Here is a 54,003-nt window from a genome sequence, read left to right on the forward strand (position 1 = left end):
CCTTGGATACGAGCCGGATTTCTCCACGGGAAGAGCGCGAGGCGGCGCTGTTGCGGGCGCGGGACTGGCTCGCCCGCCACGGGGATCCGTATCGGTTCTCCGTACTCGATCTCGAGGGGCGCGTGGCGATCGACTATGGTGTCTACGGCGTGCCGGAGACTTTCCTCATCGACGCCGAGGGCATCATCCGCTACAAGCACATCGGGCCCATCGACGAGCGGGTCTGGCGAGAGGTTTTGCAACCAAAATGGGCGGCGCTAGAGGGGGCTACGCGATGAGGAGTCATCGGCGTGCCGAGCGGGTGAGTGCCTGGCGTGGCGTGGCGTTCGCCGCCATGATTTTCCTGCTCGCAGGGGGGGGCGGCTTCGTCCGGGCGGCGGAAGATGCGCCCAAGGCGCAGCCGGTGGGCGATCCGGCGCTCGAGGCGCGTGCCCTGAAGCTCGGGCACGAGCTGCGCTGTCTCGTGTGCCAGAACCAGTCGATCGCCGAATCCAATGCCGAGCTCGCTCACGACCTGATGAATCAGGTGCGTGAGCAGCTCGCCGCTGGCAAGAGCGAGGAAGAGGTCCGCGCTTACCTGGTGGCGCGCTATGGCGATTTCGTGCTCTATCAGCCGCCCTTGAAAGCGAGTACGGTGGCGCTGTGGGTGGGGCCGTTCGTGCTGGCGTTTACCGGGGTGTTCGCTCTGTGGCGGGCGTTGCGGCGCCGTGCGCGTGAAGAAGTGCCGACGCTCTCGGCCGAAGAGGCGGCGCGCGCCGAAGCCTTGTTGCGCGACACGGACGAAAGGGGGCAATCGTGACGGGATTTTTGATGGTGGCGGTGTGCATCGCTTTGGCGGCGACGGCTTGGGTCGTGTGGCCGCTCGCGCGGCGCCACGGAGGGGCTACCGACGAGGAAGCCCAGGCTCGGGTGGCGCTGACGGTATTGCGCGAGGAATTCGCCGCCTTGGAACGCGCGCGCGCAGCGGGCGAACTGGAGGATTCGGCCTATGAGCAAGCCCGGCGCGAGCTGGAAGCGCGGGCCTTGGCCGAGGCGCAGGCGCGCGACCGCCACCCTCGGCACCAGGAGGCTTCGCCCCTGGCGGTTGCGCTCGTCGGCCTAGGGCTGCCACTACTTGCCGCGGCGGCTTATCTGGTGGTGGGTTCTCCGCGCTGGGCGAGCGAGGAAGCCGTGCTCGCGGCCACGCGCGAAGCCGCAGCGGCTCAGGCGGCGGGAGCCGCCGGCGTTTCGCTCGATCAGATCAAGTCGATGGTGGCGCGGCTCGAAGAGCGTCTGGCCAGCGGCGAGGGCGACGCTCAAGCCTGGGTGATGCTCGCCCGTTCTTATCGCGTACTGGGAGATCCGGCGCTCGTGGCTGCCGGCTGGGATAGGCTGGAGGCGAAGATCCCTCAGGAACCCACGGTGCTGGTCGAGTGGGCGGAATTGCTGGTCGTCGCTCGCGACGGGTTCGATGCCGACTCGATAGCCTTGCTGGAGAGGGCGCTCGCGCTCGCTCCGAACGAACCCAAGGCGCTCGCCATGGGCGGAGCGGCAGCCGCCGCGGCCGGAGAGCACGCCAAGGCGGTGGAGCGCTGGGAGCGCTTGCTCGCGCTCGCCCCGAACGAGGGGGAATTCACCCAGACGCTGCGCGCAGCGATCGCAGCGGAGCGGCAGAAAGCAGGGCTGGCTCCGGGAAATTGAGCCCTCACGGGGCTCATGCTCAGCCCACGTTCGCTGCGGTGCGCTGCTGGGCGATCTCCGCATCGATCATGTCGTCGAGCTCATCTTCGGTGAGCCCGAAAAATTCGGCTACCGGACCGCGCGCCTTGTGCCATTCCTTGTCGCGTCCGATACCGACCGTCTCGGCCGCCACGACGTCGGCCATGGCGATGAGGCTCACCAGGTGCGGTACTTGCGGCGGCAGCGTCGTCTCCTCGAACACGGCGACATAGTCGTGGTGATGGTTGATCGCCAAGGCCACCGGCTCGGCCAATCCCCAGCGTCGGGCAAGGAAAAAACCGACCACGGCATGGTGCGTCTCGTAGCGTACGAACTCATGCTCTATAAATGGGCGCTCCGGATCGATCCGGGCGATCGACAGCGTTTCGTGATAGTCGGGATGTGTGCGCGCGAGCAGGAAGAAACCCGTATCGTGCAAGAGTGCTGCCGTGTGGGCCATGGGGGGCGGCACGGTGCGCATCAGGCGGGCGAAATCCGCGGCGGCTTCGGCCGAGACGCGCAGTTCGTCCCAGATGGAAGGCCGCAGATTTTTGGGCAGGCCAAAAGTGGAGTGCAGCAGGGCGTGCAGCACGATCTGGTGGGTGCGCTCGAGGCCGATCACCTGCAGCGCCTGGGCCACCGATTCGATTTTACGCATACGCATGACGCCGTTGGCCGCGCGCAGCACGGCGGCCGCGAGCGCCGGATCCTGCTGGATCATCTTGGCGAGTTTGGCCAGGTTCGGGTTTTCCGCCTCGGCCTCCCGGGCGATGGCGGTCAGGACATCGGGGGCGGGCGGGATGTCGAGTCGCGAAGGTTCGGCAAGGGATGTCGGGGCGGTGTTCATGGGGTGGTTCCTCGAAGCGGTGGCTGGATCACGCCAAGGATGTATCGATTTCATGATAGCGCAGTACAGGTCGAGTGAGGGCAACGGTGTGACAAGGAAGGAGACACCGTGTCGAATGTCGCTAAAGTTTGACGGAGAAGTGCCGATAAAATTATTACCTGCCGAGGGAGGAGCATCATGAGAGGACAGAGTCTGACGCGTCGCATCGCCGTAGGGGTGGCGATCGCCACGGTATTTTTCATCCTGTTGAGCACCGCTCTGATCGGTGGGCTGGAGTGGCAGAAACTGCAGCGCCGCATCGACGAGGCAATGAGCGCTCAGACGCGCAGTGTGCTTTCGGGTTTGCAGATGCTGCACGAGGCCGTCACCGTGTCGATGCACTCCCAACTCAAGATGCTCAAGAGCTTCTTCCCCTATGGTACCCGGGTCGAGATCGACGCGAAGGAGACCACGGAGATGGGGCCGACCAAGATGAAAGTCCCTATCTTTCGGCTCGGCGGAATCGAGATGAACGAGCGGTTCATCGAGGTCGATCTCCTCACGGAGCAGACGGGTTCGGTGGCGACGATCTTCGAGCGCATCGGCGACGATTTCCTGCGTATCTCGACCTCCCTGCGCAAAGAAGATGGTTCGCGTGCTTTCCTGACCAATCTCGATCGTAATCACCCGGCCTACAAACGCTTGCTTGCAGGGCAGGAGTACATCGGACCAGCGGTCCTTTTCGGCAAAGACTACATGACCATCTACGAGCCGATCAAATCGGAGGATGGTAAAGTGGTCGGAGCCTGGTTCATCGGCTATCCGATGGGGAACCTGTTGGCCAAGTTTCGCAGTTCGGTCATGGAAATGAAAATCGGGCAGACGGGGTACGTCTATGTGATGGACAAAAACGGCTACATGCGCATCCATCCCTCGCTCGAAGGCAAGAACGTGCGCGAGATGCGCGATGCCACCGGGTACGACTTCGTCGGCGAGATGCTGGAGAAGAAAAACGGGGTCGTCCGCTACCAATGGATCGATCCGGGCAAGGACAAGCCGCGGGAGAAAGTGGCTGCCTATGCCTATTTTCCCGAATGGGATTGGTTGGTCGTCTCCTCGACTTATGTCGATGAGCTGACGGAGGAATTGACGGGCGACATTTTTCGCAATTCCCTGGCAGCCATCGGAGAGGCGGCGCTGCTCGCTCTGGTGATGATCTGGCTGGTGCGCCGTGCCTTGCGTCCGCTCGATACCTTCGTTCAGGTGACCGAGCGCATGGCGTCGGGAGATTTGAGCCAGACCCTGCACTATGAGCGCAGCGACGAGTTGGGGCGCTTGGCCACCGCGATCAACCACATGCGTTCCGAGCTCGCGGGCCTCATCGGCGCTTTGCAGCGCGAAGCGAGCGATGTGGCGGTTCGGGCCCAAACGATCGAACGGCAGGCCGAGGAGGTGCAGCAGCGCATCGCCGTTCAGGCCGACGATACCCAGGCCGTGGCTGGCGCGATGGAGGAATTCAGCGTAGCTCTCAATCAGCTCGCGCAGCACATGCGCGAGACGGCCCGGCGCGCCCAGGCATCCATGGAAAAATCAGAGGAAGGAGCGGCGACGATCGCTGCCGCGATCGAAGGGATGAACCAGATCGCGCAGATCGTGGAAACGGCGGCCGAGCGCATTCGCACTTTGGAAGGTTTCTCCCAGCAGATCTCGACCATCGTGGCCACGATCCGTGAGATCGCAGATCAAACGAATCTTCTCGCCTTGAACGCCGCCATCGAAGCGGCGCGGGCCGGTGAGCAGGGACGCGGCTTTGCCGTGGTGGCCGATGAAGTGCGCAAGCTCGCCGAGCGCACGGGTAACGCCACGCAAGAGATCGGGGATATGATCGCCAAGATCCAGCATGCCACGTCCGAAGCGGTCGCCGGAATGGATGAAGGAGTGGACGAAGTGCGGCGGGGGGTGGAACACGCGCGGCAGGCGCGTAGCGCGATCGACGAAATTCGGCAGGAGTCGCTCGAGACGGCGCGTGCAGTACAGGAAGTGGATCAGGCGCTGGACCAGCAGACCGAGGCGGTACACACGATCGCTCAGCGAGTGGAGCGCATCGCCGGTAGCGCCGAGGCGTCGGCTGCGGCGGCCAAAGACAGCGAGGCACAGGCCAAGGCACTGCAGGAGGCGGCCTCGAGCCTGCGCCAGCGGGCCGATCACTTCAAGGTGTGATCATGACCCCGCGATGGATGCGTTGGACGCGCTTGACGTGGCACAGCAACTCGTAGGAGATGGTGCCGGCGGCGCGGGCCACCTCGTCGACCGACACGGTCTTGCCCCATAGCTCCACGATCGCGCCTTGGCCGACGTCTTCAGGGAGGGGGGAGAGATCGACGGTGAGCATGTCCATCGAGATGCGACCGATGAGTCGTGTGCGCCAGCCTTCTACCGCCACGGGCGTACCGGTGGGGGCATGCCGCGGATAACCGTCGGCGTAGCCGATGGCGACCAGGCCGACGCGGGTTGGCCGTTCGGCGACGAAGGTGGCGCCATAGCCCAAGGCTTCGCCAGGGGAGAGCCAACGGGTGGCGATCACACGGCTACTGAGGGTCATTACGGGTCGCAAGCTGCGGGCCGGGTCGGGGTCGGCATGGGGAAGCAGTGGATTGCCGCCATAGAGCAAGATTCCCGGTCGTGCCCAGTCGCCGCGCGCCTGCGGCCAGGCGAGCAGCGCCGCGGAGTTTGCCAGGCTCGTCTCGCCCGGCAAGGTGGCCACGCCTCTGTGGAAACGCTGAATTTGCTCCAAGGTCATGCTCGATCGGGGGTCGTCGGCGCAGGCGAAATGTGTCATCCATACCGGAGCTTCGAGTCCGGGAATGGCTTGCAGGCGCTGCCACACGGCCGAGGCCTCTCGTGGGGCGAACCCGGCGCGATTCATGCCGCTATTGATCTTGATCCAGATACGACGGGGGCGGTGTGACGCGAGCTCGAGCATGCGCAGTTGCGCTTCGTGGTGCACGACCGGCCATAAATCGAGTTCGGCGGCGGCTGTGAGCTCGCCGGGGTCGAACACCCCTTCGAGCAACACGATCGGCCGGCTGATGCCGGACGCACGCAGCGGTAGCGCTTCCTCGAGGAGGGCGACGGCAAAGCCATCGGCGATTGGCTCGAGGGCTTTGGCGCAGGCGATCGCCCCGTGACCGTAGGCGTCTGCCTTGACGACGGCTAGAGTCCGACCGCCGGCCAGGCGTTTGGCCAGGAGATAATTTGCGCGTAGCGCGTCGAGATCGATGGTGGCACAGGAGGGGCGCATCACGGGAAAAAAGAGTGAGTCCGGTGCGCCATGATAGCCCATCCGGACTCGGAGAAGTGTTTCCGCCCGTGTCACGGCGCCCGTTGCGGGCACCGCCGGGTGAGCGTCACTTGAAGGGGTCGGGGCGCGGCGTCTCGGGCCCGGAAGGCGGCAGCAACGGCAAGGGCATTTGCGGCCGCTCGCCGGTGAGCGTGTGGAGGAAAGCGACGACTTTTTTCAGTTCGTCGTCGGTGAACGTGCGGCCGAGTTGCAGGCGCCCCATCAGCGTGACGGCGTCTTCCAGGGTGGCGGCTTCGCCGTCGTGGAAGTAAGGATAGGTGAGCTCGACGTTGCGTAGCGTGGGCACCTTGAAGTACCAGCGGTCTTCGTCCTTCTTGGTCACCGCCGCGCGGCCTTCGGCAGGCGAAGTCGACTTGTACGGCTCGACCACGCCGATTTTCTGGAAGGAATTGCCGCCGAGGTTGGGGCCGTTGTGGCAGGCGATGCAGCCGCTCTCATAGAAGATCTTGAAGCCCTCGAGCTCGGTGGCGGTGAGCGCTTTGTCGTCGCCCTTGAGCCATTGGTCGAAGCGCGCGTTCGGCGTGACCAGGGTTTTCTCGAACTCGGCGATGGCGTCGGTGATGTGATCGAGGGTGACGACGTCGGTACCATAGATGGTTTTGACCGTTTCGACGTAGCCAGGGATGGACTGGATCACGGCCACGGCGAGCGTGTGGGGCATGGCCATCTCGACCTGTGCCTGGATCGGACCGGCGGCTTGTTCCTGCAGGTCGGCGGCGCGCCCATCCCAGAACTGGGCGATGTTGAGCGAGGAGTTGAAGACGGTGGGGGCATTGACCGGGCCCGGCTGCCATTTATGACCGATGGAGGTCTTCAGGTTGTCGACCCCGCCCAGCGAGAGGTTGTGGCAGGTGTTGCAGGAGATGATGCCGGACATCGACAGGCGCGGCTCGAAGAAGAGCTGACGGCCCAGATCGACTTTGGCCGGATGTTCGATCTTCGCGGGTTCGATCGGTTGGATGATGGCCTTGGCCTTTTCGCGTAGCTCTGCCGAGAGGTTGGGTTGGGCGGCTTGAACGACGGAAACGGCGGAAACGGCCAAGCCGGCGATGAGCGCGGTGAAGAGAGGTTTGCGGGTCATGAACGCCTCCAGCGGAAGAAAAAATTTGTAAGGCGAATTTAGTCCATTTAGCCCTCTGCTGCCGGGAAAAAGCACCGAAGTTTGCGTTGGGTCAAAGTCGGCCCTTTAGAGACGTTGTCGATCGGCAACAGGAACGCTTCTTCAGTGCAGATGAGGTAGGAAAGGGACCTCGAGCTCGATCGCATCCAGCGTGTTTTTCACGAGGAGCCCCAATTCGGTATCGCCGGAAAGTACCAGGCGCCGCTGGAAGAAGAGGGTGTCGGCGTCTTCTTCCCGACGCAGCAGGGCGAGGTAGTCGCGAGCGGTGGCACGCAGCGTCAGGCGCGGTGCGACGTACAGCGGCAAGGGGCGGAAGCCTTGCCGGGTGAGCGTGAGGGCGAGCCGCAATCCGAGGTCGCTCACCTCGATGCGCAGCGGTTGTTCGAGAAGTGTTTCGAGGTCGGCGAGCGGCAGGCGGGGAAAGAGCAGTCGGTCGAGGGCGAAGGCGAGCACGGCCGCCGGCGGGGTCTGAGGCAAGCGGGAGACGATCCGGGCGAGCGCGGGCGGAAAGGCGAGGCGGGATTCTTTCATTGGGCGCGGGGGGCAGTGGGGGAAGAAGAGGGTTCACGATACACGAAGCCGCTCTCGCCGTACCAGAAGCCGTTGCACGATTCCGGCTCGGAAGCGGGCATTTCACCGAAACGGCGGGCACGGTCGAGGGCGGCGATCCGCTCGGGCGTGCCTTCGGGGGCGGGCACGAGGCGCAGGGCCTGTGCGAGCGAAGCGGCTTCTTCGAGGCGGTCCATCAAGGACCACGGACGGGCGGAGAGGACTTGCACGCCGTTGAGCACGAGAAAGTCGGTTCCGTCGCGTGTGGCGAGCGGCAGCCCTGCCGGATGCTGCAGACAGCGGAATTCACAGGCGTCTTTTTGCAGCTGATAATGGCGGGCAGTGAAACAGCGCGCCGAATGCGCCAGGGGAAGGGGTCCCCATACCGGTAGTTCGGTCTCGATCGTTCCTCTTCCCAAGGCGGAAAAGCCTTCGAGCAGCCGCGCGAGCGCTGCGCGTGAAAGCTCCGGCGGCGGCAGCCAGCGGCGCGCCCCGGCCTCGGAGAGCTGGGCGAGGGCGTGCGGATTGTAGACGTTGAGTGATGCGCCGGCGACCCAGTCGCGCCGCCCGGCGGCTGCGAGCAGGCGCACCGTGCCCATCTCGTTGGCCTCGACGGCGAATTCGTCCTGTTCCACCAGGCGGCGTACCCACTTGAGATGCGATTCGGATTCGATGAGGGCGTAGCCGGCGAGAACGACCCGTTTGCCCGCGGCCCTGAGGTCGCGTCCGAGGGCGATCCAGTCGGGCAGGCGCAATTCGGCGCGACGGGCGCAGACGGTCTCACCCAAGACGACGGTGTCGACGGGCGTCTCGGCGATTGCCTCGTAGAAGGCGAGGACGCGTTCGCGCGGCCAGAAGTAAGGGATGGGGGCGAGCACCAGTTCGAACGAAAGCGGGTTCATGGGGGTCATTTCCACGGCCGGGAATAGGCACCGAGGGTGTGGCTCGCGCCTTCGCTGACGCGGTCGAGCGCGGCGAGCCACTGAGGCTTCGGGGAAAAATCCTGAGGAGCGGCGAGCGCGGCGTCGATCGCTTCGCGCCACACGCGCGTGACCTGCGCCACGTAGGCGGCGCTGCGCTGGCGTCCCTCGATCTTGATGGCGGCGACCCCGATCTCGATGAGGCGCGGCAGCAGCTCCAGCGTGTTGAGGCTAGTGGGCTCCTCGATGGCGTAATAGGTGTGTCCGCCGACGGCAAAACGGCCCTTGCACAGGGTGGGGTAGCCGGCCGGTTCATCCGGGGCATAGCGGTCGATGAGAAAGCCGTTGAGCCGCGCCTCCAGCCCTTGCGGCGTTTCGTCCCAGCGCACGAACTTGGCCGGAGAGCAGGCGCCGTGGCAGTTGGGCGACTGGCCGGTGGCGTAAGCCGAAAGGGCGCAGCGCCCCTCGACCATCACGCACAGGCCGCCGAATCCGAAGACTTCGATCGCGACGGGGCTGTGTCGAACCACCTGCGCCACTTGTTCGAGCGAGAGCACGCGCGGCAGCACGGCGCGCTCGATGCCGTAGCGTTCGTGGTAGAAGGTGAGCGCCTCGTAGTTCGTGGCCGAGCCTTGCACAGACAAGTGCAGGCGTAGCTCGGGATGGCGCTCGCGCGCATGGGCGAGGAGACCGAGATCGGCGAGGATGAGGGCATCGACGCCGAGCGAGGCGGCCCGATCGACCGCCGACGTCCAGTGGGTCCAACCCTCGGCTTGGGGGTAGGTGTTGAGAGCGAGGAATACGCGGCAGCCTCGCGCATGCGCAGTGTCGATCGCCCGGGCGATACCGTCTTCGTCGAAATTGAGCCCATTGAAGTTGCGCGCGTTCGTCGCGTTTTTGAATCCCAGATAGACGGCGTCCGCTCCCTGTTCGATGGCCGCTTCGAGCATGGCCCGATTCCCGACCGGACAGACGAGTTCGGGGCGGCGCCCGGTCACGGGCGAAGTGGAAGATGGCATCCTGCACCTCTTCGGACGGAGAGGTGCAGGATAGCCGAAATGCTGCGCGCGCACCTTGACCAGGGTCAAGGTGCGTGAGGAAAGGATTCAGCGGCGCGAGGCGACGTGATGGGTGGCCGAGGCGGCGTTATGCTGGCGGGTGCGTTTCGGCAGATGAGGATCTTTGGGGCCGAGGAGGGTGCCAGTGACCATTCCTACGATCGAGGCCAGGAAACCATAGATCTGCGGCTCGATCTCGGATTCGGGCAACACCAGCTCGCCGAATAGCCAGGTACCGATACCCAGGATCACTGAGAAAGTAGCTCCGAGCGAATTCGCCCTCTTCCAGAAGATCCCCGCGACGAGCGGTACGAAGGCGCCGGCGAGGGTTACCCGATAGGCTTTTTCGACCATGCCGTGAATGGAGTCGTTCGACCAGAGTGCGTAGACGAGCACGATGAGCGTGAACGCCACCACCGTCAGCCGCGTCGCTAACAGCAGCTGCCGGTCGGTCAGCGTCGGCCAGGTGCTCTTGAGGATGTTCTCCGTGAAGGTTACCGAAGGGGCGAGCAGGGTGCCGCTGGCGGTACTCATGATGACCGAGAGCAAGGCGCCGAAGAACACGATCTGCAGCCAGAGCGGCATGTGGGTCGTGACGAAGAGCGGCAGGATCAGTTGGGAATCCTGATCGAGGAAAGTTTGCACCAGCTGCGGATCGATCACCGTGGCGCTATACGCGATGAATAGCGGCACGGCGGCGAAGAGGAAATAGCAGATGCCGCCCAGGGTCGTGGCCCAGACGGCGACGAATTCGTTTTTCGAAGAGTTGACGCGCTGGAATACATCCTGCTGCGGGATCGAACCGAGGGCCATCGTGATCAGGGCCGAAATCCAGGTGAAGATCGAGAGCCAGTTGCGCTCCGGCAGCCATTCCAGCTTTCCCTCGGCAGCGGCTTTGTCGACCACGGGAGCAAGGCCGCCCGCCAGGTCCCCGGCGTAGAGGGCGACCAAGAAGAGGCCGATGACGATCACGATCATCTGGACGAAGGTGGTCCAGGCTACGGACCACATGCCACCGAAAATCGTATAGACGAGAACGACGAGGGCGCCGATGAGGGTTCCTTGGGTGTTCGAGATCGCCCCGTTCGTGAGCGCATTGAAGACCACGCCCAGCGCCGTCATCTGCGCGCCCACCCAGCCGAGATAGGAAATGACGATGCATATCGACAAGACCATTTCTATCGTGGGGTTGTAGCGGCGGCGGAAGAAGTCGCCCAGGGTGAGCAGGTTCATGCGATAGAGCGGCCGGGCGAAGATGAGCCCGAACAGCACCAGACACAGCGAAGCGCCTAGCGGATCGGAGATCAGTCCGTGGAAGCCTTCCTCGAGGAAGGTGGCGGAGATTCCGAGCACGGTCTCTGCACCGAACCAGGTAGCGAACACCATGGCCAGGACGACGGCGAAAGGCAGGTTGCGGCCGGCGACGATGTAATCACGGGCGTTGTGCACGCGGGTGGCTGCGTACAAGCCGATGGCGATGGAGAGGGCGAGATACGCGATCACGAACCACAGCAGCATGGCGGCAGCCTCCGGTGACCGGTTAGAGGGTGAAGAAGGGCGAAGTTTACCCTCGTTTTTTTATGATGGGAGTATTTTTTCGTTCTGGCGTGATCACAGCCAGAGGAATTTCACGAGGAAGACGGTCGCGATCACGGCCACGGCGAGCGGCAACTCACGCACGCGCCCCGTGAGGAGCTTGAGGGCGGCGTAGGTGATGAAGCCGAAGGCCAAGCCGTTGGCCACCGAGAAGGTGAAGGGGATGGTGATGGCGGTGACCGCGGCCGGTGCTGCTTCGGTGAGGTCGTCCCACTGTACTTCCGCCAGCCCGCGCGCCATGAGGATGGCCACGTAGAGCAGTGCCGGCGCCGTGGCGTAGGCCGGCACCATGGCCGCGAGCGGCGAGAACACGAGCATGGCCAGGAAAAGGATCGCCACCACTACGGCGGTGAGTCCCGTTCGGCCACCCACGGCGACACCCGAGGCGGATTCGAGGTAGGCGGTGGTCGAGGACGTTCCCAGCGAGGCGCCGAGCACGATGGCGGTGGAGTCGGCCATGAGCGCTCGACCCAGGCGCGGTAGACGCCCTTGGGCATCGAGCAGCTTCGCGCGCTGGGCTACCGCGATCAGGGTGCCGGAGGCATCGAACAGTTCCACCAGAAAGAAAGTGAGCACGATGGAGAGAATGCCCATGTCGATCGCCCCTTTCAGATCCATCTGCAGGAAAGTGGGGGCGAGCGATGGCGGAGGGGCGAACAAGCCCTGGAAGGGTACGAGACCCAGGGCTACGGCAGCGAGCGTTACGCCGAGGATGGCGAGCAGCACCGCACCGGTGACGCGGCGCGCTTCCAGCACCAGGATGGCGAGGAATCCGAGCACGGCAAGGAGCACCGGGAGGTGGTGCAGGTCGCCGAGGGTGACGAAGGTGACGGGGTGCGCCGTTACCAACCCCGCGTTCTTCAGACCGATGAGGGCGAGGAAAAAGCCCACGCCGGCCGTGATGGCGGATTTGAGGCTCGCGGGAATGGCGTCGATGATCCACTCGCGTATGCGCAGTATCGAGACGACGAGAAAGAGGCAGCCAGAGATGAAAACGGCTCCCAGCGCCGTCTGCCAGGGATGGCCGAGGGTGCCGACCACGACGAAAGCGAAGTAGGCATTGAGCCCCATTCCCGGCGCGAGTGCGACGGGATAGTTGGCGTACAGCCCCATGATGGCCGAGCCGATGGCGGCTGCGAGACAGGTGGCCGTGAAGACGGCCTCGCGCGGCATGCCGGCCGAGCCGAGGATCTCGGGATTGACGAAGGCGATATAGGCCATCGTCAGGAACGTGGTGAGCCCCGCGAGCACTTCGGTGCGCACGTCGGTGCCGTGGGCCTTGAGCTGGAAGAGGCGTTCGAGCATGGGTGGGGGTGTCCGCAGCAGAGGCTGAATTGTAGAAAAGCCGGGCGGGGAAGGCAATCTGGGGTGCCTATAATCATGAGTTTTTTGGCAACGAAGGAGGTGGACGTGAAGCGACGCAGGTCGGCGGCGGGCCGCAGGATACGCTCCTTGATTTCGGCGCTGGTGCTCGTGGCGTTGGTGGTGTTCTTCTGGGCTTGGTCGTCCGGCAGCGCACTGCCGCAGGATTCGCCCGGGGGCTGGCCGCGCATGCGCGGATTCGTCGATCGGCTGTCGGTGACGGAGCTCGTCAATCCGGGGTTCGTGGTGGGCTATTCGGAATGGCACGGGGTGCCGCGCTGGGTGGCTTATCGAGCCGATCCGCCGCCAAATCACCGATTGCAGCGGCGCCCTGCGCGTTTCGAGCCCGATATGCGTACCTGGCGTTGCCGCCTGGGTTGGTGGTGTGTACGCCACGAGTCCTATCGCAATTCGGGGTTCGATAGGGGCCACATGGCACCGAATTTCCTCATCGGGACACGCTATGGTCCCGAGGCGCAGCGTGCCACTTTTTTGCTATCGAACGTCGCGCCACAGCGCCCGTCGCTCAATCAGGGAAGCTGGCAGCGGCTCGAAGCGGTGGAGGCCGACCGTTTCGCGCCGAACGCGCGTGTGCTGTGGGTGGTGACGGGGCCGGTGTTCGACGAGCATCCGCCGCGGTTCTCGCCGGAATGGATCGCGGTGCCCAAGGCGTTCTTTCGCATCTTCTGGGCGGAGGACGAAGAAGGGCGCCTGCGGGTGCTCGCTTTTCTCATGCCGCAGGAGACGCCACCGCAGGCCGATCTGCGGGCCTATCTCACCACGGTGCGTGCGATCGAAGAGGCCACGGGCATCGACTTTTTTCCCGATTTGCCTCAGCGTGAGCAGGATCGCCTGGAGACGGCCGCTCCGGATCCTGACGCGTGGGGACTGACCGAAGAATGGGCACGGGCGCCGGGTCGCTACCGGGCCGAATGAGCGATGCCAAGGAAACGCTGAAGAAATGAGCGAGCGGGATGAAGCGCAAGGCGCACGGAGCGCAGCGACCGAGACATATCGAGTGGATAGGCGAGGGAGCGAGCACCGCGCAACGCAGCGATTCGCCCGCGCAGCCAATTATTCAGCGTTTCCCTAGACGAGGAAGGGATTGTGCGCGCGCTCTTCGCCGAACGTCGACATGGGGCCGTGCCCGGGGACGAAGCGCACGTCGTCGCCCAAGGGCAGCAGCTTGGTGAGGATGCCGGTGATGAGTTGGCGGTGGTTGCCGCGGGGAAAATCGGTGCGCCCGATCGAGCCGGCAAAGAGCACGTCGCCGACGAAGGCGAGGCGCTCGTCGGGCGCGAAGTAGACCACATGCCCCGGCGTGTGGCCGGGTACGTGGAGGACTTCCAGTGTGTGCTCTCCCACTCGTACCGTGTCGCCCTCCTCGAGCCATCGATCGGGCAGGAACGCCTCGGCCTTACCGAAACCGAAGGTGCGGGCCTGCTCCGGCAGCGCCTCGAGCCAGAAGCGCTCTTCTTCCTGGGGGCCGACGATGGGGATTCCGCCCAGGCGTCGCGAGAGTTCCGGAGCGCCGGCGGCGTGATCGATGTGGCCGTGCGTGAGCAGGATCTGGCGTACGTTCAGGTTGCGGGTGCGGATCGCCTCCTCGATGCGCTCGAGGTCTCCGCCCGGATCGATGACGGCGGCCTCACCGGTGCGGTCGCACCACAGCAGCGAGCAATTCTGCTCGAATGGCGTCACGGGAATGACGAGGACGTGGAGCATGGCGAGCATCCGCGGCAAGGGATGCCGATATTGTAGCAGCGAGGCGAGCTCACGCAGCGCCCGGGTAGAGCCAGGAACAGATGAAAACGGCGGCGATGACGCCGGCCAGATCCGCCGCTAGCCCCGCTGCGATGGCGTGGCGCATCTTCTTGATGCCGACGGCGCCGAAATAGACCGCGAGCACGTAGAAAGTGGTCTCGGTCGAGCCCTGAATGGTGGAAGCGAGCCAACCGGCATAGCTGTCAGGGCCGACGTTCGGGTCTTTGAGCAGATCGGCGAGAAGCGCAAAGGCGCCGGAGCCCGATAGCGGCCGGAGGATGGCCATGGGCAGCACTTCGGCGGGCAGCCCCAGCGGCCCGGTGATGGGCGCGAGCAGCGAGACGAAGAAGGGAAGGGCGCCGCTTGCGCGCAAAAGCGCCGTGGCCGCGAGGATGGCGACCAGATAGGGGATGATGCGCAGCGCCACCTGAAAACCTTCTTTGGCGCCATCGACGAAACTCTCATAGACCGCCACCCCGCGTGCGAGGCCATAGACGATGAATCCAACGACGAGGGTGGGTACGATCCAGGCCGAGACGATCTGCCCATGGCGCACGCTCGCGGCGATGAGCGCCACGAAAGCGAGCGCTACCGTCCATCCTACCCAGCGGGGCAGCGGTGCGAGCGGCGGCGTCTCTTCGCACACGTGCGCGTCGCTGGAATACGTGACCACCGGCGGGGTTGGGCGAGGTGCGGGGTAGAAACGCGCCAGCAGCGGCGTCAGGAAGATTGCCACCAGGGTGGCACAGGTGGTGGCAAAGAGGGTGGTGGGCAGGATGGCGGCCGGCTCGATGCTACCGGCGGCCGCGCGCAGCGCGATCACGCCCGTGGGCAGCAGCGCCAGACCCGAGGTGTTGATCGCGAGGAGGCGCACCATGGCGTCGGTGGCGACGCCCGGGTGGGGGTTGAGCCGGTCGAGCTCCTGCATGGCGCGAATGCCGAAAGGTGTGGCCGCGTTGCCCAGACCCAGTAGATTCGCCGAGAAGTTCATGATCATGGCGCCCATGGCCGGGTGCTGCGGCGGCACTTCGGGAAAGAGCCGCCGCATGAGCGGGGCGATGAGACGGGCCGTGGCGGTGAGCAACCCTCCCTGCTCGGCGATCTTCATCAACCCGAGGAAGAACGCCATCACGCCCACGAGGCCCAGGGCGAGCTCTACGGCGGCGCGCGAAGCGTCGATGACCGCCTGACTCATGGCTGTCATCACGCCCGTCGTGCCACTGAGCTCGCGGCCGGCGCCAGTGGCGAAGGCGATCAAGATGAAGGCGGCGAAGATACGGTTCATGGTGAAAAAGAGGAATCAGGAGGCAGCGGCATCCAGCGTGACGGCAACTCGGCGCCGTTCGGTACCGCGCAGCACTTCCAGCGTCACGCTATCGCCAGGCTGGTAGCGTTCGAGCACGTCGAGTAAGGTGTCGAGATCGGGTGTGGGGATGCCGTCGATGGCCACGATCAGGTCGCCGACGACGACGCTGCCTTCCGTGACCGGCACGAAGGGTTTGAGGCCGGCGCGCGCCGCCGGCCCGTCGGGGTCAACGCGCAGGATGGCCACTCCGGGAGGCAAGCCCAGCGCCTTGTTGAAGGCGGGGGAGGCGGCGGCGATGCCGAGCACGGGGCGGCGGATGCGTCCCTCGCGGATGAGGCGCGGCACGATGCGGTTGACCTCGTCGACGGGGATGGCAAAGCCGATGCCGGCAGAAGCGCCGCTGGGGCTGTAGATGGCGGTATTGACGCCGATGAGCCGGCCGGCGCTATCGAGAAGCGGCCCGCCGGAGTTGCCAGGATTGATGGCCGCATCGGTCTGGATCACGCCGCGGATGGTGCGGCCGGTGACGGATTCGATCTCCCGATTGAGGGCGCTCACCACGCCGGTGGTAAGGCTCTGGTCCAGCCCGAAGGGGTTGCCGATCGCCAGCACTTTCTGCCCCACTTTGAGCCCCTTGCTCTCGCCGATGGGGATGGGGCGCAGGCGTTCGGGCGGGGCGTCGATGCGCAGCACCGCGAGGTCGCGGTCGGGATAGACACCGACGAGCTTGGCGCGCCAGGTGCTCTGGTCGGCCAGGGTGACGCGGGCCGCGTCCGCTCCCTGGATGACGTGGAAATTGGTGACGACATGCCCGGCTTCGTCCCAGACGAAGCCGCTGCCGGTCCCCTGGGGGATTTCGAGCACGTTGAGGGTGAAGAGGTTGAGCGCTTGGCGGGCGGTGGTGATATGGACCACCGAGGGCGAGGTGAGGGCGAAGATCTCGACGGTATTGCGCTCGTCGGCGGTGAGCTCGCCGCGCGGGGCGATGGCGCGCGGCTGGGCCGGGGTCGTTCCGGCGGTCTTCGCGAGCAGCGTGCCCAGCGAGGCGGCGAGCACGATGAAAAGGATGAAAAGGAGCGAGAGCAGCGTGAAGCGATGGGCGGAGCGCATGCGGCGGATTCCTGACGGTGCGAAGCGCTCATTGTACGGGAAAGGGCGAAGGCAGGGGGGATGGGGCGGGCAAAAACGGCGGCCACGCAGGCCGCCGTCGGACAGGGATGAAGAGAAGGTCAACCTTGAACGGCGATGCGCCGGGTTTTTGCGGTCTCGGCCTTGGGCAGCATGATTTTGAGCACGCCGTCGCGATATTCCGCCTTGGCGTCTTCCGCCTTGACCGGCACGGGGAGCGCGATGGCGCGCTGGAAGCGGCCGTAGGCGCATTGCATGAGACGGTATTGCCCCTGTTTTTCCTCGCGCTCGAGGCGTTTCTCACCGCGAATCACGAGCTGGCCGTCGAGCACCTCGACTTCGAGATCCTCTCGGTCGAGCCCGGGGATCTCGACGCGGACTTCGAGCGCCTCGTCGGTCTCGTAGATGTCGGCGCCGAGCACCGCCCAGCGCACGCCTCCAGCCGGCGCCGGCAGATTGGGCGAAGCGCTTTTTTCGTCGTTGCGTTCGCGGGGCTGGAAGCGGGTGAGCGCGCCGGCGGCCCGTTCCCACAGCTGTCGCCAGCCCTCCATCAGATGCTCCCAGCTCTGGCCGAGGCCGGATTTCCATTGCTCCAGTACCGAACTCATACTTCGTCCTCCTCTGCGTCAGACGAAGGCCGCCCGGCGATGGGCGGCCAAAAAGGTCATTTCCGTACCGGAAATGAAGGAATTAGCCAGCCTGCACCGTGATGCGCTTGGGTTGAGCCTGCTGATGTTTCGGAATGCGCAGCTCGAGCACGCCCTGGTTGAGCTTGGCCTGGATGCCGGCGGTGTCGAGGTCGCGCGACAGGGTGAAGCTGCGGGCATAGCGCGGGGCGCGGATCTCGGCGTAGATCGGCTCCATGCCTTCGCTCACGGGAAGCGACACGTTGCCTTCGATGGTAAGGGTGTCGCCCTCCACCTTGATCTCCAGCGAATCGCGGCTCACACCGGGCAGGTCGGCCCACAGGGTGATGCTGGTCTGATCCTCGATGATGTCGACGCGCGGCACCGCGGTCGGGACGCGCTGGGCTTCCTGGGCGGTGACGTTGGTGCCGGGGCGGGTGGTGACGTTGGTTTCAGCCATGGTCGTTCCTCCTTTCGCGATCATTTGATTTCGATGCGGCGCGGTTGCAGATGGGCTTTGCGCGCGATGCGCAGCCGCAGCACGCCGTCGCGGTAGGTCGCCTCGACCTTGTCGGGGTCGAGATCCTCGGACAGGCTGATGGTGCGGCGGAACTTGCCGGCGAAGCGCTCGTTGGCATAGACCGTGACCTGGCCGTTTTCCGGAATCGGCGAGGAGCGCTCGCCGGCGATGGTGAGCACGCCTTGCTCGAGTGTGACTTCGAGCTTGGCCGGATCCACGCCGGGCACGAAGGCATACACTTCCACCGCTTCGCTCGTGCGGCCGATGTTGATGGCCGGATAGACGGTGTCGAGCGCTACTTCACGAATGGCCGCAGGCCAGCCGCTCCACAGGCGGTCGAGTTCGCGCTGCAGCCGGTCGAACTCCTCGAACAGGTTGGTGGGAAAGAGGGTCGTAACCATCGTGCTGCCTCCTTGAATGTTGGCCGGGCGGAGTCGCCCGGCACCGGGACCAACGATGAACGCGTGCGTTGCGTTTATTGGTATAGGTTGTCTCGCCGAGAATTTCAAGGGTTGCATCACGTGTGCGGTACTGGTACTTCATCGCGCTGCGCTTGTAATTTCCCTCGCCGCCAGCAATAATGGAGAGGCCCGGGCAGCGAGAAACCGTCGCCGCCCGGAGCGCACTCATCGGCTGTTCGGAGGCGGTACGGAATGAAATTTCGCGACTACTACGAGATTCTCGGCGTGCCGCGCACGGCCACGGCGGAGGAAATCAAGAAGGCGTGGCGTAAGCTCGCGCGCAAGTACCATCCGGACGTGAGCAAGGAGCCCGACGCGGCCGAGCGCATGAAAGAGATCAACGAGGCCTACGAAGTGCTCTCCGATCCGGAGAAGCGCGCCGCGTACGATCGCCTTGGGGAGCACTGGCGCCAGGGCGAGGACTTCTCGCCGCCGCCGGGCTGGGATGCCGGCTTCGAATTCCGTGGGGCGCCGGGCGGCGGTCCTTTCGAGGGGATGGATTTCTCCGATTTCTTCGAGTCGCTCTTCGGGCGCATGCACCGCGGCGCGGCCGGTGCGCGCCAGCGCCGCAGCGGGGGTTTTGCCCTGCGCGGGGAAGACCATCACGCCAAGATCCTCATCGATCTCGAAGACAGCCTGCATGGCGCCACGCGTTCGATCACCCTGCGCGTGCCCGAGCTCGATGAATCCGGGCATGTGGTGCTGCGCGAGCGTACCCTCAACGTACGCATCCCCAAGGGCATCCGGCAGGGACAGAAAATCCGGCTCGCCGGCCAGGGCGGCCCGGGGATGAACGGCGGCCCGCCGGGCGATCTCTACCTGGAAGTGGAATTTCGCCCCCATCCGCTCTATCGCGTCGAGGACAAGGATCTCTACCTGACGGTGCCGGTGGCGCCGTGGGAGGCAGTGCTCGGCGCCAAGATCCAGATCCCGACGCCGGAAGGCCCGGTGACGCTCACCATTCCGTCCGATTCGCAGCACGGCCGCAAGCTGCGCCTGCGCGGCAAGGGGCTGCCGAGCGACCCTCCGGGCGATCTCTACGCGGTGCTCGAGGTGGTGCTGCCGCCGTCGAGCGATCCGAAGGTGCGGGAACATTTCGCGGCGATGGCGCGCGAGGTACGGTTCGACCCTCGTGCGCACTGGGGCCGGTGAGGAGGAGCAGGGATGAACGCGGCGATCGTGGTGTCGTGCGAATGGTTGGGCGGCGAGCGTTGGCTCACGCTCGAGGAGCTTGCGGTGGCGGCGGGGGCATCCCCTTCCTTCGTGCGCGCACTGTGGGAAGAAGGCTTGATCGAGGCCGGTCTGATCGAGGCGGGGGCGCCACGATTCGAAGGGATGGCCCTGGAGCGGGTGCGCCGCATGCGCCGCCTGATGCGTGATTTCGAGGCGAGTTTCACCGCGGCGGCGATGATGATGGAGCTCATCGACGAAATCGCCCGCTTGCGGCGCCTGCTCGATCGCGCCGGCATTTCCTGGCGCGATGAACCCTGAAGGGGGAATGCCATGAACGAAGAGCAATTACGCAAATGGAATGTTGGCTATTGGTTGATCGCCATCGCCCTGCTGCTCTTCCTGCAGAGCCAGTGGCAGGCAGCCAACGTCGTGGAGACGGTGTCCTACACCGAATTCGAGCAGGCGCTCGCGGAAGGTCGCGTGTCCGAGGTGATCATCGGCGATCGGGTGATCACTGGCCGCCTCAAATCGCCCGAAGGCCGGAAAGTGGCCATCGCCACGGCGAGGGTCGAGCCGGATCTGGCCGAGCGCCTGGATCGCTACGAAGTTCCCTATACTAGAGTCATAGAAAACACGTTTTTCCGTGATCTCCTCTCTTGGGTGGTCCCGGTACTCGTCTTCTTCGCCCTGTGGTACTACGTGTTTCGCCGAGTGATCGAGAAACAGGGCATGGGCGGATTCATGTCGATCGGCAAGAGTCGCGCCAAGGTCTTCGTCGAGCAGGACACCGGCGTCACTTTCGATGACGTGGCAGGCGTCGATGAGGCCAAAACCGAACTCAAGGAGGTGGTGGAGTTCCTCAAGGATCCGGCACGCTACGGCCGGCTCGGGGCGCGCATGCCCAAAGGCGTGCTGCTCGTGGGGCCGCCGGGAACCGGCAAGACGTTGCTCGCCAAGGCGGTGGCCGGCGAAGCGAAAGTGCCTTTTTTCTCCATCACCGGCTCGGAATTCGTCGAGATGTTCGTCGGCGTGGGCGCGGCGCGCGTACGAGATTTGTTCGAACAGGCGCGCAAACATGCTCCTTGCATCATATTTATCGATGAGATCGACGCCCTCGGCCGCGCGCGTGGGGCCTACCCGGGTTTCGGCGGGCATGACGAGAAGGAGCAGACCCTCAACCAACTCCTCGCCGAGATGGACGGTTTCGATTCCTCTTCGGGCATCGTGGTGCTGGCGGCCACCAACCGGCCGGAGATTCTCGATCCGGCGCTGCTGCGGCCCGGGCGGTTCGACCGGCAGGTGTTGGTCGATCGGCCCGACAAGAACGGGCGCTTGCAGATCCTCGAGGTGCACGTCAAGAAAATCCGCCTCGCGCCCGAGGTCGACCTCGAGCAGATCGCTGCCATGACGACCGGTTTCAGCGGGGCGGATCTGGCCAACCTCGTCAATGAAGCGGCCATCGTGGCCACGCGTCGGGGAGCCGATGCCGTGACCCTGGCCGATTTCACCGCCGCTTTCGAACGCATCGTCGCCGGCCTGGAGAAGAAAAACCGGGTGCTGAGCGAGCGTGAGCGTCGGGTGGTGGCCTATCACGAGATCGGACATGCCTTGGTGGCGCGGGCGTTGCCGGGCACCGACCCGGTGCACAAAATTTCCATCGTGCCGCGCGGCATCGGTGCGCTCGGCTACACCCTGCAGCGTCCCTCCGAGGACCGCTACCTCATGACCCGCGAGGAGTTGCGCCACAAGATCATGGTGCTGCTCGGCGGGCGCGCCGCCGAGGTGCTGGTCTTCGGCCATCTGTCCACCGGCGCGGCGGACGATCTCATGCGGGTGACCCAGATCGCGCGCGACATGGTGACACGCTACGGCATGGACGATGAACTGGGTTTCGTGGTGTTCGAGCAGAGTCGTCCGCGTTTCCTCGACACCCAACTCCCCGCGCCGGGCGAAACCTTGGGGGTATCCGAAGCGCTGCACGAGCGCATCGATGCGGCAGTGCGGCGCATCGTGATGGAAGCCTTCGAATGCACGCTCGCCGTGCTCCGGGAGAACCGCGACCAGCTCGAGGCGGCGGCCCGGGAGCTGCTCGCCAAGGAAACCCTGGAGGAAGAGGACGTCGCGCGCTTGCTCTCCAACTTGCGCCGTCCTCCCTGCGTCGGGGAGGTCGATGTGGATGAACACGGTGCGGCAGCGGCAAACCCCGCGCCCGGGACCGCGGCGGCAGGTGAGTCGCAAGGGGAGGGGAAAGCCTCTGCCGGCATGCCCTCGGCGGGAGCTCCGCGAGATGGCTGAGACGCTGTGGTACGACGCGCTGGGCGTGCCGCACCGCCGGGCCCAGGGTACGCCGCGCATCGTCTCGCTGGTGCCTTCGCTCACCGAGACGCTCTTTGCTTTCAGCCTGGGCGAAGCGGTGGTGGGGCGCACCGGTTTTTGCATCCATCCCTCCGAGGTGCGGGACCTACCCAAAGTGGGAGGAACCAAGGACGTGCGCCTCGAGCGCCTCTTCGCGCTCGAGCCGACGCACGTCATCGTCAACGTCGATGAGAACCGGCGGGAACAGGTCGAGGCGATCGCCGCGGCCGGCATCGAGGTGATCGTCACCCATCCCTGCCGACTCGAAGACAACGTCGCGCTCTTTCGTCTGCTCGGCGGGGTGTTCGACCGCGAGGAGGCGGCGGACTATGCCGTGCAAGCCTTCGAATCCGTGCTGGAACTTGTGCGCACGGTCGCTGCCTCCTTGCCGCAGGAGCGCGTGCTTTATCCCATCTGGCGCGAGCCGTGGATGACGGTGGCCCGCAGCACCTGGATCTCCGCCATGCTGGAGGCCGTGGGTTGGCAGACCTGGCCCGTGATCGAGGAACCCCGTTATCCCGTGATCGACGGAACCGCCGTTCGCCAGGCGGGCATCGCGCGCGTGCTGCTGCCTTCCGAACCCTATCGCTTCGGAAAGGCACACGCCGAAGAGGTTCGCCGTTTGCTCGGAACGGAGGTGCCGGTGACGCTCGTCGATGGCGAAATGATCTCGTGGTACGGCACCCGCGCCATCTCGGGCCTGTGCTACCTCGCCGCCCTGCGCCAGGATTTGGCGGCCGACCGCTAGTCGCGGGGGGCCGCGGTCGGTCCAGTTCAGAATTGGTGGTTCAGCCCGAGATAGAAGAGGTTGGTGTCGCCCACCTTGCTGTCGCCGGCGTGGCCGTTGTCGTCCTGGCCGAGGGCGCTCGCCTGATCCCAGCGCAGATCATCGTGATCGACCCAGGTATAGGCGGCATAGACGGTGGTTCGCTTGGAGAGCGGATGCAGATAGGCCACGCCCAGGGATTTGGGTTTGACACGGCCGCCATCGCCCATGATGGCGTTGCCTCCGTCGAGCTTGGCCTGACCATAGGCGAGGTTGAGCGTGTCTTCGCCCACCACGGGGATGATGAGGCCGACCTGCCAGAGATGGACATCGAAGCCGCTGGCGCCGAGCACGTCACGGCCCTGCTGCCAGGAGCCGGCAAGGGTGGCAAAGCCGAAGTCGTAGGTTGCGCCAAGCAGCCATTCTTTCTGGGTTTCGTTTTCCCCGGCAGGGGTTTTATTCCAGACGCCGTCATATTGTGCTTTGTATTTGACCGCATGATAGATGGCCCCGACTTTGATTGGGCCATTTTCATAATATAGACCTAAGCCGTATTTGTCGTCGTCCGTGCGCGAGACGCCGTGCGCCTGGTTCGTCTCGAGGTTGCCGGCCGAGTAGATGGCGCTCACCCCGAGGGTCTCGAATTCGCCGGTGTAACCGATGGCATTGTTCCAGCGTGCCAAATCTTCAGAGACGATGGTGAGATTGGCCAGTTCAGCGAGCCGCTTCTGCGGACTTACCGCCATATCGGGCAGTGCGTCGTAGAGCTCAGACAAATGACCCGGTGCGTGTTGACGCCCCAGGGCGATCTGACCAAAGGCGCCCTTAAGTCCGACATAGGCTTGCTGCGTGAAGAGATCGCTGCCGGAGTTGGCGTTGCTGTCGGTTTCGTTGATGCAGCAGGATTTGCCGACATCGATGTCGAATCCTTGTTCAAGCACGAAGACAGCCTTGAGGCCAGCGCCAAGCGCCTCTTCGCCGCGCAAACCCAGGAAACTATCGCCGATGCCTCCTCCGTCGATTCCGGCTGTTTGGTTACCCATCTCTTTGCCGTATTGGAAAGAGGCATCAACCGAGCCGTAAAGTTCAATCCCGGACTGGGCGAGCGCGGGCAGGCAGAAGAGACTGGTGAGCGAGAGGGCGAGCGTTTTTTTGAACATCTTTTCATCCTTGAGCGAAAGATAGTTCTTGTTAAAATTATTATGTCATTAAGATGGAAAAAAAGATTGGCGCAAGGGGGCTACGGATTCAGGATGGGCGTCGGTCGTTTCGACCCATTCGTAGATCTGCAAGCGCTTCGGGTCGCAGGCGCAGCAGCTCTTGCCGCAGGACGAGCCGGCGGGAAGACGGCGTATACGGCCCTTGCGCTCGAGCGTGGCGAGCATGGCCTCGACCGCTTCGGGCGCGGCCTGCAGGGCCGTGGCCAGATCGTCGAGGCTGGCACGGCGGTGCAGGTGCAGAGTTTCGCTGAGGCGGGAGAGGATCATGCGGAACCCTCCTGACGGACGGTCTTGGCGCCTCCGGCTGCTGCCGGCGAGAGGAATGCGCCGCCGCGGCGCATGAGGAGATAGGCGAGGGCGAAGAACGCGGCGATGCCTCCGATCCACGCGGCGGAGGTGAGCGGGGAGAGGGGCAGGCGGGCCAGCTGGTAAAAGATCGTCGCCGCGGCCCAGGCGATGCCCGTCGTCCAGGCGACGACGAAAAGCGTCCAGCGTCGGCCGGATTCGTGGTAGATGGCGGCGGTGGCGGCGGTACAAGGAGTGTAGAGCAGGATGAAGAGCAGGTAGGCAAACGCTCCGACCGCGCCGTCGAATCGTTCGGCCATGGCACCGAAGGCGGCCTGCGAGACTTCCTCGCGTTCTTCCTCGGCCTTGTGCAGTCCCAGGGGGTCGGCCCAGGAGCCGAGCGCCTCGGCGAGGTTCTGCGGAATGGTGGCAAACGCCGCCGCGATCGCCTCGCGTAGCGAGAAGGGGGTTTCTTCTTCCGTGTCAGTGTTCTCGGTGGCAAGTGCCGTATAGGTGGCGTTCAGGGTACCGATCACGGCTTCCTTGGCGAGCACGCCGGTGAAGATGCCCACCGTGGCGGGCCAGTTGTCTTCGGTCAGCCCCATGGGGGCGAACACGGGGGAGAGGGTGCGGCCGACGGCGGCGAGCACGGATTTGTCGCTGTGCTCGTTGCCGTAGCTGCCGTCGGTGCCGATCGCGTTGAGGAAGTTGATGACCACGACCATGGGAACGATGAGCCGTCCAGCACGGACGATGAACCCTTTGAGACGGTCCCAGGTGTGCAGCAGCACCCCGCGGGCGGTGGGGAGGTGGTAGGGGGGCAATTCCATGATGAAGGGCGTGGCCTCACCCTTGAGCAGGGTGTTTTTGAGCATGAGCCCGGTGAGCACGGCCACGGCGATGCCGATGAGGTAGAGGGCGAAGATGACGTTCTCGCCGCCCGTGGGAAAGAATGCGGCGGCGAAGAGCGCATAGACGGGCAACCGTGCGCCGCAGGACATGAGGGGAGCCATGGCGATCGTCATGAGGCGGTCGCGGCGATGCTCCAGCGTGCGCGTGGCCATGATGGCCGGCACGTTGCAGCCGAAACCGACGATGAGCGGCACGAAACTCTTGCCCGGCAGCCCCACCCAGCGCATGAATCGATCCATGACGAAGGCGGCGCGTGCCATATAACCGGAATCTTCGAGCACGGAGAGGAAAAGGTAGAGAAAACCGATCACGGGGATGAAAGTGGCTACCGTTTGTATGCCGGCGCCCACTCCATGGGCGAGCAGTCCGGTGAGCCATTCGGGAGCGCCGATCGCCGTGAGGACTTCGTCGAAGGCATCGACGAAGATCGCCTCGGCCAATTTGTCGAAGAAGTCGATGAAAGCCCCGCCCACGCGGATCGTGAAGAGGAACATCAGGTACATGGCCGCGAGGAAGATGGGGATGCCCAAGGCGCGGTTGAGCACGATGCGGTCGATCCGCTCGGTGAGGTCGGCCGGGGCTTGGCCGGCAACGTGCACGGTGTGATGCACGATGTCGTTGGCGAGGCTATAGCGGGCGTCTGCCACGAGGATGTCGAGTTCGCCGCCGAAACGCTCGGCAAGGGCTTGGGCGCGCCGGGCGAGGGGTTCGTCTACGCTCGCGCGCGCGAGCGCGTCGCCCTCGAGCAGCCGCACGGCGAGCCAGCGCGGGGACCAGCCTTTCTGCGCGGCGATCGGTTCGAGCTCGGGCACGAGTTCGGCGAGCGCCGTTTCCACTTCCTCCCCATAGGGCACGACGCGCGGTTGCGGCGGGGCGGCTACCGCATGGTCGATCGCCTGTTTGAGCGCGTCGAGGCCGCGTTTCTCGCTGGCGACGATCGGCACCACCGGGCAGCCGAGCCGCTCGGCGAGCGCCGCCACGTCGATCTTCATGCCTTTTTTCTCGGCGACGTCGATCATGTTGAGCGCGACCAAGAGCGGCACCTGCATTTCCGCCAGTTGCAGCGTGAGGTAGAGGTTGCGCTCGAGGTTGGCGGCGTCGACGACGTTGACCACGAGGTCGGCCTGGCGGGAGAGGACGTAGTCGCGGGCGATGCGTTCGTCGAGCGAGACGTCTTCGCCCACGACGTCGAGCGAATAGGTACCGGGCAGGTCGACGACTTCGACCCTCGCCCGATCGAAACGGTACTCGCCGGTCTTCTTCTCCACGGTAACGCCGGGCCAGTTGCCCACGCGCTGTTTGGCGCCGGTGAGCGCATTGAAGAGCGTGGTCTTGCCGCAGTTGGGGTTGCCGACGAGCGCGATGGTGTAGGCGTCGTTCATGGGAGCTTTTCTACCTCGACCGCGGCGGCCTCGCTCTTGCGCAGCGACAGGGAAAAGCCGCGGGTGCGAATCTCGAGCGGGTCGCCCAGGGGGGCGATGCGGGTGACGACGAGCTCGGCGCCGGGCGTGAGACCCATCGCCAGGAGCTTGCGCCGATAGGATTCGCCGCCGGGCGCATAGCCGGTGACGCGGGCGCGCTCGCCCACGGCGAGGTCACGCAGCAGCATGGGCATCGCGCGCTACCTCGGAATATTCCTGGACCAGGATCTTGTGTGCCATGCCGCCGCCGAGCGCGAAGCGCGTCTCGCCGCGTTTGACGACGAATTTTCCTCCTTCGCGTTGCTGCAGCACGATTTCGCAGCCGACGTTCAAACCGAGCTCGGTCAGACGGCGCGTGAGTTCGGTGCCGCCGTGGAGTGCGGCGATCCGCAAGCGGCTGCCAAGCGGGGCCACGGGCAAGGGGAAGGCTTTGGGAGCGGATTCGGGAACCATGGCAAGACTCCGGATGGCGATGGGCGAAGGCAATCGGTTGGATAGAATTGATTGATTATAGTTCTCATTTACTGGCAGGACAAGGGCTTTTCAAAGATTTTGCATGGGATTTTTCTTTTTGGCGCGGTGGACTCGTCGCTTCGCCCCGGGTTCAGAGCATGCCGAGTTGCGCGAGCGAGACGACGTTTCCCGCCGTGACGATGAAATGGTCGAGCAGGCGCACGTCGACCAACGCCAGGGCGTCGCGCAGCGTGCGGGTGATCGCGGCGTCGGCGCGGCTCGGTTCGGCAGCGCCGCTGGGGTGGTTGTGCGCGACGATGACGGCGCTCGCATTGGCGCCGAGAGCGAGCTTGACGAGTTCGCGCGGGTGCACGGCCGTCTGGTCGACGGTGCCGCGAAAGAGTTCGTGGGCGGCGAGCAGACGGTGGCGGTTGTCGAGCAGCAGGGCGTAGAAGACCTCGTGCTCGAGCCCGGCGAGCCTCAGGCGCAGCCAGTCCTTGACGCTCTCGGGATCGGAGAGGAGATCGGCCTCGCGGGCGGTTTCGGCCAGCGCCCGGCGAGCGAGTTCGAAGGCGGCCTGGAGCTGCGCGTATTTGGCCAGCCCCACGCCAGGTACGGCGGCGAAGGCTCCGGGCCGGGCGGAGACGAGCGCACGCACACCGCCGAAGTGCGTGAGCAGATCGCGCGCGAGATCGACGGCGCTCTTGCCTCGTACGCCGACCCGGAGGAAAATCGCCAAAAGCTCGGCGTCCGAGAGGGCCGCGGCGCCGCGCGCGAGCAGTTTCTCGCGGGGGCGTTCCTGTTCCGGCCAGTCGGTGATGGGCATGGGGTGCCTGCGCAACGAACGAGACGAGATGCATTTTCCATGAAGTGCGCCCGGGGCGCAACGGGACAGAGGAGAGACGATGGAGCGCAATGAAAGCGGAGCGCCGCCTTTTTTGTTCGGACGGCGGATCGTGCTGGGCGTGACGGGAGGGGTGGCGGCCTACAAGGCGGCCGAGCTCGTGCGCCGGCTCGTTCAGGCGGGAGCGCAGGTCGATGTGGTGCTCACGCCGGGCGGGGCGCATTTCGTCACGCCCACCACCTTCCAGGCGCTCTCGGGGCGGCCGGTGTGGTGCGATCCGTGGGACGAGCGGCGCGCCAACGCCATGGCGCACATCGATCTCACCCGGGGGGCGGATCTGCTGCTGGTGGCGCCGTGCACGGCCGATGCCATGGCGCGCTTCGCCCAGGGGCAGGCCGACGATCTGCTGGCGACGCTCGCGCTGGCGCGCGCCTGCCCGATGGCCGTGGCGCCGGCGATGAACCGTCAGATGTGGTTGCATCCGGCCACGCAGCGCAACCGGGCGCAGCTCGTCGCCGACGGCGTGCTCCTCTGGGGACCGGCCGAGGGCGAGCAGGCCTGCGGCGAGATCGGTCCGGGGCGCATGATCGAGCCCGACGAGATCGTGGCGCGACTGGAAGCGTTTTTCGCGCCGAAGTGGTTTAGCGGTCATGCGGTGCTGGTCACCGCCGGGCCGACCTACGAGCCGCTCGACCCAGTACGCGTACTCACCAACCTCAGTTCCGGCAAGATGGGCTATGCGCTGGCGCAGGCGTTTGCGCAGGCCGGTGCCACCGTGACGCTCGTCTCCGGCCCCGTGAGCCTGCCCACCCCTTGGGGCGTGACGCGGGTGGACGTGACCACCGCCGAGGAGATGCGCACGGCGGTGCTGGAGCGCGTTTCGGGCCATCGCATCTTCGCCTCGGTGGCGGCCGTGGCCGACTATCGGCCGGTGCACGTCTCGCCGCAAAAGATCAAGAAAGGGGCCGAACGGCTCACGCTGGAGCTGGTACGTAACCCGGACATCCTCGCCGAGGTGGCGGCGCTGCCCGAGCCTCCCTGGTGCATCGGGTTCGCCGCCGAGAGCGAGAATCTGGACGAATACGCCGAGCGCAAACGCCGGGAAAAAGGGCTGCAGCTGGTGGTCGGCAACCTGGTGCAGGAGGCGATGGGGCGCGACGAGAACACCGTCGTGCTCTACGACGAGAACGGCCGCATCCCCTTGCCGACCGCGGACAAGGCCCAGGTTGCCTGGGGCATCGTGCGGCACGTGGCGCAGCGCCTCGGCCTGATCGATACAGTGGTTGAGCGGGGGGATCTATGAGCGGCCAGACGCAGGGAAAGGACGAAGTCACAGTGCAGGTGCGCTTCCTCGACGAGCGCATCAAGGCCCGTCCGCCGCAGTACGCAACGCCGGGTGCTGCCGGGATGGACCTGCGCGCGGCGATCGCCGCCCCGTTCGAGCTCGAGCCTGGGGCGACGGCGCTCGTGCCCACGGGCATCGCACTCCATCTGACCGACCCGGGCCTCGCGGCCCTGATCCTGCCGCGCTCGGGGCTGGGGCACAAGCACGGCATCGTGCTGGGCAACCTCGTCGGGCTCATCGATTCGGACTATCAGGGCGAGATCCTCGTGTCGCTGTGGAACCGCGGCGAAGAGGCGTTCGTGATCGAGCCGCTCGCGCGCATCGCCCAGCTGGTGATCGTGCCGGTGGTCCATGCCCGCCTCGTCGCGGTGGAGTCGTTCGACCCGAGCGAGCGGGGCGCGGGCGGATTCGGCAGTACGGGGCACGCTTGAGCGCGATGCCGGCGCGCTTCGCCATCCCCACCGCGGTGCAGGTGCGCCTCTTCGACGAGCAGGGTCGGGTGCTCTTCCTGCGCCGCGCCGGCACGGGGTTTTTCGACGGATTCTGGAGCCTGCCGGGCGGGCACGTCGAGAACGGCGAGAGCCTGCGCCAGGCCGCGGTGCGTGAGCTCACCGAGGAACTCGGCATCGAAGTGGTCGCGCAGGCGCTCACGCCGGTGGCGGTGGTGCATCGCGCATCCGATACCAACCGCATCGAGTTCCTTTTCGATGCATTCCAGTGGCAGGGAGAGGTGCGCATCGCCGAGCCGCACCGCTGCGACGGATTGCGCTGGGACGCTCCGACCCGGCCGCCGGAGCCTTTCGCGCCCTACCTCGCGGCGATCTGGCCCCGCTTGGGGCGGCAATGGTTGTTCGAGGTCGGGTGGGGCGAGGAATCCGCCGATGCGATGGCGCGTGCTGGCGCCGCGCCGCGTTAGCCCGTAAAATGGCGCCTTTGCGCCGCCATCGAGCCTCCGGACGGACCATGAGCGAAGAAAAACCCACCTTTCAGGACATCATTCTGCGCCTGCAGCGCTACTGGGCCGAGCTGGGCTGCGTGCTGCTGCAGCCCTACGACCTCGAAGTGGGCGCGGGGACCTCACACACCGCCACTTTCCTGCGCGCCATCGGCCCCGAGCCGTGGAACGCCGCCTACGTGCAGCCCTCGCGCCGCCCCAAGGACGGCCGCTACGGCGAGAATCCCAACCGCTTGCAGCACTACTACCAGTTCCAGGTGGTGTTGAAACCCTCGCCAATCGACATCCAGGACCGCTACCTCGCCAGCCTCGTGGCGCTGGGGATCGACCCTCGCGAGCACGACGTGCGTTTCGTCGAGGACGACTGGGAGAACCCCACGCTCGGCGCCTGGGGGCTGGGCTGGGAGGTGTGGCTCGACGGTATGGAGGTGACGCAATTCACCTACTTCCAGCAGGTCGGCGGCTTGGACTGCCGGCCGGTGCTCGGCGAGATCACCTACGGGCTCGAGCGCCTGGCGATGTACCTGCAGGGGGTGGAGAACGTCTATGACCTGGTGTGGACGCGCACGAGCGACGGCCGGGTGGTCACCTACGGCGACGTCTTCCACCAGAACGAGGTGGAGCAATCGAAGTACAACTTCGAATATTCCAACGTGCCCCTGCTCTTCGAACTTTTCGGGCATTTCGAGCTTGAAGCCAAGCGCCTGATCGAGGCGGCGCTGGTGTTGCCCGCCTACGAGATGGTGCTCAAGGCCGCGCACACCTTCAACCTGCTCGATGCACGCGGGGCGATCTCGGTGACCGAGCGTGCCGCCTACATCGGGCGCATCCGGGCGCTCGCCCGCGCGGTGGCCCAAGTCTATCTCGCCAGCCGCGAGGCGTTGGGCTTCCCCATGCTCGCCGCGACCGCCAAGAAAGGAGCCTGAGTCATGAGCGAACGGGAAACCCTGCTGGTCGAACTCGTCACCGAGGAGCTGCCGCCCAAGGCGCTGCCGCGGCTGGGCGAATCCTTCGGGCGCGGCGTGCTCGAGCGCTTGCAGGCGCGGGGCCTGGCCGATGCCGACGCACCCTGGCGCTGGTTCGCCAGCCCTCGGCGGCTGGCGGTGCAAGTGGGTGGGGTGCGCGAGCGCGCCCCCGATCGGGCCAGAGAAGAACGCCTGATGCCCGTGGCGGTGGCGTACGATGCCGCCGGCAAGCCTACGCCCGCGCTGGAAAAGCGCCTCGCCGCCAAGGGGCTCACGCCGCAGACCGCCAAGCTCGAACGCCGGCTCGAGGGCAAGCAGGAAATGCTCTATCTGCACACGGTGGAGGCCGGCGCCCTGCTCGACGAGGCGCTCGCCCCCCTCGTCGCCGAGGCGATCCGCGCGCTGCCCATTCCCAAGCTCATGCGCTGGGGCGCGGGCGAGGCGCAATTCGTGCGGCCGGTGCATCGCCTGGTGATGCTGCACGGTGCGCGCGTGGTGCCGGGGCGGGTGCTCGACCTGGAGTCTGGCCGCGAAACATTGGGACACCGCTTCATGAGCCGCGGCGCGATCGAACTCGCCAATGCCGAGGCCTATGAGCCGACGCTGCTTGCCGAGGGCAAGGTCATCGCCGATTTCGCCGCGCGGCGCGCCGAGATCGAACGGCAGCTGCACGAAAAGGCTGGCGCCGAGGGAGGCGTTCTGGGCGAGCATGCGGCGCTGCTCGACGAAGTGACCGCTCTCGTCGAGCATCCCACTATCTACGTCGGGCGCTTCGAGGAGGAGTTTCTCTCGGTGCCACCCGAGTGCCTCATTCTGACGATGCAGGCGAACCAGAAATATTTCCCCTTGTTCGATGCGCAGGGGCGGCTCACCAACCGCTTTCTCATCGTCTCGAATATGCGCCTGTCCGAGCCCAAGAGCCGCAACATCGTCGAAGGCAACCAGCGCGTGGTGCGTCCGCGCTTGGCCGATGCGCGCTTTTTCTACGAGCAGGACCGCAAGGAACGGTTGGAATCGCGCCTGCCCCGGTTGGATGCCATCGTCTATCACAACCGCATCGGCACCCTGGGCGAGCGGGTGCTGCGCTTGGAAGTGCTCTCCGGTTGGCTCGCCGAGCGGCTCGGTGCCGACGTGGCGCTCGCCCGGCGCGCGGCCAGGCTGGCGAAATGTGACCTCGTCACCCTGATGGTGGGCGAATTCCCCGAGCTCCAGGGCGTGATGGGGCGCTACTATGCGCTCGCCGACGGAGAGTCGGAAATCGTGGCCGAGGCGATCGAGGATCACTACAAGCCGCGCTTTGCCGGCGACGCGCTGCCACGTCGCTTGGTGGGGAAGATCGTGGCACTCGCCGAGCGGCTCGACGCACTTGCCGGGCTCTTCGCCATCGGCGAGATTCCTACCGGCGAGAAAGACCCTTACGGCTTGCGCCGCGCGGCGCTGGGGGTGCTGCGCATCGCCATCGAGACGCCGCTGCCCCTCGAGCTCGATGCGGCGATCGAGCGCGCGCTCGTCGAACAGCCCGCCGCGGTACGCGCTCAGGCCCCGGCCGATACCGCCGAGAAACTGCGCCGTTTCTTCGACGAGCGTCTGCGTCATTGGCTGCGCGAGGCAGGGCATGCGCTCGATGCGATCGACGCCGTGCTCGCGCTGCGCCCGGGCCGTATCGACACGGTGCCGGCGCGGCTCGAGGCAGTGGCCGCATTTCTCGAGGCGCCGGAGGCTGCCACGCTCGCCACGGCCAACAAGCGCATCGCCAATCTGCTCAAGAAAGCGGGCGAAGAGGGCGCGGCGCACGTGGACGTGGCGCTCTTTGCCGAGCCCGAGGAAAAGGCCCTCTTCGAAAAGATGCACGCCGTGGCGCCTTACGTCGCCTCACACCTGGAAAACGAGGCCTATGCCCAGGCGCTCACCACGCTCGCCGCGCTCGCCGCGCCGGTGGATGCCTTCTTCGATCGCGTGATGGTGCTGTGCGACGAACCGCTGCTGCGGGCGAATCGCCTGGCGCTTTTGCGCGAACTGCGGCAGTTGATGAACCAGGTGGCCGATCTGTCGGTGCTGGCACGCGAGGCGGGCGCCTGAGGAGGCGGTCATGAAACTCATCGTGCTCGACCGCGACGGGGTGATCAACGAGCATTCGGATCAGTTCGTCAAGAGCCCGGAGGAATGGATTCCCATACCCGGTTCGCTCGAGGCGATCGCCCAGCTCACGCAATGGGGGTGGCGCGTGGTGATCGCCACCAACCAGTCGGCGATCGGGCGCGGCCTCATCGGCATGGATACCCTGAACGCGATCCACGAGACCATGCTGCGCCGGCTCGCCGAAGTCGGCGGGCGCATCCATGCCATCTTTTTCTGCCCGCATGCCGAGGTGGAAAACTGTGCTTGCCGCAAACCCAAACCGGGGATGCTGCTCGAGATCGGACAGCGCTTTGGCGTGGATCTGTCGCAAGTGCCGGTGGTGGGCGATGGCATTCGCGATATCCAGGCGGCGGTCGCCGCCGGTTGTCGCCCGTGGCTGGTGCTCACCGGCAAGGGGCGCAAAACCTTGGCGAGCGGCCTGCTGCCGGAGAACGTGACCATCGCCGAGGATCTGGCCGAAGTCGCCCGCCGGCTGACGGAGTCGCCATGAGCCCACGCCGCGCTTCGCTCTCGGCCTGGATCCGGTCGATCCTCTTCGTCGTACTCATGACGCTGGTGACGGTGCCCTATTCGCTGGTGACGATCGCCGTGCGTCCCTTGCCGCCGCTGCCACGCCATCGCATCGTCAGTTTCTGGGCGAAGATCACCGCCTTTCTCATCTGGCACGTGCTCGGCATCCGCTGGCGGGTGGAAGGGCGGGAGCACATCCCGGCGCGACCCTGTGTCTTCCTTGCCAAGCATCAGTCGGCCTGGGAGACGCTGGTGCTGGAGGCCATCCTGCCGCGGCTCGTCTTCGTGCTGAAAAAGGAGCTGCTGCGCATCCCCTTCATCGGCTGGGGGTTGGCCAGCTGCTCGATGATCGCCATCGACCGCAACGACCGGCGTGGCGCGCTGCAGCAGGTGATCGAGCAGGGCAAGGAGCGGCTCACGCAAGGCTTTTCGGTGCTCATCTTCCCCGAAGGCACCCGGGTGGCGCCGGGGCACACGCGGCGCTATCTCGCTGGCGGGGCGGCGCTCGCCGTGGCAGCGGGCGTCCCGGTGGTGCCGATCGCGCACAACGCCGGCGAATTCTGGCCCAAGGGAGCTTTCGTCAAGATTCCGGGCGAAGTGCTGGTGTCGATCGGCCCGCCGATCGATCCTCGGGGAAAGAGCGTCGACGAGGTCAATCGCCTGGTGGCGGAGTGGATCGAATCCGAGATGCGGCGCCGTTTCCCGTGGCATTATGGCGAAACTTCGACCGAAGGGGCGCCGTCGTGAGCGGAAAGAAAAGGGGGAAGGAGTCGCGCCAGAGCGGTGGGACCGAGACGCGGGAGAAAATCCTGGATGCGGCCGAGGCGCTCTTCGCCGAGTATGGCTTCGAAGGCGCGTCCATGCGCATGATCACGGCCCGGGCCGGGGTCAATCTCGCTGCGGTCAATTACCATTTCGGCTCCAAGGAAAACTTGCTGTGTGAAATCTTTCGCCGTCGCCTGGCCGAAATCACGGAAGAGCGACGCCGTCGCCTGGCGCAGCTGCAGCGCGACGCCGAGGCGCTGGGCAAAGCGGTGCGGCCCAGTCGCATCGTCGAAGCCTTCTTCGCCCCTTTGCTGGAGCTCGCCCGCACCGAAGGAGGCCGGCGTTTCCTCCAGCTCCTGGGCCGGACGATGACCGATCCGAGCGCCTTCGTGCGTCACGTGCTCGCCAAGGATTATGGCGACGTCAGTGACGAATACCTCGAGGCGCTCTACCGCTCCTTGCCGGGTGTGCCGCATGCCGAGATCTTCTGGCGTTTCCACTTCATGCTGGGCGCCGTTTCTTACGCGATCGCCGGCGCCGAGGGCTTGCAAGCGCTGGCCGGCGAATCCTTCGACGATCACGATCCGGCCAAGCTCGAAGCGCGCCTCATGAGTTTCCTTTTGGGCGGATTGCGCGCGCCGCTGCCGGATGTCGCGGCGCAATCGCACGTCGGCTGAGCTTGGCGTATCATGATCCAGTGTGCGAATCCTTCGCGGGATCGCGCCGTGATCCACTTCCCGGAGGAGACCAGAACATGGACCAATCCCACACGAACGCCGCCGAGCCCTTGGTGCACTCGCGGCTCGAAGACGGCGTGCTCACCCTCACCCTGAACCGGCCACAGCAGTACAACGCGCTCTCCTGGGCCATGCTCGAAGCTTTGCGCGAGGCAGTGCGTTCGGCGCAGGACCCGGACGTGCGCGTGGTCGTGCTCGCCGGTGCCGGCAAAGCCTTTTGTGCCGGGCACGATCTCAAGGAGATGCGGGCCAATCGTACGCTGGATTTTCAGCGCCGGCTCTTCGCACTGTGCTCCGAGGTGATGCTCTCCCTCATCCGGCTGCCGGTGCCAGTGATCGCGCGCGTGCATGGCATCGCCACCGCCGCCGGTTGCCAGCTCGTGGGCATGTGCGACCTCGCCGTGGCGAGTAGCGAGGCGCGCTTTGCCGTCTCCGGCATCAACGTTGGACTGTTCTGCTCGACTCCCTCCGTGGCCCTGTCGCGCAACATGGGGCGCAAGGAGGCGTTCGAGATGCTGGTCACGGGAGAATTCATCGACGCCGAGGAGGCCCATCGTCGCGGCCTCGTCAATCGCGTCGTCCCCCCGGAGGCGCTCGACGAGGAAGTAGAGCGACTCACCGCTTCGATCAAGGCGAAATCTCCGGTGGCGGTACGCATGGGCAAAGAGCTTTTCTACCGTCAGCTGGAGATGGGGATCGAGGCGGCCTACCAGCTTGCCGGCGAGGTGATGGCCTGCAACATGATGGCCGAGGATGCCGCCGAAGGGATCGACGCCTTCATCGAGAAACGCCCGCCGCAGTGGCGCGGATGCTGATCGATACCCACCTGCACTGGGACGCCGAAGAATACGACGCCGATCGCGGTGCCTTGCTCGCGGCGGCGCGCGCTTGCGGCATCGGCCTCTTCGTCGTACCGGGCGTGGAGCCGGCGCGCTTTGCCCGGCAGGCGGAGAAATGCCGGGACGTGCCCGAAGCGCGGCTCGCCTGGGGGGTGCATCCGCTCTATGTGGCGCAGGCGCAGCGCCACGCCGAGGCGCTCGCCGACACCCGGCTGGATGTGCCGGCCGCCTGCGCCGCGGCGATGGCGCAGCTGAAATCCTGGATCGAGTCGCACCCCTGTGTGGCGATCGGGGAAATCGGGCTCGATCGTTTCGTCGCCGCCCCTGCGCTCGAAGTGCAGCGGCCCTGGTTCGAAGCCCAGCTGCGCCTGGCACAGCAACTCGGACTGCCGGTGATCCTGCACGTGCGCCGCGCCGTCGAGGACGTGCTCCAGAGTCTGGCGAAACATCGTCTGGTCGGCGGCATCCTGCATGCCTTCAATGGCTCCTTCGCCCAGGCGGAAAGGGCGTTGCGGCTGGGGTTTGCCCTGGGATTCGGCGGCGCGATGAGCTACGAAGGGTCGCGCCAGGTACGCCGACTGGCCGCCGAGCTGCCCTGGGAGGCGATCGTGCTCGAGACCGACGGGCCGGACATCCCCCCCGCCTGGGCTCGGGATCGGCGCACCGTGCCGGCCGATCTGGCGCGCTACGCCGAGATTCTCGCCGAACTGCGCGGCTGTCCTCTTGCCGAGGTGATCGAGCGCACGGGTGAGAACGCGCGCCGCGTGCTCCGGCTGTGACTTACTTCGGGCACCAGGACCTGCTGCGGTGCGCAAGTGCAAGGTGCGGCATTCTTCATTCGGCGTGCAAGCGCTCGCCGCTTTCCAAGGGGTCGTTGGCGGCGGGGCCCGTGATCCAGCCGGCGATGCGCGTTTTCAGACGCTCGATTTCCTGCGGCATGCGCTCGACGTGCATGAGCGAGAAACCGAAGACGTAGGCGTAGAGGAGCGTGGCCCGCGCCGTGGCCTCTTCTTCCGTGAGCCCCAGGGCGAGAAACAGATCGCGGGCGCAGGCGAGCCGGATCGCATCGACTTCGGCCACCACTTCGGCCACTTCCGAATCGCGCTGCGCCCATTCGCGGATGGCGAGTTCGATGAGGATGCCCTTGCGGTTGCGGCTCGCGCTATAGACGTCGATCACGTGGCGCAACTGCTCGGCCTCATGGCCGGGGATGGCGCGAGTCTGCTTGTGGATGTCGCGGATGCGCCCCTCGCGCCAGTGTTCGAGCAGCGCTTGCTGGAGTGAGCGCCGGTCACGGAAATGCCAGTAGAAACTGCCCTTGGTGACGCGCAGGCGGCGAGCCAGCGTTTCGATGCGCAGCCCGGCGATCCCTTCGCTGGCGATGAGTTCGATCGCCGCCTCGATCCAGGCAGATCGATCGAGCGGGGTACGCTCGGAGGGAGGGCGATTTAGGTCGTTCACCGTTGCCATCTTGACGAAATCCATTCCATACGATACCGTATGGAACACGATCCCGCAAGGGGTGGCCCGGCTCGGCCGGGCGAGGTCGAGATGGCATACTCAACTCGGGGAGAAAAATGAAGATCCTAGTACCGGTCAAACGTGTAGTGGATTACAACGTCAAGATCCGCGTCAAGCCCGACGGCAGCGGCGTGGATACCGCCAACGTCAAAATGTCCATGAACCCCTTCGACGAGATCGCCGTGGAAGAGGCGATCCGGCTCAAAGAGGCGGGCGTAGCGAGTGAAGTCGTGGCTGTGAGCTGCGGCGTGGCCCAGTGTCAGGAAACGCTGCGCGCGGCCATGGCCATGGGGGCCGATCGCGGCATCCTGGTGCAGACCGACGTGGAGCTGCAGCCGCTGGCGGTGGCCAAACTCCTCAAAGCCGTGGTGGAGAAAGAACAACCAGGATTGGTGATCGCCGGCAAACAGGCAATCGACGACGACGCGAACCAAACCGGTCAGATGTTGGCGGCGCTGCTCGGTTGGCCGCAGGCTACTTTCGCGTCCAAGGTAGTAGTCACCGACGGCAAACTCACTGTAACGCGTGAAGTCGACGGGGGGCTGGAGACGCTCGAACTGCCTTTGCCTGCGGTCATCACCACCGACCTGCGTCTGAACGAACCCCGGTTCGCGACGCTTCCCAACATCATGAAGGCGAAGAAAAAGCCCATCGACACGCTCACGCCCGAAGCGCTCGGCGTAGACGTCACGCCGCGGCTCGCCACGCTCAAGGTCGAAGAGCCGCCCAAGCGCAAGGCGGGCGTGATGGTCGGCAGCGTCGATGAGCTCATCGAGAAACTGCGCAACGAAGCCAAAGTGATCTGAGCGGGGAGCCCAATACCATGAAGATTCTCGTCATCGCCGAACACGACAACCAGAAACTCGCCCCGGCCACGGCGCACGCCCTGGGGGCGGCCAAGGCGCTGGGTGCGGCAGCCGACGTGCTGGTGGCCGGCCATGGCTGCCGGGCGGTCGCCGAGCAGGCGGCCAAGCTCGAAGGCGTGGCCCGGGTGCTGCTGGCCGATTCGCCGGCGCTCGCCGATCTCACCGCCGAGGCGCTCGCCGCCCAGGCGCTCCAAATCGCCAAGGAATACACCCACATCCTCGTGCCGGCCACGGCCTTCGGCAAGAACGTGGCCCCGCGCATCGCCGCTTTGCTGGACGTGGCGCAGATCTCCGACATCGTGAAAGTGATCGACGCCGACACCTTCGTGCGCCCGATCTACGCGGGTAATGCGCTCGCCACCGTGCGCTCGGGCGATCCCGTCAAGGTGATCACCGTGCGCGGTACGGCGTTCGATGCCGTAGGGGAAGGTGGAAACGCGCCCATCGAAACGATCGAGGCCATCGCCGAGTCGGGGCCCACCAAGGTGGTTGGCCGGGAGGTGACCAAGTCGGCCCGCCCCGAGCTGACGAACGCCCGGGTGATCGTCTCCGGCGGGCGCGGCCTGGGGAGCGCGGAGAAGTTTCACGAGTTGCTCGAACCGCTCGCCGACAAGCTCGGCGCGGCCATAGGCGCCTCGCGCGCCGCCGTCGACGCGGGCTACGCGCCCAACGACTATCAGGTGGGGCAGACCGGCAAGATCGTCGCGCCCGAGCTCTACGTCGCCATCGGCATCTCGGGGGCCATCCAGCACCTGGCCGGCATGAAGGATTCCAAGGTGATCGTGGCGATCAACAAGGATCCCGAAGCGCCGATTTTCCAGGTGGCCGATTACGGCCTGGTGGCCGATCTCTTCCAGGCGGTGCCGGAGCTGACGCAGAAATTGTGAGCCGCGCGGCGCGATGAACCTGCCTTCGGCGCTCTTCTCCGCGGAATGGATCGCCGGGTCGTGGCTGCTGTTCGCTGCGTGGATCTGGCGCAGCTGGCGCCGTACCCCCTGGCAGGCGCTCAAGGACGACCGGCGTTTCCATCTCGTCGCGGGATGGGCGCTGGGTCTGGCCTTGCTGTGGAGCATCCGTGCTGGCATCGAAGCCGGGCTCACCTTCCACGTGTTGGGGGCGATGGCGGCCACGCTCTCGCTGGGGGCGCCGCTCGCTACTCTGGCGCTCGGCTTGGCGCTCGCCGTGGTCTGTGCGAACGGCGCGTTCGACGCGCCGGCGTTCGCACTCAATTTCCTCGTGACCGCGCTCTGTCCGGTGGTCTTCGCCGATGCTTGGCGTCGCTTCATCGCACGCTCCTTGCCGCCGCACTTTTTCGTGTTCATTTTCGTGGTGGCCTTCTTCGGTTCGGGATTGACGCTGCTCGTCGAAGGGGCGCTCGCCATCCTGGTGCTTTGGGGGGCTGGAGCCTATACCCTGGAGCATCTGCTGCAAGATTGGGCACCTTATTTCGTGCTCATGGGCTTTGCCGAATCGTGGCTCAGTGGGGTGGTGATCACGATGTTCGTGGTCTATCGTCCGGACTGGGTGGCGGCCTTCGACGATGCCCGATACCTGAAAAACAAATGAAAAAACGAAGCCGGCATTCGACCGGGGTGGAAAGGGAACAGGTACCGGAGCCCAGGCTCCGGGATTCGAACGACGAAAACCCTGTAGGAGTAATCCATGAGTGAATATCGTGCCCCGCTGAAAGACATGCGTTTCGTGCTCGAAGAGCTGATCGGCCTCGAGCGGATCGCCCGCCTGCCGCAATGCGAGGAGGCGAGCCCCGACGTGGTGGCGGCCATCCTCGAAGAGGGCGGCAAGTTCGCCGAAGAAGTGCTCGCCCCCCTGAATCGGGTCGGTGACGTGCACGGGGCCGTGTGGCAGGAGGGCGAAGTGAAGACGGCGCCCGGCTGGAAGGAGGCCTACACCGCTTTCCGCCAGGGGGGGTGGACGGCGCTTGCCTGCTCGCCCGAGTTCGGCGGGCAAGGGTTGCCCAAGGTGGTGGCCACCGCCGTGATGGAGTTGTGGAAAGGCTCGAACCTCGCCTTCTCGCTGTGCCCCATGCTCACCCAGGGGGCGATCGAGGCCCTCATGCTGTGCGGCTCGCCCGAGCAGAAGAAGATGTACCTGCCCAAGATGGTGAGCGGCGAGTGGACCGGCACGATGAACCTCACCGAGCCGCAGGCCGGCTCCGACCTCTCGGCGGTGCGCACCCGCGCCGAGCCGGTGGGCGACGGCACCTACAAGCTCTACGGCCAGAAGATCTTCATCACCTACGGCGAACACGACCTGGCCGAGAACATCGTGCACCTCGTGCTCGCGCGCCTGCCCGGCGCGCCCGAGGGGGTGAAGGGCATCTCCCTCTTCGTCGTGCCGAAATTCCTCGTCAATGCCGACGGCAGCCTCGGGGCGCGCAACGACGTGCGCTGTGTTTCCATCGAACACAAGCTCGGCATCCACGCCAGCCCCACCTGCGTGCTCTCTTTCGGTGACCACGGCGGCGCGGTCGGCACCCTGGTGGGTGAGCCCAACCGCGGTCTCGAATACATGTTCATCATGATGAACGAGGCGCGCTTCGCCGTCGGCCTCGAAGGTCTGGCGCTGTCCGAGCGCGCCTATCAGAAGGCGCTCTCCTACGCCAAGGAGCGCGTCCAGGGGTTCGAAGTCGGGGTCAAGAGCGGACCTCGCGTGCCCATCATCCGCCACCCCGACGTGCGACGCATGCTGATGCTGATGAAATCGCAGACCGAGGCCATGCGTGCGCTCGCCTATACGGTGGGGGCGGCGTTCGACCTGGCCCATCACCATCCGGACGAGTCGGTGCGCCAGCGCAGCCGCGGTTTCGTCGAGCTCATGACCCCCGTGGTCAAGGGGTGGTGCACCGAGAACTCAGTGACCATCGCCTCGCTCGGCATCCAGGTGCATGGCGGCATGGGGTTCATCGAAGAGACGGGCGCAGCGCAGCACTACCGTGATGCGCGCATCACCCCCATCTACGAAGGGACCACCGCGATCCAGTCCAACGATCTCATCGGCCGCAAGATCGCCCGCAACGGCGGCGTCATCGCCCGCGGGCTCATCGAAGAGATGCGGCTGGCGGCGGAGAAACTGCGTGCCCAGCCCGGCGAGGAATTCGGCGTGCTTGCGCGCCGGCTGGGCGCCGGCATCGACGCTCTGGAAAAAGGCGTGGCCTACATCCTCGAGACCTACGGGTCCAATCCAAAAGCGGCCCATGCGGTCTCGGTGCCGCTGCTCGAGCTCTTCGGCATCGTCTGCGGCGGCTGGCAGCTCGGTCTGTCGGCGCTGGTGGCGGCCAAGCGTCTGGCCGAAGGGGCGGAAGATTCGGCGTTCTACCGGGCCAAGATCGGCACGGCGCGTTTCTATGCCGACCATGTCCTCGCCCGCGCCCCGGCCCTGGGCGTGACGGTCAGCGAAGGCTCGGCCGGCGTGCTCGCACTCGACGAGGAGATGTTCTGAACCTGGGTAACGAGGGACGTCCCATGATGAAACGCCTGCTCCTTGGTGTACTCGCGCTCGTTGCCATCGCCGTGGCTGCGCTGGTGGTGTTCGTAGCCACTTTCGATGCGGCGCGCTACCGCGACGAGATCGACCGCTGGGCGCAGGCCCACCTGGGGCGTTCCCTCGAGGTGCGGGGTGAGTTGCAGCTCGCGCTCTGGCCCCGGCTCGCGCTCGAAGCGCAGGCGGTGAGCCTGGGCAATCCGCCGGGGTTCACTTCCCCCGCCCTGGCCGAGATTGATCGGCTCGCGCTCGGGGTGGACCCTTGGGCACTGTTCTCCCGCCGGCTCGAGGTGGATGCGCTCACGCTGGAAGGTGTGCGCCTGTACCTCGAGCGCCGCTCCGACGGGCGGGAGAACTGGCGGTTCGACCGTCCGACGTCCATGGCCGCGCCGTCCGGAGCCGAGGCCGAACCCGCGCCTGCGGCCGAGCCGGCGGGGGCGCGGGCGGCCGCCCTGCCGCTTGCTTTGGGCCGCGTGGCGGTGCGCGAGGCGTATGTCCTGTGGTATGGGGCGGAGCGCGAGCAACCATTTCGCCTCGGGCCGCTCGCGCTCGAGGCCGGGCCGGTGGCGTTCGAGGCACCGGTGCCGCTGAAAGCGACCCTGGTGCTGTCCAAGCTCAGCCAGATAAGCCTGGAAGGCCGGCTGGAGCAGTGGCAGCACGCGCCGCGCTGGGTGGGGCGGCTGGAAGTGCCGGAGTTCGATCTTCGCGCTTGGCTCGAGGCGCAGGGCGTGGCGCTCGATCTGCCGTCGTCCCTTCTACGTCGGGTGAGCCTGTCTTCCGACATGCAGGCCGACGCCGCCGCGCTGCACCTGGACGCGCTCGAGCTCCGTGTAGACGAGGTCGCGCTGCAAGGGCGGCTCGGGGCAGATCTGCGAGGCGATCGCGTGGAGACGGCGCTCACCGGAACCGCCTACGGCGGGACCCTGCGCCTCGAGGCGAGCCTGAACGATCTCGCCGGGTCGCCTCACTGGCAGGGCGAAGGGGGGTTCAGGGGCGTCGACGTGGCGCGTCTGCTCACCGCCGTGCACGGCAAATCTTTGCTCACCGGCCAAGGAAGCGTCGACTTTGCCCTGCGCGGGCGGGGGCTGACGGCTGAGGAGGCGCTGCGCTCGGCCCAGGGCACGCTGCGCGCACAGGTGCGCGACGGGGCCGTGCTAGGGGTAGACGTCGAACGGCTGTTGCGCGATGCTTCGGCCGTGCTGCGCGGCGAGCGGCCGACCGGCGGCGGCAGGGACCGCACGCCGTTCGAAGAGCTCTCCGGCAGCGGGGTGCTGGCCGGTGGTGTGTTGCGCAACGACGATCTCTTCGGCCGCACGGCGCTCTTCACCGCCGAGGGTGCCGGCCGCGTGGATCTGATCCGCTCGCGGCTCGATTATCGCCTGCAGGTGCGATTGGCCGCCACGCCCGAGGTGCAGCGAGACGGACCGCTCGCCATCCTGCTCGGGTTGCCGATCCCGCTGGAAGTGACGGGGCCGCTCGCTTCGCCCTCCTACCGGGTGGTGACCGAGGAACTGGCCAAGGATTTTGCCAAGGAGGCGATCCGGCGACGGATCGCCCCGACGCAGGAGGAATCGCAGCAGGAAGAAGCGCCACCGGTCGTCCCCGCGGTGAAGGAGATCTTCCGCGGCTTGATCGGTCGCTGAAACGGGTACGAGCGGGGAATCCGCCCCGTGGGCGGACTTCTCGCGCTTACTCGACCTTGGCTTTGGCGACCAGTTCTTCGAGATGATTCTGGATCTTTTGTTGCTGCAGCTGCTGTTCGATCTGCGGGCGGATCTGTTCGAGCGGCGGCGGGCTTTGCGGACGCACGTCGTCGACGTGGATCACGTGGTAGCCGAACTGGGTCTTGACCGGGGTCTTGGAGGTCTCGCCCTTCTGCATCTTGCCCAGCGCCGTGCCGAAATCTGGTACGAACATGTCGGGCGTCACCCAGCCGAGATCGCCCCCCCTGTCTTTACTGCCCGGGTCTTGCGACTGCTTGACCAGCTCGTCCCATGAGGCGCCTTTCCCGAGTTTGGCGATGATGTCCTTGGCTTCCTCTTCTTTTTCCACGAGGATGTGGCGCGTGTGGAATTCATCGCCCGAGTACATCGCCGTGATTTTCGCGTAGGCGTTCTTGATCTCTTCTTCGCTCACGGGGTTCTTGGCCACGAAATCCTTGAGGTAGGCGCGAACGAGCACGCCCTGGCGGGCGAGCTCCATCTCGGCCTTCACTTCGGCTTTCTTGTCGAGCCCCGCCTTCTTCGCCTGCTCGGCGATGACGGCACGGCGGATGAGTTCCTCCTTGACTGCCTGACGCAGCTGCTCGTTGTCGGGCAGCCCCTGGGCGACCTGTTCCTTGATGATCACGTCCATGTAGATCTGGGGAATGGGCTGTCCATTGACCTTGGCGACGTGTTGGGCCATGGCGGGCAGGGCGACGAGTCCGAGCCCGAGGACGGCGGCCCGGACGGGAGTGCGGAGTTTGGCGTACATGGGTTTCCTTTCACGGATGAAGAATCGGCGCGCCGTGACGGGCACCGTAGCATGGAGTTTAACCGATGGCGGAAGAAAGGTGGATGCGTCCGTGTTGCAAAATGCAAGCACGTCTCACTCCCCTGGAGCGAGCGCGGTGATGGCCAGTGCATGCACGCCTCGCTGCATCAGATCGCCCGCGGCGGCGAACACCAGACGATGGCGCTGCACCCGGGACAGCCCCGCGAAGCGCGGCGAGACGATGCGCACGCGGTAATGTCCGCCGCCGGCCGCTCCGGCGTGGCCGGCGTGCGCGGCGCTATCGTCGTGGATCTCCAGCTCGAGCGGTTCGAGTGCCTGCAGGCGCCGGCGCAGCGCGACGACACGTTCGGGTTCAAGCATCGGATTTTTCCTCTTGCAGATGACGGGACAACCAAAGGGATTGGGCGAGCACGAAGAGCACGGTCGCTCCTAGGGTGCCGAAGAGCTTGAAATTCACCCAGGCCGCTTCGGAATAATTCCATGCGACGTAGAGATTGAGCGCCCCGAGCACGAGAAAGAATCCGCTCCACAAGTCGGAGAGGTGCGCCCAGACGGGGTCGGGAAGTCGCAGCTGCGCCTGCATGGCGCTGCGGATCAGATTGCGGCGCAAAAGCCGGGCGCCGATGAGCGCGGCGGCGAAACTCCAGTACAGCGCCGTGGGCTTCCACTGGATGAAGGCGGGATCGTGCAGGAAGAGCGTCGCCCCGCCCAGGACCGTGACCAGAGCGAAACTCACCCACAGCATGCGATCGACGGGGCGCCCGCGCAGGCGCAACGCCAGGATCTGGGCGACGGTCGCGAGCATCGTCGCGGCAGTGGCGATCAGAAGGGGCAGGGTCGAAGGGGGCGCTGCCAAGACGGTTCCCAAGGGAGCGACCGCTTCGGGAAAGAGTCCGGCGACTCGATAAGCGAGAAAGAAGACGAGAATGGGAAGGAGGTCGAAAAGCAGTTTCATGGGGCGTCCTGCGAGGAGGAAGGGTTGGGAAGCGGAGGGGGTGTGGGCGGCAGTTCGAGGGTCACGGCAAGCCCGCCGCCGTCGCGGTTGGCGAGCGTGAGGCGCCCGCCGAGCGCCTCGATGGTGCGCTTGACGATGGCTAGCCCCAAGCCCGAGCCCGTCACGCCGCTGCGCATGGCCGATTCGGTACGCGCAAAAGGGGCGAGCACCCGCTCGAGCTGGTCTTCGGGAATGCCTGGGCCGCGGTCGGCCACGGTAAGCATGGGGACGGCGGCATCCTCGTCGAGCAGGATCTCGATGGGGCGTTCGGTCCCGGCATATTTCTTCGCGTTGTCGATGAGGTTGACCAGCACCCGGCGCAAGGCCGCGCGATTGGCGCGCACGAAGATGCGGGGCGCGTCGCTTTTCCATTCGATGGGCGTGCCGCGCAAACGTTCCTTGGCCACGACTTCTTCGACGAGGGCATTGAGCTCGAAGGTTTCGTCGGCGGCGAGCGCGTCCACCTTGGCATAGTCGAGAAACTGGCCGACGATGCGATCGATGTCGTCGAGGTCGGCCTCCAACGCCCGGGCTTCGTGCTCGTCGATGGCGAGCATCGCCAAAGCGAGCCGCAAGCGCGTAAGGGGGGTGCGCACGTCGTGCGATACGCCGGCGAGGATGAGCGCCCGCTCGGTTTCATTGAGCCGCAGCCGCTCGACCATGGTGTTGAAGGCAAGCACCAGTTGGGCGAGCTCGGCCGAGGCGGGCATGGGCAGCAAGGTGGGCTGGCCGCCGGCGGCCACCGTCTCGGCGGCGCGGCGCAGCACGCGCAGCGGGCCGCTGATCCAGCGGGCAATGACGAAGGCGCCGAAGAGCGCCAGCACGAGGATGACCCCGGCGAGCATCATCCATTGCCAAGGGTCGGGACGGGGGATGCGTTCGGGGGGAAAACGCAGCCAGTAGCCGCGCGGATCGTCCGGCGAGAGGCGGAAATATACCCACAGTCCGGGCTGGTCGCGCCAGCTCTTCCCTACCTGGGTAGAGGGGCCGAGCAGTCGGCGCAGTTCCTCCTGCAGGGCGCGATCGGGGTCGTCGTCGGGCAGCGGCTCGACTTCGTCGCCGAAATCGGCCGGGTAGACGGCAATCCCCTCGAGCGTGACCCAATCGATCATCAAGTCGCCCTGGAAACGCTGCGGGGTGTGGCGCAGCGCCGAGCGCGTCAGGTTGATCACCGAGGCGATCAGCCGGGCATTGTCGCGGGCACGCTGTTCCGTCTCGATCTGCCAGGACAGCCACCACCAGCTGGTGGCGGCGGCAAGGAGCAGCGCGGTGATCGAGACGAAAAGCTGCCAGAAGAGGCTCACCCGGCACAGCAGTGCCCGTAGCCCTTTTTCACGCGACTCGCTCATGGCGAGGATTCAGGCTCCTCGGCAGGCGCATCGGGGACGAAGACGTAGCCCACGCCCCAGACGGTCTGGATGTAGCGCGGTTTGCTCGGATCGGGTTCGACGAGGCGGCGCAGGCGGCTGATCTGCACGTCGATGGCGCGATCGAAGGGACCATGTTCCCGGCCACGGGCGAGCTCCATGAGCTTGTCGCGGGTCATGGGCTGGTTGGGATGTTCGGCGAGCACGCGCAGGACGGCGAATTCGCCGGTAGTGAGCGGAATTTCCTCACCGTGGCGCGTCAGGCGGCGCGTGGTGAGGTCGAGCACGTTGTCGCCGAAAACTACCGTACCCCCTTGGGGCGCCGGGGCGCCGAGCGGTTCGCGCGGGCGGCGGCGCATCACGGCGTGGATGCGCGCCACCAGTTCGCGCGGGTTGAAGGGCTTGGGCAAATAATCGTCCGCGCCCAGCTCCAGCCCGCGGATACGGTCTTCCTCGTCACCCTTGGCGGTGAGCATGATGACCCCGAGCGGTGCCTCGCGCTGGCGTAGACGGCGCAACAGCGTGAGCCCATCTTCGCCCGGTAGCATCAGGTCGAGAATGACCATGTCGAAATGCTCGCGCTCCAACGCCCGCTCCATGGCTGCCCCGTCGGCCACGGCCTTGACGGGAAAACCCTGGGTTTGCAGAAAGCGCGTGAGCAGCTCGCGCAGGCGGGCGTCGTCATCGACGAGCAGGACGCGGCAACGGCCGATCTCATTCATGGTGCGATCCTCCCCGGCTGGAAAAACGTCAACGGCGTTCGATGGAATTGTCGCAGATCACGCGCGAAAAAGCCCCACCCGGCGGTAAAATGCCCGCATGGATCTGCTCGCGATCGAAACTTCCGGCGAAATCGCCTCCGTGGCGCTACAGCGTGGCGATACCGTCTGGGAGCGCCGTCTGCAGGGCTACGCCCGACACGCCGAACACCTCTTGCTCGCGGTGCACGCCGTGCTCGCCGAAGCGGGGCTCACCGTGGAGCGGCTCTCCGCCATCGCGTTTGGCGCCGGCCCCGGGGCCTTCACCGGGCTGAGGCTCGCCTGCGCCACGGCGCAAGGGCTCGCCATGCCGTGGTCGCTGCCGCTCGTGCCCGTTGGTACGCTAGAAGCGCTGGCGGCGCAGGCGGGCGAGGCAACGGTGCTGGCGCTCGCCGATGCCCGCATGGGGCAATGCTATCACGCCTGGTTTCGTTGCTCCGGGGGGCGCCTCGAATCGCTCACCGAAGCGGGCGTGGAGGTACCGGAGGCGGTTCCCCTGCCTCCGGCGGATGGCCCATGGCATATCGTCGGCCAAGGGATGGAGGCGCTGTGGCCAAGGCTACCGGAGCCCATCCGCGCCGGCGCGCTCGAGGTCGTGCTCGATGCCACGGTCCAGGCCCGCGACCTGCTTCGGCTCGCGCGGCGTGCGTTCGCCGAGGGGCGGACGGTTCCGCCCTGGGAGGCCGCGCCCTACTACGTGCGCGACAAGGTGGCGCTCACGGCCGAGGAGCAGGCCGCCTTGCGCCAGCGCAGGATGCCGGCGCCGTGAATTGGCTGCGCCTGCGTGCCATGCGCGAGGACGATCTGCCCTGGGTGACGGCGCTCGAGCGCACCGCGCAGGAAATTCCTTGGAGCGAAAAGAGCTTCCGCGAGGCGCTCACCGCCGGGTACGCCTGCTGGATGGCGGAAGTGCTGTCCGGGGATGATCCCACGACCGCGGCGGCCGAACCGGTCGGTTTTCTCATCCTGCTGCTCGTCGCAGGCGAGGCCGAGATCTTGAACCTGGCGATCGACCCGGCCCATCGCGGCCGTGGCCTGGGGCGGGAGATGCTGGAGGCCGCGCTCGAGGAGGCGCGCGAACGCGGCGCCACCACGGTCTGGCTGGAAGTGCGCGTCTCCAACCAAGCGGCGATCGCCCTCTATCAGCGTAGCGGTTTTGCCATCGTCGCCCGGCGTCGCGGCTATTACGCCACGCGGGAGGGGGCAAGGGAAGACGCGCTGGTGATGCAGCGGGAACTCGTTCGATGAGCGTGCCGGTCGACGAAAAAGAGCGCTTTGCCCGACTGGAGGAAATGGGCTTGACGCCGCTGTGGCGCCTGCGTACCCGCTTGCGAGCGGCCGGCGAGGCGGGTGAAGCCAAGGGCGCGCACCAAGAATCCCCTGCCGTCGCGGCCCCGACCGACCAGGCCCTGGATACGCCACCGCAGAAGCCCGCCGCAGCCGGGGCGGCATCGTCGGCATCGGCCAGGGAACGCGCTCCGAGGCAGCCGCCTCGCCCTTCCTCCAGCCCGGTCGGCAAGCGTCCGGATCTTCGCCCGGTTCCTGCCACGCCCGCTGCGCCTGCCGTTGGCATTCCGGCACGGACCGTCGACCCGGAGCGCGCCGCGCGCATCGCCACGCTCGACTGGGAGGCGTTGGAAGCGGAGATCCGCGCCTGTACCGCCTGTCCGCTGCACCGTACGCGCACCCAGGCGGTGCCCGGTGTGGGCAACCGTCAGGCTCGCTGGATGTTCGTGGGCGAAGGTCCGGGGCGCGAGGAAGATCGACGCGGCGAGCCTTTCGTCGGCCCAGCGGGAAAATTGCTCGACGCCATGCTCTTCGCCCTGGGGCTGGATCGCACCCGGGTCTATATCGCCAACGCGGTCAAGTGCCGCCCGCCGGACAATCGCACGCCCACGCCCGAGGAGATCGCGGTCTGTGCGCCGTTCCTCTTGCGCCAGATCGCCCTCGTGCGCCCGCGGGTGCTGGTGGCCTTGGGACGTCCGGCGGCGCTCGCCCTTCTCGGCGAAGAGATCAAGATCGCCCAGGCGCGGGGCCAAATCTTTCGCTACGGCGACATCCCCGTCGTGGTCACCTATCATCCCGCCTACCTCCTGCGCAACCCCGCCGACAAGGCCAAGGCCTGGGAGGATCTATGCCGGGCCCGGGCGCTCGTCGACGGGCAGGGGTAGCGCATCGAGCGTTTTCGTTACGCGGCGTTCATTTCGGGTTAAGCCTTCGTCCTTCACGAGCGGTTATCCTATGGCAATGTCTATGGGATAAATTCTGCTTGTGGAGGTATGCAATGGATCGGATTCGCTACGGGTTGTGGATCCTGCTGCTCGGCTCTGCGTTGCTGTGGCTGGCGGCCGAGCCGAGATTCTACGAAGCGGGCACCTTCTTCGCCTGGCGCGAAGCGATGACGCAGTTGAGCGGCGTGCTCGCCTTCGGTTGCATGAGCGCGGCCATGGTGCTCGCCCTGCGCCTTCGCTGCGTCGAACGGCTCTTCGGTGGTCTGGACAAGACCTATCGCCTGCACAAGTGGGTGGGCATCGGCGCGCTCGTCTTCGCGCTCGTCCACTGGCTGTGGGCCAAGGGGCCGAAATGGGCGGTGCAGCTGGGTTGGATCGCCCGGCCGGCGCGCGGGCCGCGGCCGGAACCGAGCAATGAGATCGAGGCCGCGTTTCGTGCCGTGCGTGGCCTGGCCGAGACGATGGGCGAGTGGGCCTTCTACGTCGCCGTGCCGCTCTTGCTGATCGCGCTGTTGCGCCGCGTGCCGTATCACGTCTTCGCCAAAGTGCATCGGGTGATTCCCGTGCTGTTCCTCGTCTTCGCCTTCCACGCCCTCGTGCTCGTGAAATTCCCCTACTGGGGTACGCCCTTGGGCGGGCTGCTCGCCCTGGAGATCGCCGCCGGAGTCTTTGCCGCCGTCGTCTCGCTCGCCGGGCGCATTGGCGCCACGCGGCGCGTTGCGGGGCGGTTGGAAACGGTGGAGCCGCTACCGGGCGTGGGAGCGGTCACGCTCACCGTGGCGCCCCAGCGCTGGCCGGGGCATGAGGCAGGGCAATTCGCTTTCCTCGGGCTCGATGCGCAGGAAAAGGCTCATCCGTTCACCATCGCCAGCGCCTGGGACGAGCGCTCGCCGCGACTGTCTTTCGTCGTCAAGGCGTTGGGGGACTACACCCGCAGCTTGCCGCAGCGGCTGCGGCCTGGGCAAGAGGTGCGTCTCGAGGGGCCTTACGGCGGCTTTACCTTCGACGACGAGGCACCGCGCCAGATCTGGGTGAGCGGCGGCGTGGGCGTGACGCCGTTTCTCGCCGCTTTGCAGCAGAAGGCGCTGCGTGGTTCGCCCTCCTGCCCGGTCGATTACTTCCATTCGCTCTCGGCGCCGGATGAGGTCGTCGAGGCGCGGCTGCAAGCACTTGCCACGGAGGTGGGGGTGCGGCTGCATCTCGTCTGGCCGCAGCGCGACGGGCGGCTGACGGGCGAGCGCATCCGCGCCGCCGTGCCGCAATGGCGCGAGGCGAGCCTGTGGTTTTGTGGCCCCGAGGGATTCGCCGAGGCGCTGCGGCGCGACTTCACCGCCGTGGGATTCGACGTGCGCCGCCGATTCCATCGCGAATTCTTCGACTTCCGTTAGGACGACGCCGGGCGCCGCGCAAGCCGTCGGGCAGGCGCGCGGGCCAATCGCCCTTCAGTGGCGGTCGATCATCTCCAGCAAATGGAGCGAGTCGATATGGCGCTGGTTGGCGCGGTGCCACGCCCAAACGGCGATCATGGTGCACGAGACGAGGAGCCCGAAGAGCGCGATCACCCAATGGATCGACACGTCGAAATACAACAGCAGCGCGTAGAGTCCAATCATCACCAGGATGGCCAGATTCTCGTTGAAATTTTGCACCGCGATCGAATGCCCCGCGCCCATGAGGATGTGACCACGATGCTGCAGCATGGCATTCATCGGCACGACGAAAAAACCGGCCAGCGCGCCGATGACGATCATGAGTACCATGGCCAGGGTGAGCGAATACACGAACACCATGCCGATCGTCACGAATCCCATGAGGATGCCCAGCGGGACCACTCTCGGCGCTTCGCGCAGTGCCACCCATTTTGCGGCGGCCACCGAGCCGATCGCGATGCCCACGGCCACCACCCCCTGCAGCAGCGTGGCCTGCGACAGCGACATGCCCAGATTCACCTCGGCCCATTTGAGCACGATCAACTGCAGCGTCGCCCCCGCGCCCCAAAAGAGCGTGGTCACCGCCAGCGAGATCTGTCCCAGTTTGTCGCGCCACAGCAGAGAGAAATAATGTCCGAATTCGTGCAGGAGATACAAGGGGTTTTTCTTGAGTGGCACGTGCGCCACGCCGGTGTCGGGCACGTAGAAGTTGAATACCGCCGCCACCCCATAGAGCAGCACCACCACGAACAGGGATACCCATAGGCCATTGTGCAGCCAGGGGAACCAGGCGTCGAACCGGTCAACCACCCCCGGGGCGACCAGGATGCCCCCGAGCAGCGTTCCCGTGATGATCGCTCCGACGGTGAGCCCCTCGATCCAGCCGTTGGCCACCACCAGAAGGCGGTGTGGCAGGTACTCGGTGAGGATGCCGTATTTGGCCGGGGAATAGGCCGCCGCACCTATGCCGACGATGGCATAACCCAGCAAGGGATGCGCGCCGAAGACGATGAGGAGACATCCAACGATCTTGATCGAATTGGTGATGAGCATCACGCGCCACTTCGGCATCGAGTCGGCGAAGGCGCCGACGAAGGCCGCGAGCAGCACGTAGGAAAGGGTGAAGAAAAATTTCAGGAGCGGTTCGTATTCGGGCGGCGCCTCGATATGGCGCAAGATGCCCATCGCAACGATCAATAGGGCATTGTCGGCCAGCGCAGAGAAGAACTGCGCGGCCATGATGAAATAGAAACCGCCGGGCATCGATCTCGCTCCTGGGGCGACTGCGAAACGGGCGAAAAGAGTGCGTAGTGTAGCAAGATGTCGCGCCGTTTTTTGCTATCCTCACCAAAAGCAAGAGGGAGCATTTTTTCGCGGGAGAAGTTCTCATGGACGTCGGTTTCATCGGTCTCGGTCTGATGGGGCGCCCCATGGCGCTCAACCTCCTGCGCGCGGGGCACCGGGTGCACGTCTGGGCTCGCCGCAGGGAATCGATGGCGCCGCTCATCGAAGCCGGAGCCATCGCCGCAGATTCTCCGGCCGAACTCGCTCGCAGCGTGCGCATCACTTTTTCCATGGTGGCCGATGCCCCGGACGTGGAAGAAGTCACCCTGGGAGAGCGGGGCGTGGCCGTCGGCGCCCAGCCGGGGCACATCCACGTCGATTGCAGCACCATCTCGCCCGAAGCCGCGCGTCGCATCGCAGCACGGCTCGCCGAGCGCGGCGTTCTCATGCTCGATGCCCCCGTCTCCGGTGGCGAGATCGGCGCCATCGAGGGCACGCTCACGTTCATGGTTGGCGGTGACGAAGCCGCCTTCGCCACCGTACGTTCGCTGCTCGAAGCCATGGGACGCACCATCACCTGGATCGGCTCGAGTGGGGCCGGACAAGTCGCCAAAGCCTGCAACCAGATCCTCACCGGTGTCACCGTGGTGGCCGTGGCCGAAGCCTTCAACCTCGCCCGCGCCGAAGGCGTCGACCCCAGCCGCGTGCGCACGGCGCTCTTGGGCGGCTCTGCCTACTCCCGCGTGCTGGAAAACCACGGCGCTCGCATGCTCGAGGGCAACTTCCGTCCCGGCTTCAAGGCGTGGATGCACCAGAAAGACATGCGCATCGTGCTCGACGAAGCCCACCGCAGCGGCGTTCCCGCGCCCCTGTCGGCGGTGGCCGCGCAATGGTTCAACGCCCTCGTCGGCGCCGGCCTGGGCGAGGAAGATTCGATCGCCGTGCTCAAACTCTTCGAGCAGATGAGAGGAGGGCAGGGGCGTTGAGACCGAGCATGAACGGCAAACCCGCCGTCTTCCTCGACCGCGATGGCGTCATCAACGAAGATCGCGGCTACGTCCATCGCTGGGAAGACTTCTCCTTCCTTCCCGGTGCGATCGATGCCCTGCGCCAGCTGCAGCAGAAAGGCTATCTCCTCGTCGTCATCACCAATCAATCCGCCGTCGCCCGCGGCCTGTGCACGGAAGCCGACGTCCTCGCCCTGCACGAGCGGATGCGCGCTTTCTTGCGCGAGCAGGGCATCGAGCTTGCCGGCATCTATTACTGCCCGCACCACCCTCAAGGCAGCGTGTCGGACTATGCCCTTGCCTGCGCCTGCCGTAAGCCCGAACCCGGTATGATCCTGCGCGCTGCCCAAGAGCACGGCATCGACTTGTCCCGTTCGCTCCTGGTGGGCGACAAGCTCAGCGACCTCCAAGCCGGCCGCGCCGCGGGCATTCCTTCCCTCTACCTCGTCGTACCGCCGGGGCAGGACGAGGATCTCTCCCCACTGCCGGGGGTGCAACGGGTCTCGGGTCTGAGCGAGGTGGTGGAGCGGATGTCTACGTTGAAAGATGGCGTCTCTTCTTCATGATGT

The 54,003-nt window shown here is 65.9% G+C and carries 57 protein-coding genes (1 of these 57 running past the window's edge); 30 read left to right on the top strand and 27 right to left on the bottom strand.

Annotation, left to right across the window (positions count from 1 at the left end; genetic code table 11):
• The 3 genes in view from EPD80_RS00285 to ccmI are tightly spaced (each overlapping or abutting the next) and all read left to right on the top strand, a layout consistent with a single transcriptional unit that may run on beyond the window.
• Window positions 1–278: the end of a DsbE family thiol:disulfide interchange protein gene (locus EPD80_RS00285; RefSeq protein WP_142803630.1), read on the top strand. The gene continues 319 nt to the left of window position 1, outside the view; the window shows 278 of its 597 coding nt (coding positions 320–597); its start codon lies off the left edge, out of view; the stop codon is at window positions 276–278.
• Complete coding sequence (locus tag EPD80_RS00290; protein ID WP_142808505.1) at window positions 275–799, top strand: cytochrome c-type biogenesis protein; 525 nt, start codon at window positions 275–277, stop codon at window positions 797–799. The genes EPD80_RS00285 and EPD80_RS00290 overlap by 4 nt, the downstream gene beginning before the upstream one ends.
• Window positions 796–1,680, top strand: coding sequence for a c-type cytochrome biogenesis protein CcmI (gene ccmI, locus EPD80_RS00295; RefSeq protein WP_142808508.1), 885 nt, complete (start codon window positions 796–798; stop codon window positions 1,678–1,680). The genes EPD80_RS00290 and ccmI overlap by 4 nt, the downstream gene beginning before the upstream one ends.
• A 19-nt stretch (window positions 1,681–1,699) precedes the next feature.
• Here ccmI and EPD80_RS00300 read toward each other — a convergent pair whose 3' ends face one another.
• Entirely contained in the window at window positions 1,700–2,545 is an 846-nt protein-coding gene (locus EPD80_RS00300; protein ID WP_185957657.1) for an HDOD domain-containing protein, read from the bottom strand.
• A gap of 177 nt (window positions 2,546–2,722) precedes the next feature.
• Between EPD80_RS00300 and EPD80_RS00305 the strand changes: the two genes are divergently transcribed.
• Window positions 2,723–4,744: a methyl-accepting chemotaxis protein gene (locus EPD80_RS00305; protein ID WP_142803626.1), complete on the top strand. Its 2,022-nt coding sequence runs from the start codon at window positions 2,723–2,725 to the stop codon at window positions 4,742–4,744.
• Here EPD80_RS00305 and alr read toward each other — a convergent pair.
• The 7 genes from alr to EPD80_RS00340 form a co-directional block, all read right to left on the bottom strand.
• Entirely contained in the window at window positions 4,734–5,825 is a 1,092-nt protein-coding gene (alr, locus tag EPD80_RS00310; protein ID WP_142804225.1) for an alanine racemase, read from the bottom strand. The two genes, EPD80_RS00305 and alr, sit on opposite strands and share 11 nt — an antisense overlap.
• A gap of 106 nt (window positions 5,826–5,931) precedes the next feature.
• Window positions 5,932–6,966 carry a cytochrome-c peroxidase gene (locus EPD80_RS00315; RefSeq protein WP_142808513.1) on the bottom strand — a complete coding sequence of 345 codons (1,035 nt, stop codon included), beginning with the start codon at window positions 6,964–6,966 and terminating at the stop codon, window positions 5,932–5,934.
• Window positions 6,967–7,107: 141 nt separating this feature from the next.
• The gene (ubiT, locus tag EPD80_RS00320) at window positions 7,108–7,536 is read right to left on the bottom strand and encodes a ubiquinone anaerobic biosynthesis accessory factor UbiT (protein ID WP_142808515.1); all 429 of its coding nucleotides are present in this window, start codon (window positions 7,534–7,536) and stop codon (window positions 7,108–7,110) included.
• Window positions 7,533–8,456, bottom strand: a complete 924-nt coding sequence (locus EPD80_RS00325) for a U32 family peptidase (protein ID WP_142808517.1) — start codon at window positions 8,454–8,456, stop codon at window positions 7,533–7,535. Before EPD80_RS00325 ends, ubiT begins: the two co-directional genes overlap by 4 nt.
• Window positions 8,457–8,461: 5 nt before the next feature.
• Window positions 8,462–9,493, bottom strand: coding sequence for a ubiquinone anaerobic biosynthesis protein UbiU (gene ubiU / locus EPD80_RS00330; RefSeq protein WP_142808519.1), 1,032 nt, complete (start codon window positions 9,491–9,493; stop codon window positions 8,462–8,464).
• An 87-nt stretch (window positions 9,494–9,580) separates the two neighbouring features.
• Complete coding sequence (locus tag EPD80_RS00335) at window positions 9,581–11,050, bottom strand: sodium:solute symporter family protein (protein WP_142803622.1); 1,470 nt, start codon at window positions 11,048–11,050, stop codon at window positions 9,581–9,583.
• Between the two features lie 93 nt (window positions 11,051–11,143).
• Complete coding sequence (locus EPD80_RS00340; protein ID WP_142808521.1) at window positions 11,144–12,433, bottom strand: NCS2 family permease; 1,290 nt, start codon at window positions 12,431–12,433, stop codon at window positions 11,144–11,146.
• A gap of 105 nt (window positions 12,434–12,538) precedes the next feature.
• Between EPD80_RS00340 and EPD80_RS00345 the strand changes: the two genes are divergently transcribed.
• Window positions 12,539–13,426 carry a DNA/RNA non-specific endonuclease gene (locus EPD80_RS00345; protein ID WP_185957658.1) on the top strand — a complete coding sequence of 296 codons (888 nt, stop codon included), beginning with the start codon at window positions 12,539–12,541 and terminating at the stop codon, window positions 13,424–13,426.
• Between the two features lie 153 nt (window positions 13,427–13,579).
• Here the strand turns inward: EPD80_RS00345 and EPD80_RS00355 are convergent, their stop codons facing one another.
• The 6 genes from EPD80_RS00355 to EPD80_RS00380 all read right to left on the bottom strand — a co-directional run bounded on the left by EPD80_RS00355 (window position 13,580) and on the right by EPD80_RS00380 (window position 18,235).
• The gene (locus EPD80_RS00355; protein ID WP_142808525.1) at window positions 13,580–14,215 is read right to left on the bottom strand and encodes an MBL fold metallo-hydrolase; all 636 of its coding nucleotides are present in this window, start codon (window positions 14,213–14,215) and stop codon (window positions 13,580–13,582) included.
• 49 nt (window positions 14,216–14,264) lie between these two features.
• A complete protein-coding gene (locus tag EPD80_RS11520) occupies window positions 14,265–15,539 on the bottom strand; it encodes a nucleoside recognition domain-containing protein (protein ID WP_142808527.1) in 1,275 nt (424 codons plus the stop codon).
• Window positions 15,540–15,554: 15 nt separating this feature from the next.
• Window positions 15,555–16,670, bottom strand: a complete 1,116-nt coding sequence (locus EPD80_RS00365) for a S1C family serine protease (protein ID WP_142808529.1) — start codon at window positions 16,668–16,670, stop codon at window positions 15,555–15,557.
• Between the two features lie 119 nt (window positions 16,671–16,789).
• The gene (locus EPD80_RS00370) at window positions 16,790–17,296 is read right to left on the bottom strand and encodes an Hsp20/alpha crystallin family protein (protein ID WP_142808531.1); all 507 of its coding nucleotides are present in this window, start codon (window positions 17,294–17,296) and stop codon (window positions 16,790–16,792) included.
• Window positions 17,297–17,378: 82 nt separating this feature from the next.
• Window positions 17,379–17,774, bottom strand: coding sequence for an Hsp20/alpha crystallin family protein (locus EPD80_RS00375; RefSeq protein WP_141055255.1), 396 nt, complete (start codon window positions 17,772–17,774; stop codon window positions 17,379–17,381).
• Between the two features lie 20 nt (window positions 17,775–17,794).
• The gene (locus EPD80_RS00380) at window positions 17,795–18,235 is read right to left on the bottom strand and encodes an Hsp20/alpha crystallin family protein (protein WP_142808533.1); all 441 of its coding nucleotides are present in this window, start codon (window positions 18,233–18,235) and stop codon (window positions 17,795–17,797) included.
• A gap of 252 nt (window positions 18,236–18,487) precedes the next feature.
• On the opposite strand from EPD80_RS00380, the gene EPD80_RS00385 reads away from it, so the two are divergent.
• Genes EPD80_RS00385 through EPD80_RS00400 form a run of 4 tightly spaced genes read left to right on the top strand, consistent with a single transcriptional unit; the run spans window position 18,488 to window position 22,571 of the window.
• Window positions 18,488–19,447, top strand: coding sequence for a DnaJ C-terminal domain-containing protein (locus EPD80_RS00385; RefSeq protein ID WP_142808535.1), 960 nt, complete (start codon window positions 18,488–18,490; stop codon window positions 19,445–19,447).
• 12 nt (window positions 19,448–19,459) lie between these two features.
• The gene (locus EPD80_RS00390) at window positions 19,460–19,786 is read left to right on the top strand and encodes a chaperone modulator CbpM (protein WP_142808537.1); all 327 of its coding nucleotides are present in this window, start codon (window positions 19,460–19,462) and stop codon (window positions 19,784–19,786) included.
• Between the two features lie 12 nt (window positions 19,787–19,798).
• On the top strand, window positions 19,799–21,763 hold the full coding sequence (gene ftsH, locus EPD80_RS00395; RefSeq protein ID WP_142808539.1) for an ATP-dependent zinc metalloprotease FtsH: 1,965 nt from the start codon (window positions 19,799–19,801) through the stop codon (window positions 21,761–21,763).
• Complete coding sequence (locus tag EPD80_RS00400) at window positions 21,756–22,571, top strand: helical backbone metal receptor (RefSeq protein WP_142808541.1); 816 nt, start codon at window positions 21,756–21,758, stop codon at window positions 22,569–22,571. The genes ftsH and EPD80_RS00400 overlap by 8 nt, the downstream gene beginning before the upstream one ends.
• A 26-nt stretch (window positions 22,572–22,597) precedes the next feature.
• Here the strand turns inward: EPD80_RS00400 and EPD80_RS00405 are convergent, their stop codons facing one another.
• The 6 genes from EPD80_RS00405 to radC all read right to left on the bottom strand — a co-directional run bounded on the left by EPD80_RS00405 (window position 22,598) and on the right by radC (window position 27,706).
• Window positions 22,598–23,749, bottom strand: coding sequence for a porin (locus EPD80_RS00405; protein ID WP_142808543.1), 1,152 nt, complete (start codon window positions 23,747–23,749; stop codon window positions 22,598–22,600).
• A 48-nt stretch (window positions 23,750–23,797) separates the two neighbouring features.
• Entirely contained in the window at window positions 23,798–24,076 is a 279-nt protein-coding gene (locus EPD80_RS00410) for a FeoC-like transcriptional regulator (protein ID WP_142808545.1), read from the bottom strand.
• A complete protein-coding gene (gene feoB, locus EPD80_RS00415; protein ID WP_142808547.1) occupies window positions 24,073–26,388 on the bottom strand; it encodes a Fe(2+) transporter permease subunit FeoB in 2,316 nt (771 codons plus the stop codon). The genes EPD80_RS00410 and feoB overlap by 4 nt, the downstream gene beginning before the upstream one ends.
• Window positions 26,385–26,615, bottom strand: coding sequence for a FeoA family protein (locus EPD80_RS00420; protein WP_142804224.1), 231 nt, complete (start codon window positions 26,613–26,615; stop codon window positions 26,385–26,387). Before EPD80_RS00420 ends, feoB begins: the two co-directional genes overlap by 4 nt.
• Complete coding sequence (locus EPD80_RS00425; protein ID WP_142803606.1) at window positions 26,602–26,880, bottom strand: FeoA family protein; 279 nt, start codon at window positions 26,878–26,880, stop codon at window positions 26,602–26,604. Before EPD80_RS00425 ends, EPD80_RS00420 begins: the two co-directional genes overlap by 14 nt.
• A gap of 151 nt (window positions 26,881–27,031) precedes the next feature.
• On the bottom strand, window positions 27,032–27,706 hold the full coding sequence (gene radC, locus EPD80_RS00430) for a RadC family protein (RefSeq protein WP_142803605.1): 675 nt from the start codon (window positions 27,704–27,706) through the stop codon (window positions 27,032–27,034).
• A gap of 79 nt (window positions 27,707–27,785) precedes the next feature.
• On the opposite strand from radC, the gene coaBC reads away from it, so the two are divergent.
• The 10 genes from coaBC (at window position 27,786) to EPD80_RS00480 (ending at window position 36,758) form a co-directional block, all read left to right on the top strand.
• The gene (gene coaBC / locus EPD80_RS00435) at window positions 27,786–29,027 is read left to right on the top strand and encodes a bifunctional phosphopantothenoylcysteine decarboxylase/phosphopantothenate--cysteine ligase CoaBC (RefSeq protein WP_142808549.1); all 1,242 of its coding nucleotides are present in this window, start codon (window positions 27,786–27,788) and stop codon (window positions 29,025–29,027) included.
• Entirely contained in the window at window positions 29,024–29,500 is a 477-nt protein-coding gene (gene dut / locus EPD80_RS00440) for a dUTP diphosphatase (RefSeq protein WP_142808551.1), read from the top strand. The genes coaBC and dut overlap by 4 nt, the downstream gene beginning before the upstream one ends.
• Before the next feature lie 5 nt (window positions 29,501–29,505).
• A complete protein-coding gene (locus EPD80_RS00445; protein ID WP_142804223.1) occupies window positions 29,506–29,985 on the top strand; it encodes an NUDIX domain-containing protein in 480 nt (159 codons plus the stop codon).
• A gap of 47 nt (window positions 29,986–30,032) precedes the next feature.
• A complete protein-coding gene (gene glyQ / locus EPD80_RS00450) occupies window positions 30,033–30,950 on the top strand; it encodes a glycine--tRNA ligase subunit alpha (RefSeq protein ID WP_142808553.1) in 918 nt (305 codons plus the stop codon).
• A gap of 3 nt (window positions 30,951–30,953) precedes the next feature.
• Window positions 30,954–33,068: a glycine--tRNA ligase subunit beta gene (gene glyS, locus EPD80_RS00455; RefSeq protein WP_142808555.1), complete on the top strand. Its 2,115-nt coding sequence runs from the start codon at window positions 30,954–30,956 to the stop codon at window positions 33,066–33,068.
• 10 nt (window positions 33,069–33,078) lie between these two features.
• The gene (gmhB, locus tag EPD80_RS00460; protein ID WP_142803600.1) at window positions 33,079–33,618 is read left to right on the top strand and encodes a D-glycero-beta-D-manno-heptose 1,7-bisphosphate 7-phosphatase; all 540 of its coding nucleotides are present in this window, start codon (window positions 33,079–33,081) and stop codon (window positions 33,616–33,618) included.
• Window positions 33,615–34,385 (top strand): lysophospholipid acyltransferase family protein, encoded by a 771-nt coding sequence (locus EPD80_RS00465; RefSeq protein WP_142808557.1) that lies wholly within the window; start codon window positions 33,615–33,617, stop codon window positions 34,383–34,385. The genes gmhB (EPD80_RS00460) and EPD80_RS00465 overlap by 4 nt, the downstream gene beginning before the upstream one ends.
• The gene (locus EPD80_RS00470; protein ID WP_142808559.1) at window positions 34,382–35,080 is read left to right on the top strand and encodes a TetR/AcrR family transcriptional regulator; all 699 of its coding nucleotides are present in this window, start codon (window positions 34,382–34,384) and stop codon (window positions 35,078–35,080) included. The genes EPD80_RS00465 and EPD80_RS00470 overlap by 4 nt, the downstream gene beginning before the upstream one ends.
• Before the next feature lie 77 nt (window positions 35,081–35,157).
• On the top strand, window positions 35,158–35,955 hold the full coding sequence (locus tag EPD80_RS00475) for an enoyl-CoA hydratase (RefSeq protein WP_142803597.1): 798 nt from the start codon (window positions 35,158–35,160) through the stop codon (window positions 35,953–35,955).
• Window positions 35,949–36,758: a TatD family hydrolase gene (locus EPD80_RS00480; protein ID WP_142808562.1), complete on the top strand. Its 810-nt coding sequence runs from the start codon at window positions 35,949–35,951 to the stop codon at window positions 36,756–36,758. Before EPD80_RS00475 ends, EPD80_RS00480 begins: the two co-directional genes overlap by 7 nt.
• 55 nt (window positions 36,759–36,813) lie before the next feature.
• On the opposite strand, the gene EPD80_RS00485 is transcribed toward EPD80_RS00480, so the two are convergent.
• A complete protein-coding gene (locus tag EPD80_RS00485) occupies window positions 36,814–37,449 on the bottom strand; it encodes a TetR/AcrR family transcriptional regulator (RefSeq protein WP_142808564.1) in 636 nt (211 codons plus the stop codon).
• Window positions 37,450–37,556: 107 nt separating this feature from the next.
• Here EPD80_RS00485 and EPD80_RS00490 point away from each other — a divergent pair, with 107 nt between their 5' ends.
• The 5 genes from EPD80_RS00490 (at window position 37,557) to EPD80_RS00510 (ending at window position 43,510) form a co-directional block, all read left to right on the top strand.
• The gene (locus tag EPD80_RS00490; RefSeq protein WP_142808566.1) at window positions 37,557–38,306 is read left to right on the top strand and encodes an electron transfer flavoprotein subunit beta/FixA family protein; all 750 of its coding nucleotides are present in this window, start codon (window positions 37,557–37,559) and stop codon (window positions 38,304–38,306) included.
• A gap of 17 nt (window positions 38,307–38,323) precedes the next feature.
• Window positions 38,324–39,253, top strand: coding sequence for an electron transfer flavoprotein subunit alpha/FixB family protein (locus tag EPD80_RS00495; RefSeq protein WP_142808568.1), 930 nt, complete (start codon window positions 38,324–38,326; stop codon window positions 39,251–39,253).
• Window positions 39,254–39,266: 13 nt separating this feature from the next.
• Complete coding sequence (locus EPD80_RS00500; protein ID WP_142808570.1) at window positions 39,267–39,932, top strand: energy-coupling factor ABC transporter permease; 666 nt, start codon at window positions 39,267–39,269, stop codon at window positions 39,930–39,932.
• Between the two features lie 96 nt (window positions 39,933–40,028).
• Window positions 40,029–41,825, top strand: coding sequence for an acyl-CoA dehydrogenase (locus EPD80_RS00505; protein ID WP_142808572.1), 1,797 nt, complete (start codon window positions 40,029–40,031; stop codon window positions 41,823–41,825).
• A gap of 23 nt (window positions 41,826–41,848) precedes the next feature.
• Window positions 41,849–43,510: an AsmA-like C-terminal region-containing protein gene (locus EPD80_RS00510; RefSeq protein WP_142808574.1), complete on the top strand. Its 1,662-nt coding sequence runs from the start codon at window positions 41,849–41,851 to the stop codon at window positions 43,508–43,510.
• A 46-nt stretch (window positions 43,511–43,556) separates the two neighbouring features.
• On the opposite strand, the gene EPD80_RS00515 is transcribed toward EPD80_RS00510, so the two are convergent.
• The 5 genes from EPD80_RS00515 to ompR form a co-directional block, all read right to left on the bottom strand.
• Window positions 43,557–44,342, bottom strand: coding sequence for a peptidylprolyl isomerase (locus EPD80_RS00515; protein WP_142808576.1), 786 nt, complete (start codon window positions 44,340–44,342; stop codon window positions 43,557–43,559).
• Window positions 44,343–44,456: 114 nt separating this feature from the next.
• On the bottom strand, window positions 44,457–44,723 hold the full coding sequence (locus EPD80_RS00520) for a BolA family protein (protein ID WP_142808579.1): 267 nt from the start codon (window positions 44,721–44,723) through the stop codon (window positions 44,457–44,459).
• On the bottom strand, window positions 44,716–45,318 hold the full coding sequence (locus tag EPD80_RS00525) for a septation protein A (protein ID WP_142808581.1): 603 nt from the start codon (window positions 45,316–45,318) through the stop codon (window positions 44,716–44,718). Before EPD80_RS00525 ends, EPD80_RS00520 begins: the two co-directional genes overlap by 8 nt.
• Window positions 45,315–46,706: an ATP-binding protein gene (locus EPD80_RS00530; protein ID WP_142808583.1), complete on the bottom strand. Its 1,392-nt coding sequence runs from the start codon at window positions 46,704–46,706 to the stop codon at window positions 45,315–45,317. Before EPD80_RS00530 ends, EPD80_RS00525 begins: the two co-directional genes overlap by 4 nt.
• Entirely contained in the window at window positions 46,703–47,446 is a 744-nt protein-coding gene (gene ompR / locus EPD80_RS00535; RefSeq protein WP_028874531.1) for an osmolarity response regulator transcription factor OmpR, read from the bottom strand. The genes EPD80_RS00530 and ompR overlap by 4 nt, the downstream gene beginning before the upstream one ends.
• A 97-nt stretch (window positions 47,447–47,543) precedes the next feature.
• Between ompR and tsaB the strand changes: the two genes are divergently transcribed.
• From tsaB to EPD80_RS00555, 4 genes are all read left to right on the top strand, one after another.
• The gene (gene tsaB / locus EPD80_RS00540) at window positions 47,544–48,251 is read left to right on the top strand and encodes a tRNA (adenosine(37)-N6)-threonylcarbamoyltransferase complex dimerization subunit type 1 TsaB (RefSeq protein ID WP_142808585.1); all 708 of its coding nucleotides are present in this window, start codon (window positions 47,544–47,546) and stop codon (window positions 48,249–48,251) included.
• Window positions 48,248–48,730, top strand: coding sequence for a ribosomal protein S18-alanine N-acetyltransferase (gene rimI, locus EPD80_RS00545; protein ID WP_221928752.1), 483 nt, complete (start codon window positions 48,248–48,250; stop codon window positions 48,728–48,730). The genes tsaB and rimI overlap by 4 nt, the downstream gene beginning before the upstream one ends.
• Window positions 48,727–49,653 (top strand): uracil-DNA glycosylase, encoded by a 927-nt coding sequence (locus EPD80_RS00550; protein ID WP_142808587.1) that lies wholly within the window; start codon window positions 48,727–48,729, stop codon window positions 49,651–49,653. The genes rimI and EPD80_RS00550 overlap by 4 nt, the downstream gene beginning before the upstream one ends.
• A gap of 113 nt (window positions 49,654–49,766) precedes the next feature.
• Window positions 49,767–51,101: a ferredoxin reductase family protein gene (locus EPD80_RS00555; protein WP_142808589.1), complete on the top strand. Its 1,335-nt coding sequence runs from the start codon at window positions 49,767–49,769 to the stop codon at window positions 51,099–51,101.
• Window positions 51,102–51,155: 54 nt separating this feature from the next.
• On the opposite strand, the gene lplT is transcribed toward EPD80_RS00555, so the two are convergent.
• Window positions 51,156–52,406: a lysophospholipid transporter LplT gene (lplT, locus tag EPD80_RS00560; RefSeq protein ID WP_142803581.1), complete on the bottom strand. Its 1,251-nt coding sequence runs from the start codon at window positions 52,404–52,406 to the stop codon at window positions 51,156–51,158.
• Between the two features lie 125 nt (window positions 52,407–52,531).
• Here lplT and EPD80_RS00565 point away from each other — a divergent pair, with 125 nt between their 5' ends.
• Window positions 52,532–53,413 (top strand): NAD(P)-dependent oxidoreductase, encoded by an 882-nt coding sequence (locus tag EPD80_RS00565; RefSeq protein WP_142808591.1) that lies wholly within the window; start codon window positions 52,532–52,534, stop codon window positions 53,411–53,413.
• Between the two features lie 8 nt (window positions 53,414–53,421).
• Window positions 53,422–54,000, top strand: a complete 579-nt coding sequence (gene gmhB / locus EPD80_RS00570; RefSeq protein WP_142808593.1) for a D-glycero-beta-D-manno-heptose 1,7-bisphosphate 7-phosphatase — start codon at window positions 53,422–53,424, stop codon at window positions 53,998–54,000.
• Window positions 54,001–54,003 lie beyond the last annotated feature (3 nt).

The sequence above is a fragment of the Tepidiphilus olei genome (genome assembly GCF_006980705.1).
In the GTDB taxonomy this organism is placed as follows: Bacteria; Pseudomonadota; Gammaproteobacteria; order Burkholderiales; family Rhodocyclaceae; genus Tepidiphilus; species Tepidiphilus olei.

Coding starts and splice junctions, on each gene's coding strand:
- EPD80_RS00290 (WP_142808505.1), top strand. CDS start 275: ATGAGGAGTCATCGGCGTGCCGAGCGGGTGAGTGCCTGGCGTGGCGTG.
- EPD80_RS00300 (WP_185957657.1), bottom strand. CDS start 2,545: ATGAACACCGCCCCGACATCCCTTGCCGAACCTTCGCGACTCGACATC.
- EPD80_RS00305 (WP_142803626.1), top strand. CDS start 2,723: ATGAGAGGACAGAGTCTGACGCGTCGCATCGCCGTAGGGGTGGCGATC.
- alr (WP_142804225.1), bottom strand. CDS start 5,825: ATGCGCCCCTCCTGTGCCACCATCGATCTCGACGCGCTACGCGCAAAT.
- EPD80_RS00315 (WP_142808513.1), bottom strand. CDS start 6,966: ATGACCCGCAAACCTCTCTTCACCGCGCTCATCGCCGGCTTGGCCGTT.
- ubiT (WP_142808515.1), bottom strand. CDS start 7,536: ATGAAAGAATCCCGCCTCGCCTTTCCGCCCGCGCTCGCCCGGATCGTC.
- EPD80_RS00325 (WP_142808517.1), bottom strand. CDS start 8,456: ATGAACCCGCTTTCGTTCGAACTGGTGCTCGCCCCCATCCCTTACTTC.
- ubiU (WP_142808519.1), bottom strand. CDS start 9,493: ATGCCATCTTCCACTTCGCCCGTGACCGGGCGCCGCCCCGAACTCGTC.
- EPD80_RS00335 (WP_142803622.1), bottom strand. CDS start 11,050: ATGCTGCTGTGGTTCGTGATCGCGTATCTCGCCCTCTCCATCGCCATC.
- EPD80_RS00340 (WP_142808521.1), bottom strand. CDS start 12,433: ATGCTCGAACGCCTCTTCCAGCTCAAGGCCCACGGCACCGACGTGCGC.
- EPD80_RS00355 (WP_142808525.1), bottom strand. CDS start 14,215: ATGCTCCACGTCCTCGTCATTCCCGTGACGCCATTCGAGCAGAATTGC.
- EPD80_RS11520 (WP_142808527.1), bottom strand. CDS start 15,539: ATGAACCGTATCTTCGCCGCCTTCATCTTGATCGCCTTCGCCACTGGC.
- EPD80_RS00365 (WP_142808529.1), bottom strand. CDS start 16,670: ATGCGCTCCGCCCATCGCTTCACGCTGCTCTCGCTCCTTTTCATCCTT.
- EPD80_RS00370 (WP_142808531.1), bottom strand. CDS start 17,296: ATGAGTTCGGTACTGGAGCAATGGAAATCCGGCCTCGGCCAGAGCTGG.
- EPD80_RS00375 (WP_141055255.1), bottom strand. CDS start 17,774: ATGGCTGAAACCAACGTCACCACCCGCCCCGGCACCAACGTCACCGCC.
- EPD80_RS00380 (WP_142808533.1), bottom strand. CDS start 18,235: ATGGTTACGACCCTCTTTCCCACCAACCTGTTCGAGGAGTTCGACCGG.
- EPD80_RS00385 (WP_142808535.1), top strand. CDS start 18,488: ATGAAATTTCGCGACTACTACGAGATTCTCGGCGTGCCGCGCACGGCC.
- EPD80_RS00390 (WP_142808537.1), top strand. CDS start 19,460: ATGAACGCGGCGATCGTGGTGTCGTGCGAATGGTTGGGCGGCGAGCGT.
- ftsH (WP_142808539.1), top strand. CDS start 19,799: ATGAACGAAGAGCAATTACGCAAATGGAATGTTGGCTATTGGTTGATC.
- EPD80_RS00400 (WP_142808541.1), top strand. CDS start 21,756: ATGGCTGAGACGCTGTGGTACGACGCGCTGGGCGTGCCGCACCGCCGG.
- EPD80_RS00405 (WP_142808543.1), bottom strand. CDS start 23,749: ATGTTCAAAAAAACGCTCGCCCTCTCGCTCACCAGTCTCTTCTGCCTG.
- EPD80_RS00410 (WP_142808545.1), bottom strand. CDS start 24,076: ATGATCCTCTCCCGCCTCAGCGAAACTCTGCACCTGCACCGCCGTGCC.
- feoB (WP_142808547.1), bottom strand. CDS start 26,388: ATGAACGACGCCTACACCATCGCGCTCGTCGGCAACCCCAACTGCGGC.
- EPD80_RS00420 (WP_142804224.1), bottom strand. CDS start 26,615: ATGCTGCTGCGTGACCTCGCCGTGGGCGAGCGCGCCCGCGTCACCGGC.
- EPD80_RS00425 (WP_142803606.1), bottom strand. CDS start 26,880: ATGGTTCCCGAATCCGCTCCCAAAGCCTTCCCCTTGCCCGTGGCCCCG.
- radC (WP_142803605.1), bottom strand. CDS start 27,706: ATGCCCATCACCGACTGGCCGGAACAGGAACGCCCCCGCGAGAAACTG.
- coaBC (WP_142808549.1), top strand. CDS start 27,786: ATGGAGCGCAATGAAAGCGGAGCGCCGCCTTTTTTGTTCGGACGGCGG.
- dut (WP_142808551.1), top strand. CDS start 29,024: ATGAGCGGCCAGACGCAGGGAAAGGACGAAGTCACAGTGCAGGTGCGC.
- EPD80_RS00445 (WP_142804223.1), top strand. CDS start 29,506: ATGCCGGCGCGCTTCGCCATCCCCACCGCGGTGCAGGTGCGCCTCTTC.
- glyQ (WP_142808553.1), top strand. CDS start 30,033: ATGAGCGAAGAAAAACCCACCTTTCAGGACATCATTCTGCGCCTGCAG.
- glyS (WP_142808555.1), top strand. CDS start 30,954: ATGAGCGAACGGGAAACCCTGCTGGTCGAACTCGTCACCGAGGAGCTG.
- gmhB (WP_142803600.1), top strand. CDS start 33,079: ATGAAACTCATCGTGCTCGACCGCGACGGGGTGATCAACGAGCATTCG.
- EPD80_RS00465 (WP_142808557.1), top strand. CDS start 33,615: ATGAGCCCACGCCGCGCTTCGCTCTCGGCCTGGATCCGGTCGATCCTC.
- EPD80_RS00475 (WP_142803597.1), top strand. CDS start 35,158: ATGGACCAATCCCACACGAACGCCGCCGAGCCCTTGGTGCACTCGCGG.
- EPD80_RS00480 (WP_142808562.1), top strand. CDS start 35,949: ATGCTGATCGATACCCACCTGCACTGGGACGCCGAAGAATACGACGCC.
- EPD80_RS00485 (WP_142808564.1), bottom strand. CDS start 37,449: ATGGCAACGGTGAACGACCTAAATCGCCCTCCCTCCGAGCGTACCCCG.
- EPD80_RS00490 (WP_142808566.1), top strand. CDS start 37,557: ATGAAGATCCTAGTACCGGTCAAACGTGTAGTGGATTACAACGTCAAG.
- EPD80_RS00495 (WP_142808568.1), top strand. CDS start 38,324: ATGAAGATTCTCGTCATCGCCGAACACGACAACCAGAAACTCGCCCCG.
- EPD80_RS00500 (WP_142808570.1), top strand. CDS start 39,267: ATGAACCTGCCTTCGGCGCTCTTCTCCGCGGAATGGATCGCCGGGTCG.
- EPD80_RS00505 (WP_142808572.1), top strand. CDS start 40,029: ATGAGTGAATATCGTGCCCCGCTGAAAGACATGCGTTTCGTGCTCGAA.
- EPD80_RS00510 (WP_142808574.1), top strand. CDS start 41,849: ATGATGAAACGCCTGCTCCTTGGTGTACTCGCGCTCGTTGCCATCGCC.
- EPD80_RS00515 (WP_142808576.1), bottom strand. CDS start 44,342: ATGTACGCCAAACTCCGCACTCCCGTCCGGGCCGCCGTCCTCGGGCTC.
- EPD80_RS00520 (WP_142808579.1), bottom strand. CDS start 44,723: ATGCTTGAACCCGAACGTGTCGTCGCGCTGCGCCGGCGCCTGCAGGCA.
- EPD80_RS00525 (WP_142808581.1), bottom strand. CDS start 45,318: ATGAAACTGCTTTTCGACCTCCTTCCCATTCTCGTCTTCTTTCTCGCT.
- EPD80_RS00530 (WP_142808583.1), bottom strand. CDS start 46,706: ATGAGCGAGTCGCGTGAAAAAGGGCTACGGGCACTGCTGTGCCGGGTG.
- ompR (WP_028874531.1), bottom strand. CDS start 47,446: ATGAATGAGATCGGCCGTTGCCGCGTCCTGCTCGTCGATGACGACGCC.
- tsaB (WP_142808585.1), top strand. CDS start 47,544: ATGGATCTGCTCGCGATCGAAACTTCCGGCGAAATCGCCTCCGTGGCG.
- EPD80_RS00550 (WP_142808587.1), top strand. CDS start 48,727: ATGAGCGTGCCGGTCGACGAAAAAGAGCGCTTTGCCCGACTGGAGGAA.
- EPD80_RS00555 (WP_142808589.1), top strand. CDS start 49,767: ATGGATCGGATTCGCTACGGGTTGTGGATCCTGCTGCTCGGCTCTGCG.
- lplT (WP_142803581.1), bottom strand. CDS start 52,406: ATGCCCGGCGGTTTCTATTTCATCATGGCCGCGCAGTTCTTCTCTGCG.
- EPD80_RS00565 (WP_142808591.1), top strand. CDS start 52,532: ATGGACGTCGGTTTCATCGGTCTCGGTCTGATGGGGCGCCCCATGGCG.
- gmhB (WP_142808593.1), top strand. CDS start 53,422: ATGAACGGCAAACCCGCCGTCTTCCTCGACCGCGATGGCGTCATCAAC.